Origin of the sequence: Streptosporangium sp. LJ11, from assembly GCF_051918945.1 — a bacterium.
GTDB lineage: Bacteria > Actinomycetota > Actinomycetes > Streptosporangiales > Streptosporangiaceae > Streptosporangium.
This window is the reverse complement of record NZ_JBPXMB010000030.1, coordinates 1-54796: the sequence shown is the minus strand read 5'-3', so window position 1 is coordinate 54796 and position 54796 is coordinate 1. Positions and strand designations below refer to the sequence as shown.

General features: G+C 70.5%; 56 protein-coding genes, 2 tRNA genes, 1 other RNA gene and 1 pseudogene. 27 read left to right on the top strand and 33 right to left on the bottom strand.

Features of this window, described 5'->3' with window-relative positions; all coding sequences use genetic code 11:
- Nucleotides 1–212: 212 nt before the first annotated feature.
- Nucleotides 213–1682, bottom strand: coding sequence for a DUF7059 domain-containing protein (locus ACTOQ3_RS35540; protein ID WP_440087852.1), 1470 nt, complete (start codon nt 1680–1682; stop codon nt 213–215).
- A gap of 140 nt (nt 1683–1822) precedes the next feature.
- On the opposite strand from ACTOQ3_RS35540, the gene ACTOQ3_RS35535 reads away from it, so the two are divergent.
- A complete protein-coding gene (locus ACTOQ3_RS35535; RefSeq protein ID WP_440087851.1) occupies nt 1823–2134 on the top strand; it encodes a hypothetical protein in 312 nt (103 codons plus the stop codon).
- 105 nt (nt 2135–2239) lie between these two features.
- Here ACTOQ3_RS35535 and ACTOQ3_RS35530 read toward each other — a convergent pair whose 3' ends face one another.
- The gene (locus tag ACTOQ3_RS35530; protein ID WP_440087850.1) at nt 2240–2848 is read right to left on the bottom strand and encodes a TetR/AcrR family transcriptional regulator; all 609 of its coding nucleotides are present in this window, start codon (nt 2846–2848) and stop codon (nt 2240–2242) included.
- Nucleotides 2849–3085: 237 nt separating this feature from the next.
- The gene (locus ACTOQ3_RS35525) at nt 3086–3700 is read right to left on the bottom strand and encodes an N-acetyltransferase family protein (RefSeq protein ID WP_440087849.1); all 615 of its coding nucleotides are present in this window, start codon (nt 3698–3700) and stop codon (nt 3086–3088) included.
- Nucleotides 3701–3767: 67 nt separating this feature from the next.
- Between ACTOQ3_RS35525 and ACTOQ3_RS35520 the strand changes: the two genes are divergently transcribed.
- Nucleotides 3768–4331, top strand: coding sequence for a winged helix-turn-helix transcriptional regulator (locus ACTOQ3_RS35520; protein WP_440087848.1), 564 nt, complete (start codon nt 3768–3770; stop codon nt 4329–4331).
- Here ACTOQ3_RS35520 and ACTOQ3_RS35515 read toward each other — a convergent pair.
- Entirely contained in the window at nt 4267–4938 is a 672-nt protein-coding gene (locus ACTOQ3_RS35515) for a VC0807 family protein (RefSeq protein ID WP_440087847.1), read from the bottom strand. The genes ACTOQ3_RS35520 and ACTOQ3_RS35515 overlap by 65 nt on opposite strands.
- A 188-nt stretch (nt 4939–5126) precedes the next feature.
- Here ACTOQ3_RS35515 and ACTOQ3_RS35510 point away from each other — a divergent pair, with 188 nt between their 5' ends.
- A complete protein-coding gene (locus ACTOQ3_RS35510; RefSeq protein ID WP_440087846.1) occupies nt 5127–6038 on the top strand; it encodes an SURF1 family cytochrome oxidase biogenesis protein in 912 nt (303 codons plus the stop codon).
- On the opposite strand, the gene ACTOQ3_RS35505 is transcribed toward ACTOQ3_RS35510, so the two are convergent.
- Nucleotides 6035–6775, bottom strand: coding sequence for a hypothetical protein (locus tag ACTOQ3_RS35505; RefSeq protein WP_440087845.1), 741 nt, complete (start codon nt 6773–6775; stop codon nt 6035–6037). The genes ACTOQ3_RS35510 and ACTOQ3_RS35505 overlap by 4 nt on opposite strands.
- A gap of 21 nt (nt 6776–6796) precedes the next feature.
- Nucleotides 6797–7474 (bottom strand): hypothetical protein, encoded by a 678-nt coding sequence (locus ACTOQ3_RS35500; RefSeq protein ID WP_440087844.1) that lies wholly within the window; start codon nt 7472–7474, stop codon nt 6797–6799.
- Between the two features lie 55 nt (nt 7475–7529).
- Here ACTOQ3_RS35500 and ACTOQ3_RS35495 point away from each other — a divergent pair, with 55 nt between their 5' ends.
- Both ACTOQ3_RS35495 and ACTOQ3_RS35490 read left to right on the top strand, forming a co-directional pair.
- Nucleotides 7530–8267, top strand: coding sequence for a tyrosine-protein phosphatase (locus ACTOQ3_RS35495; protein WP_440087843.1), 738 nt, complete (start codon nt 7530–7532; stop codon nt 8265–8267).
- A gap of 234 nt (nt 8268–8501) precedes the next feature.
- Entirely contained in the window at nt 8502–9698 is a 1197-nt protein-coding gene (locus ACTOQ3_RS35490; protein ID WP_440087842.1) for an amidohydrolase family protein, read from the top strand.
- 94 nt (nt 9699–9792) lie between these two features.
- On the opposite strand, the gene ACTOQ3_RS35485 is transcribed toward ACTOQ3_RS35490, so the two are convergent.
- The 3 genes from ACTOQ3_RS35485 to ACTOQ3_RS35475 all read right to left on the bottom strand — a co-directional run bounded on the left by ACTOQ3_RS35485 (nt 9793) and on the right by ACTOQ3_RS35475 (nt 12633).
- The gene (locus ACTOQ3_RS35485) at nt 9793–10131 is read right to left on the bottom strand and encodes a YkvA family protein (RefSeq protein ID WP_440070620.1); all 339 of its coding nucleotides are present in this window, start codon (nt 10129–10131) and stop codon (nt 9793–9795) included.
- 114 nt (nt 10132–10245) lie between these two features.
- Nucleotides 10246–11661, bottom strand: coding sequence for an amidase (locus ACTOQ3_RS35480; protein ID WP_440087841.1), 1416 nt, complete (start codon nt 11659–11661; stop codon nt 10246–10248).
- A gap of 3 nt (nt 11662–11664) precedes the next feature.
- Nucleotides 11665–12633 carry an LLM class F420-dependent oxidoreductase gene (locus ACTOQ3_RS35475; RefSeq protein ID WP_440087840.1) on the bottom strand — a complete coding sequence of 323 codons (969 nt, stop codon included), beginning with the start codon at nt 12631–12633 and terminating at the stop codon, nt 11665–11667.
- An 884-nt stretch (nt 12634–13517) separates the two neighbouring features.
- On the opposite strand from ACTOQ3_RS35475, the gene ACTOQ3_RS35470 reads away from it, so the two are divergent.
- The gene (locus tag ACTOQ3_RS35470) at nt 13518–13640 is read left to right on the top strand and encodes a hypothetical protein (protein ID WP_440087839.1); all 123 of its coding nucleotides are present in this window, start codon (nt 13518–13520) and stop codon (nt 13638–13640) included.
- A gap of 114 nt (nt 13641–13754) precedes the next feature.
- Here the strand turns inward: ACTOQ3_RS35470 and ACTOQ3_RS35465 are convergent, their stop codons facing one another.
- Together ACTOQ3_RS35465 and ACTOQ3_RS35460 are read right to left on the bottom strand one after the other, a co-directional pair.
- Nucleotides 13755–14522: a hypothetical protein gene (locus ACTOQ3_RS35465; RefSeq protein ID WP_440087838.1), complete on the bottom strand. Its 768-nt coding sequence runs from the start codon at nt 14520–14522 to the stop codon at nt 13755–13757.
- Nucleotides 14523–14603: 81 nt separating this feature from the next.
- The gene (locus ACTOQ3_RS35460; RefSeq protein WP_440087837.1) at nt 14604–15338 is read right to left on the bottom strand and encodes a TetR/AcrR family transcriptional regulator; all 735 of its coding nucleotides are present in this window, start codon (nt 15336–15338) and stop codon (nt 14604–14606) included.
- A 535-nt stretch (nt 15339–15873) separates the two neighbouring features.
- Between ACTOQ3_RS35460 and ACTOQ3_RS35455 the strand changes: the two genes are divergently transcribed.
- On the top strand, nt 15874–16728 hold the full coding sequence (locus tag ACTOQ3_RS35455) for a hypothetical protein (protein ID WP_440087836.1): 855 nt from the start codon (nt 15874–15876) through the stop codon (nt 16726–16728).
- 268 nt (nt 16729–16996) lie between these two features.
- On the opposite strand, the gene ACTOQ3_RS35450 is transcribed toward ACTOQ3_RS35455, so the two are convergent.
- From ACTOQ3_RS35450 to ACTOQ3_RS35430, 5 genes are all read right to left on the bottom strand, one after another.
- Nucleotides 16997–18064, bottom strand: coding sequence for an aspartate-semialdehyde dehydrogenase (locus tag ACTOQ3_RS35450; RefSeq protein WP_440087835.1), 1068 nt, complete (start codon nt 18062–18064; stop codon nt 16997–16999).
- Nucleotides 18061–19335, bottom strand: coding sequence for an aspartate kinase (locus ACTOQ3_RS35445; protein ID WP_362688044.1), 1275 nt, complete (start codon nt 19333–19335; stop codon nt 18061–18063). The genes ACTOQ3_RS35450 and ACTOQ3_RS35445 overlap by 4 nt, the downstream gene beginning before the upstream one ends.
- Nucleotides 19336–19425: 90 nt before the next feature.
- The gene (locus tag ACTOQ3_RS35440) at nt 19426–19959 is read right to left on the bottom strand and encodes a DUF5063 domain-containing protein (protein WP_440070628.1); all 534 of its coding nucleotides are present in this window, start codon (nt 19957–19959) and stop codon (nt 19426–19428) included.
- The gene (recR, locus tag ACTOQ3_RS35435; RefSeq protein WP_362688050.1) at nt 19952–20551 is read right to left on the bottom strand and encodes a recombination mediator RecR; all 600 of its coding nucleotides are present in this window, start codon (nt 20549–20551) and stop codon (nt 19952–19954) included. Before recR ends, ACTOQ3_RS35440 begins: the two co-directional genes overlap by 8 nt.
- A 3-nt stretch (nt 20552–20554) precedes the next feature.
- Complete coding sequence (locus ACTOQ3_RS35430) at nt 20555–20908, bottom strand: YbaB/EbfC family nucleoid-associated protein (protein ID WP_329087916.1); 354 nt, start codon at nt 20906–20908, stop codon at nt 20555–20557.
- Nucleotides 20909–21237: 329 nt separating this feature from the next.
- Between ACTOQ3_RS35430 and ACTOQ3_RS35425 the strand changes: the two genes are divergently transcribed.
- The gene (locus ACTOQ3_RS35425) at nt 21238–22719 is read left to right on the top strand and encodes a GAF domain-containing protein (protein ID WP_440087834.1); all 1482 of its coding nucleotides are present in this window, start codon (nt 21238–21240) and stop codon (nt 22717–22719) included.
- 105 nt (nt 22720–22824) lie between these two features.
- On the opposite strand, the gene ACTOQ3_RS35420 is transcribed toward ACTOQ3_RS35425, so the two are convergent.
- Together ACTOQ3_RS35420 and ffs are read right to left on the bottom strand one after the other, a co-directional pair.
- Nucleotides 22825–25098, bottom strand: a complete 2274-nt coding sequence (locus tag ACTOQ3_RS35420) for a DNA polymerase III subunit gamma and tau (protein WP_440087833.1) — start codon at nt 25096–25098, stop codon at nt 22825–22827.
- 30 nt (nt 25099–25128) lie between these two features.
- An RNA gene (gene ffs, locus ACTOQ3_RS35415) (signal recognition particle sRNA small type) lies at nt 25129–25224 on the bottom strand.
- Between the two features lie 108 nt (nt 25225–25332).
- Here ffs and ACTOQ3_RS35410 point away from each other — a divergent pair.
- A tRNA-Ser gene (locus ACTOQ3_RS35410) sits at nt 25333–25421 on the top strand.
- A 527-nt stretch (nt 25422–25948) separates the two neighbouring features.
- Here ACTOQ3_RS35410 and ACTOQ3_RS35405 read toward each other — a convergent pair.
- Nucleotides 25949–27067, bottom strand: a complete 1119-nt coding sequence (locus ACTOQ3_RS35405; RefSeq protein ID WP_440087832.1) for an L-dopachrome tautomerase-related protein — start codon at nt 27065–27067, stop codon at nt 25949–25951.
- Between the two features lie 680 nt (nt 27068–27747).
- Between ACTOQ3_RS35405 and ypfJ the strand changes: the two genes are divergently transcribed.
- Together ypfJ and ACTOQ3_RS35395 are read left to right on the top strand one after the other, a co-directional pair.
- Nucleotides 27748–28614, top strand: coding sequence for a KPN_02809 family neutral zinc metallopeptidase (gene ypfJ / locus ACTOQ3_RS35400; protein ID WP_440087831.1), 867 nt, complete (start codon nt 27748–27750; stop codon nt 28612–28614).
- Between the two features lie 71 nt (nt 28615–28685).
- Nucleotides 28686–28988 (top strand): type II toxin-antitoxin system VapB family antitoxin, encoded by a 303-nt coding sequence (locus tag ACTOQ3_RS35395; RefSeq protein ID WP_440087830.1) that lies wholly within the window; start codon nt 28686–28688, stop codon nt 28986–28988.
- 203 nt (nt 28989–29191) lie between these two features.
- Here ACTOQ3_RS35395 and ACTOQ3_RS35390 read toward each other — a convergent pair.
- The 4 genes from ACTOQ3_RS35390 to ACTOQ3_RS35375 all read right to left on the bottom strand — a co-directional run bounded on the left by ACTOQ3_RS35390 (nt 29192) and on the right by ACTOQ3_RS35375 (nt 30874).
- Nucleotides 29192–29281, bottom strand: a tRNA-Ser gene (locus ACTOQ3_RS35390).
- A 24-nt stretch (nt 29282–29305) separates the two neighbouring features.
- Nucleotides 29306–29749, bottom strand: coding sequence for a tRNA adenosine(34) deaminase TadA (gene tadA, locus ACTOQ3_RS35385; protein ID WP_440087829.1), 444 nt, complete (start codon nt 29747–29749; stop codon nt 29306–29308).
- 104 nt (nt 29750–29853) lie between these two features.
- A complete protein-coding gene (locus tag ACTOQ3_RS35380) occupies nt 29854–30342 on the bottom strand; it encodes a tRNA adenosine deaminase-associated protein (RefSeq protein WP_440087828.1) in 489 nt (162 codons plus the stop codon).
- A 16-nt stretch (nt 30343–30358) separates the two neighbouring features.
- Nucleotides 30359–30874, bottom strand: a complete 516-nt coding sequence (locus ACTOQ3_RS35375) for a tRNA adenosine deaminase-associated protein (RefSeq protein ID WP_440087891.1) — start codon at nt 30872–30874, stop codon at nt 30359–30361.
- Nucleotides 30875–31047: 173 nt separating this feature from the next.
- Between ACTOQ3_RS35375 and upp the strand changes: the two genes are divergently transcribed.
- The 6 genes from upp to ACTOQ3_RS35345 all read left to right on the top strand — a co-directional run bounded on the left by upp (nt 31048) and on the right by ACTOQ3_RS35345 (nt 35293).
- Nucleotides 31048–31686 (top strand): uracil phosphoribosyltransferase, encoded by a 639-nt coding sequence (gene upp / locus ACTOQ3_RS35370; protein WP_440087827.1) that lies wholly within the window; start codon nt 31048–31050, stop codon nt 31684–31686.
- A gap of 194 nt (nt 31687–31880) precedes the next feature.
- Nucleotides 31881–32111, top strand: a complete 231-nt coding sequence (locus ACTOQ3_RS35365; RefSeq protein ID WP_329087977.1) for a hypothetical protein — start codon at nt 31881–31883, stop codon at nt 32109–32111.
- Between the two features lie 171 nt (nt 32112–32282).
- On the top strand, nt 32283–32441 hold the full coding sequence (locus ACTOQ3_RS35360; RefSeq protein ID WP_362688081.1) for a hypothetical protein: 159 nt from the start codon (nt 32283–32285) through the stop codon (nt 32439–32441).
- Nucleotides 32438–32968, top strand: a complete 531-nt coding sequence (locus tag ACTOQ3_RS35355; RefSeq protein WP_329087979.1) for a PH domain-containing protein — start codon at nt 32438–32440, stop codon at nt 32966–32968. Before ACTOQ3_RS35360 ends, ACTOQ3_RS35355 begins: the two co-directional genes overlap by 4 nt.
- A gap of 156 nt (nt 32969–33124) precedes the next feature.
- The gene (locus ACTOQ3_RS35350) at nt 33125–34483 is read left to right on the top strand and encodes a helix-turn-helix domain-containing protein (RefSeq protein WP_440087826.1); all 1359 of its coding nucleotides are present in this window, start codon (nt 33125–33127) and stop codon (nt 34481–34483) included.
- A gap of 108 nt (nt 34484–34591) precedes the next feature.
- Nucleotides 34592–35293, top strand: coding sequence for a FadR/GntR family transcriptional regulator (locus ACTOQ3_RS35345; RefSeq protein WP_344742921.1), 702 nt, complete (start codon nt 34592–34594; stop codon nt 35291–35293).
- 124 nt (nt 35294–35417) lie between these two features.
- On the opposite strand, the gene dnaN is transcribed toward ACTOQ3_RS35345, so the two are convergent.
- The 3 genes from dnaN to ACTOQ3_RS35330 all read right to left on the bottom strand — a co-directional run bounded on the left by dnaN (nt 35418) and on the right by ACTOQ3_RS35330 (nt 38828).
- Complete coding sequence (gene dnaN / locus ACTOQ3_RS35340; RefSeq protein WP_440087825.1) at nt 35418–36518, bottom strand: DNA polymerase III subunit beta; 1101 nt, start codon at nt 36516–36518, stop codon at nt 35418–35420.
- Between the two features lie 118 nt (nt 36519–36636).
- Nucleotides 36637–37290 (bottom strand): response regulator transcription factor, encoded by a 654-nt coding sequence (locus tag ACTOQ3_RS35335; RefSeq protein ID WP_329093772.1) that lies wholly within the window; start codon nt 37288–37290, stop codon nt 36637–36639.
- Nucleotides 37291–37292: 2 nt separating this feature from the next.
- A complete protein-coding gene (locus tag ACTOQ3_RS35330) occupies nt 37293–38828 on the bottom strand; it encodes a sensor histidine kinase (protein WP_440087824.1) in 1536 nt (511 codons plus the stop codon).
- Between the two features lie 155 nt (nt 38829–38983).
- On the opposite strand from ACTOQ3_RS35330, the gene ACTOQ3_RS35325 reads away from it, so the two are divergent.
- From ACTOQ3_RS35325 to ACTOQ3_RS35295, 7 genes are all read left to right on the top strand, one after another.
- On the top strand, nt 38984–39883 hold the full coding sequence (locus ACTOQ3_RS35325; RefSeq protein WP_440087823.1) for an ABC transporter ATP-binding protein: 900 nt from the start codon (nt 38984–38986) through the stop codon (nt 39881–39883).
- The gene (locus tag ACTOQ3_RS35320; RefSeq protein WP_440087822.1) at nt 39880–40614 is read left to right on the top strand and encodes an ABC transporter permease; all 735 of its coding nucleotides are present in this window, start codon (nt 39880–39882) and stop codon (nt 40612–40614) included. The genes ACTOQ3_RS35325 and ACTOQ3_RS35320 overlap by 4 nt, the downstream gene beginning before the upstream one ends.
- Before the next feature lie 105 nt (nt 40615–40719).
- Entirely contained in the window at nt 40720–41301 is a 582-nt protein-coding gene (locus ACTOQ3_RS35315; RefSeq protein WP_440087821.1) for a TetR/AcrR family transcriptional regulator, read from the top strand.
- Between the two features lie 264 nt (nt 41302–41565).
- Complete coding sequence (locus tag ACTOQ3_RS35310; protein ID WP_440087820.1) at nt 41566–42309, top strand: phosphodiesterase; 744 nt, start codon at nt 41566–41568, stop codon at nt 42307–42309.
- Between the two features lie 553 nt (nt 42310–42862).
- The gene (locus ACTOQ3_RS35305) at nt 42863–43495 is read left to right on the top strand and encodes a sigma-70 family RNA polymerase sigma factor (RefSeq protein ID WP_440087819.1); all 633 of its coding nucleotides are present in this window, start codon (nt 42863–42865) and stop codon (nt 43493–43495) included.
- Nucleotides 43492–44214 carry an anti-sigma factor family protein gene (locus ACTOQ3_RS35300; RefSeq protein WP_440087818.1) on the top strand — a complete coding sequence of 241 codons (723 nt, stop codon included), beginning with the start codon at nt 43492–43494 and terminating at the stop codon, nt 44212–44214. Before ACTOQ3_RS35305 ends, ACTOQ3_RS35300 begins: the two co-directional genes overlap by 4 nt.
- Before the next feature lie 157 nt (nt 44215–44371).
- A complete protein-coding gene (locus ACTOQ3_RS35295; RefSeq protein ID WP_440087817.1) occupies nt 44372–44902 on the top strand; it encodes a CHRD domain-containing protein in 531 nt (176 codons plus the stop codon).
- A gap of 169 nt (nt 44903–45071) precedes the next feature.
- On the opposite strand, the gene ACTOQ3_RS35290 is transcribed toward ACTOQ3_RS35295, so the two are convergent.
- Complete coding sequence (locus ACTOQ3_RS35290) at nt 45072–45488, bottom strand: winged helix-turn-helix transcriptional regulator (RefSeq protein WP_440087816.1); 417 nt, start codon at nt 45486–45488, stop codon at nt 45072–45074.
- A gap of 95 nt (nt 45489–45583) precedes the next feature.
- Here ACTOQ3_RS35290 and ACTOQ3_RS35285 point away from each other — a divergent pair, with 95 nt between their 5' ends.
- From ACTOQ3_RS35285 to ACTOQ3_RS35275, 3 genes and pseudogenes are all read left to right on the top strand, one after another.
- The gene (locus ACTOQ3_RS35285; protein ID WP_440087815.1) at nt 45584–46516 is read left to right on the top strand and encodes an NADP-dependent oxidoreductase; all 933 of its coding nucleotides are present in this window, start codon (nt 45584–45586) and stop codon (nt 46514–46516) included.
- A 278-nt stretch (nt 46517–46794) separates the two neighbouring features.
- Nucleotides 46795–49092 (top strand): catalase, encoded by a 2298-nt coding sequence (locus ACTOQ3_RS35280; RefSeq protein WP_440087814.1) that lies wholly within the window; start codon nt 46795–46797, stop codon nt 49090–49092.
- A 121-nt stretch (nt 49093–49213) separates the two neighbouring features.
- Nucleotides 49214–49336, top strand: a pseudogene (locus ACTOQ3_RS35275) (hypothetical protein); the annotation flags it as partial.
- Here ACTOQ3_RS35275 and ACTOQ3_RS35270 read toward each other — a convergent pair.
- The 6 genes from ACTOQ3_RS35270 to ACTOQ3_RS35245 form a co-directional block, all read right to left on the bottom strand.
- A complete protein-coding gene (locus tag ACTOQ3_RS35270; protein WP_440087813.1) occupies nt 49300–50424 on the bottom strand; it encodes a glycosyltransferase in 1125 nt (374 codons plus the stop codon). The pseudogene ACTOQ3_RS35275 and the gene ACTOQ3_RS35270 sit on opposite strands and share 37 nt — an antisense overlap.
- On the bottom strand, nt 50421–51425 hold the full coding sequence (locus ACTOQ3_RS35265) for an iron-containing redox enzyme family protein (RefSeq protein ID WP_440087812.1): 1005 nt from the start codon (nt 51423–51425) through the stop codon (nt 50421–50423). Before ACTOQ3_RS35265 ends, ACTOQ3_RS35270 begins: the two co-directional genes overlap by 4 nt.
- A 308-nt stretch (nt 51426–51733) precedes the next feature.
- Nucleotides 51734–52273 carry a cysteine hydrolase family protein gene (locus ACTOQ3_RS35260; RefSeq protein WP_440087811.1) on the bottom strand — a complete coding sequence of 180 codons (540 nt, stop codon included), beginning with the start codon at nt 52271–52273 and terminating at the stop codon, nt 51734–51736.
- 81 nt (nt 52274–52354) lie between these two features.
- On the bottom strand, nt 52355–52630 hold the full coding sequence (locus tag ACTOQ3_RS35255) for a DUF2795 domain-containing protein (RefSeq protein ID WP_440087810.1): 276 nt from the start codon (nt 52628–52630) through the stop codon (nt 52355–52357).
- Nucleotides 52631–53320: 690 nt separating this feature from the next.
- On the bottom strand, nt 53321–54094 hold the full coding sequence (locus ACTOQ3_RS35250) for an ABC transporter permease (RefSeq protein WP_440087809.1): 774 nt from the start codon (nt 54092–54094) through the stop codon (nt 53321–53323).
- Nucleotides 54087–54500 (bottom strand): hypothetical protein, encoded by a 414-nt coding sequence (locus ACTOQ3_RS35245; RefSeq protein WP_440087808.1) that lies wholly within the window; start codon nt 54498–54500, stop codon nt 54087–54089. The genes ACTOQ3_RS35250 and ACTOQ3_RS35245 overlap by 8 nt, the downstream gene beginning before the upstream one ends.
- Between the last annotated feature and the right edge of the window lie 296 nt (nt 54501–54796).

Here is a 54796-nt window from a genome sequence, read left to right as displayed (position 1 = left end):
GAGGTCCGGCCGGCCGTCTGACCCGGGCGACGCGTAGGGGGCCCGGTCATCCGGTGCGTCGCCCGCGGGTCGGCCGCCTCACTGTGACGGCCGGCCGGACGTGGCACGGACCCTTCACCCCCCGGGTCCGTGCCCCACGACCAGAGCTTCTCCCGCGGCGTTTGCCATCCGATTGACAAGCGATAGCGGCGATATCCACAGCCTGTGGACGATCACCCTGTGGATATGTGGAAAAACCCTTCCGCGATCAGCGGGCGGAGGGCGGCGGGAGCCTTCGTCCGCAGGTCATCGTGGTCCTCACCGGTCAGCTCCGCAATCGCGGCGAGCAGCGGGTCCAGTGGATAATCGCCGTCGCAGACCCCCGCGAGGGCGGCTTCCACGGTCCCGACCGCCGCGCTGCGGCGCAGCCCCCCGGTCTGCCGCAGCACGATGCGCGCCGGGTCCTCGGCGCCCGGCGGGCCGACCCGCTCCTCCAGCACCCCCTCGGCCACCACGAGCCTGGAGCCGAGCAGCTCGGCGTCGGTCAGCCGGTGCGCCGTGGTGATCGAGCCGAGCACCTCGTCCACGTATCCGCCGACCGGCAGCTCCACCGGCCGCCCGTACTCCTCCACCCGCACGACGGGGTCGAGGCTCCCGGAGTCGTTCAGCGTGATCCAGCCGAAGCCGATCCCGGTGACGTTCGCCGCCTCGAACCAGCCGAGCCAGTCGTCGTAGAGCTCGCGGTGGCGCGGGGTGCCCTGCTCGGCGGCGTCCCGCAGCCACAGCTCGACGTACTCGGCGGGATCCTGGACGTCGCGCTGCACCACCCAGCCGTCGCAGCCGGTCCCGGCGAGCCAGCCGCCCACCCGGTCGCGCCAGTCCTCGCCGCCGACGTGCAGCCAGTTGGCCAGCAGGTGGCAGGTGCCGCCGGGCGCGAGGTGACGGGGCGCCCGGCGTACGAGGTCACGGCAGAAGTCGTCGGCGTGGAAGCCCGACTCGCGGTAGGTGAACCGGCCGGCCGGGGAGATCACGAACGGCGGGTTGGCGACGATCAGGTCGAAGCGGTCGTCCTCGACGGGATCGAACAGCGAGCCCAGCCGGGCGTCGACGCCGGTGATCCCGGACAGCGCCCAGCTGAGACGGGACAGCTCCAGGGCGCGCGGGTTGACGTCGGTGGCCGTGATCTCCTCGGCCCTGCCGGCCAGGTGGAGGACCTGCACCCCGCACCCGGTACCGATGTCCAGGGCACGCCCGACGGGGCGACGGGAGGCCAGCTGGGCCAGGTTCGCCGAGGCGCCGCCCGCGCCGACGACGTGGTCCGGGCGCAGGGCCGGGTCACCCGGCCTGACCTTGCGGTCGGAGACGACATAGCCAACGGATCCACCGGCGCCGTCGGTCTCCCAGGGCTGCAGGTGGACCGTGGAGGTGATCCGGCCGCCCTCGACGGTCACCAGGCCCGCGGCGGCCAGTTCCTCCACGGGAAGGCCCGCCGGCACCCCGCGCGCCTCCACGGGAGCGCCGAGCCACCACAGCCGGATCAGGGCCGCGAGCGGGTCGCCCTCCGCGGTGGCGCGCAGCGCGGGGACCGTCTCCTCACGGGAGAGCGCGGCGGCGGCGACGTCGCCGAGGCGCTCGCGGACGCCGTCGATGGTGTAGCCGGTGTCGAGCAGGAGTCCCCTGAGCCGGCCGAGCAGATCGTTCACCGGGCAATCCTCGCACCGGGCACGTCCGGATGCTCCCGGTGATGAGACTGTTACCCATCGGGGTAAGCGTTCTGCAAGCGGACTTCAAGTGGAAAGCGGTACTTCTTGGTAGCCGCACCACCCGCTCCAAAGGATCCATGATGCTGATCCCCTGTTTCGCCTGCGAGTCCCGTTTTCATCCTGACGAATATTTCCGCGCTTGCCACGACTACCACCGTGGCAAGGATCTGGTCGCATGGACCTGCCCGCGGTGCGGCAACCAGGATGAGTTACGGGTCTTCCCGGGGGAGCTGGGATTCGGCTACGCCCTGCGCGGCAGGTTCGACGTCTCCGACCGGGTGCGGGTGCCCGGCCTGCGGCGCCGGCGTCAGGACCTGCGGTTGGACATCTCGCTGGACGAGGACGTCTGGCGGGTGGCGACGCGGACCCGCCAGCTGGTGGGAGCACACTGAGACCGCTCCGGCCCGGAAAAGCCCCCGTGATCCGGGCCGGAGTATCGGTGACACCCGCCGGACAGGCGGCGGTCGGACGGGGACGACGGCGGGCGAGCGGCGGTCTCAGGAGGTCTGCTGGGGGGCCTGCTGCCGCAGGCTCTGCCAGGCCGCCTCGCGGAGGCCGCCGATCTCCTCGGGGGTGGGCTGGTGCGCGCCGGCGAACCACAGGCGGCACATCTCGGTGGCCGGTCCCAGCCAGAGCACGTAGCACATCGTCGGGTGGACGGGCTGGAGCAGGCCGTCCTTCATGTGCGGGCGCCACCAGTCGGAGACCTTCCTGAAGAACGCCCTGCGCGACTCCGAAACCTCTGTGCCGCCCGGCTCGTCGCGCCTGGGCGGCCGCTCGCTGATCAGCAGGTGGGCACGTTCGCGGTGCTCACCGCACCAGGACATGTGCAGCGCGACGATGGCCTCGATGCCGCCCCGCGCGCTCTCGTGGCGCTGGAGCTCGGCGAGGAACGCGTCCTGGTACATGCGCAGGGTCTCGGCGTACAGGACGCCGAAGACGTGTTCCTTGCTGGCGAAGTGGTGGTAGAAACTGCCGACGCTGACGCCGCTCTCCTCACGGAGGCTGGCCAGCGTGGTGGCCGAGACCCCGTCCTGGCTGAATCGGCGCAGGGCACCCTCGACGATCCTGGTGCGGCCGTCGCGTCCGCTCTTGGCAGTCTTCACGGATCCCATGGTGGAGCAACAGAACCTTGTTCCGCAAACTGCTCGGGAAACAGCTTGGACCACGTCGATCGTACCGCCTTGATCCGGGAGCCCGTATCGCCACCCCGGATGACCGGTCCGCCCGGTACGGCGGCGCCGCCCTCCGGGCTCCCGGCCCGGAGCCTCCCCCCGGTACGCCCCCGGTGAGACCGCTCGGCGAGCTCGGGCGGGGCCGCGCGGGAACCGGCCCGGACGGCGCTAGCGGAGAATCCTCGCGGTCACCTCGACCGTGCCGGAGGAGACGCGCATGGTCGCCTCCGGCCACGTCCTGCGGACCATGGCCAGGACCGTGCGGTTGTCCCCGAGCACGTCCATCCCCACGGTCCTGGCCCCCCTGGCCTCCGCGCGGCGCATCAGCGTGCGGACGAGCCGGGAGCCCAGCCCCATTCCCTGCCACTCGTCGCCCACCACCACGGCGATCTCGACGTCGGCCTCCTCACCTCGGTAGCTCATCGCGTGCCCGACGAGAAGGTTCCCGTGCACGGCGAGCAGGGCGTCGCGCCGCTCGTCCACCGTGAGCAGCGTTCTGACGAAGCTCGCGCTCGGACGGCCCATCCCGGTGAAGAACCTCCGCGCCTGGGTGCGGGGTGACAGTCCCCCGAGGAAGCGGCGGATCCCCTCCTCGTCGTCCGGTCGCGCGGGCCGGATGTCGACGGCCCCTCCGGGCACGGTCGCGACGTCCCCCGGCCTGGCCGCGACGTCCCCGGACGTCCGCGTGAGGTCCCCGTACACGGCAGAGGTGTCCGCGCACGCGGCCGGGGCGCCTCCGGGCGCCTGGACACCACCCGGCGACACCACCTGAGTTCGCATCATGGACTCAGAGTCTCGTGAGACAGCTGAGTATGTCAACTAGACTTAGGTGAACGTTGGAGGTGCTGCGATGGCGACTTACGATTCGCACATGAACGAGGCGGCTCCCGGCAACCTGCCCCTGCGATTGGACAACTGCTCCATCGAACGCGCCCTGGGCGTCGTCGGCGAGAAGTGGACGTTCCTGGTGCTGCGCGAGGCGTTCGGCGGCGTGCGGCGCTTCGCCGACATGCAGACCGCCACGGGTGCGCCCCGGCAGGTGCTCAGCGCCCGGCTGACCCGGCTGGTGGAGGAGGGACTGCTGCGCAAGGTCCCCTACCGCGAGCCCGGCCAGCGGCAGCGCGACGAATACCGGCTGACCCAGATGGGCCTCGACCTCTATCCGACCCTGGTGGCCCTGATGCAGTGGGGCGACCGGTATCTCAGCGACCACGAGGGACCGCCGGTGCTCATCACCCACCGCGGCTGCGGCGCCACGGTCGAGCAGCACTTCCGCTGCGCGGAAGGGCACGAGGTCGCCGGCCCGAGAGAGGTCACCCCGCTGCCCGGCCCCGGAGCGCGCCTTCGCCCTACGGCCTCCGCGTCTCCGGGCTCTCCGTCCCTCGCGTCTCCAGCCTCAGCAGGCAGTGCCTGAGGCTGAGCACCGAGACCAGCGCCACGCCGCCGAGCAGCACCGCGACGGCGGAGGTGCGTACGAGAAGGTAGGTCTCCAGGGTCTGGCTGAGCAGCAGCCAGAGGCTCAGCGCCCCGTTCAGCAGTTGCGCGCAGCCCCACAGCACCGACTGCGACACGAAGAAGCGACGCATCCGCGGGTGCTCCATCACCTGGTCGGGCAGCGGCACGAGATCGGCCACCACCCGCCGGATCAGCGGCCTCTGCAGCGGCGCGGTGAGCAGGAAGCCCATGCTCACGCAGAACACCCCGAGGCAGGGCTGCAGGAAGAACACGATGGGGTTGCCCGTCGCCACCGTCAGCACCACCCTGACGGTGATCGTGCCCGCCGCCAGCAGCAGCGTGCCGGGCGCCTCGCCGCCCCTGACCAGCCGCCAGGCGACGCCGCCGTAGACCCAGGCCGCCGCCACCGCCAGCGCGACGTTCGCGTCGGTGAAGACCAGCGCGACGTAGAAGACGAGAACGGGAAGGATCATGCTCTCGAACACCCTGGGGGCGGCGTGCCGCAGCAGGGTCCCGATACGGGGGAGTACGAGCGGAGCCGGGGGGGCGGGCATGAGCACAGTCATCAGGGGCGGGCTCCGGAGGTGGTGGAACATCCCGGGGGAAATCTCACCCGACCGTACGCGATGTCCGGAGTGTCCGGCGAGCTTTTCCATGACATCCGAGGATCGGGCGGTCCCGGGCACCTTACTACGCTCAAAGACGCACCCGGCCCCTCCCAAAGGCGCACTCGAAGGACGGGGCGGTGCCCCCGGTGCCTACCCTTGATGACGTGTACCGGTTCCTGCTGACTCCCCGATGGCTGGCCCTCCACGTGGTGGTGCTGCTGGTCATCCCCGCTTTCGTGCTGCTCGGCCAGTGGCAGTTCGGACGCTTCGAGGAGAGGTCCACCAGTAGCGACCAGATCACCGGCAACCTCCACGCCGCCCCCGTCGCGGTGGAGAAGCTCACCTCACCCGGCGGCACCGTCTCCACGCAGGACAAATACCGCACCGTTCTCGCCAAGGGAACATACGACGCGAACGCCCAGCTCCTGGTCCGGCGCCGCGTCCAGGACAGGGCGGTCGGCTTCTACGTGCTGACCCCGCTGGTCACGGCGGACGGCACCGGCGTGCTGGTGAACCGGGGCTGGGTCAAGGCGGGCAGTACCGCCGACGCCCTCCCCGAGGTCCCGGCGCCCTCCTCGGGTGAGGTGACTGTCACCGGTAGGTTACGTCCCACCGAGACCGAGGAGAGCTCGGGCATCCGTGACCGGGCGGGCCTGCCCGCGGGACAGGTCCTGCTGATCAACACCGAGGCGATCGGGCGCCGCCTGCCGTACAAGCTCCTCGGCGGGTACGTCGAGCTGATCGAGCAGTCGCCGGCGGCGGCCGCCGCGCCCGCGCCCGTCCCCACGCCGGACGTCGGCGAGGGAGGCGGCCTCAATCTGGCCTACGGCGTGCAGTGGTGGCTGTTCATCGGCGTCGCGATCGGCGGCTGGGCGCTGCTGATCCGCAGGGAGGCCGCCGACCTCAGGGCTGCGGCCTCGGCACCGGCCGGGCCCGGCGACCCCGCACCCGGTGACCCGGGGCCCGAACCCGGGCCCGGCGAACCCGCCACGCCGGGGAAGCCCTCCGCGTCCGACGAGTCGTCCACGCCCGGCGACCCCGCCGACCTCCGCGCCTAGTTCCTGAGGAGGTTCAGGAGATAGCCGGCGGCCACCAGCAGGCCGTAGGAGAGCAGGCCCAGCCCGATCGCCGCCAGGAAACCCCATCCTCCGCTCAGCCGCCCGCGCGGCGCGGGACGCCGCCCGGCCGCGAACCAGAGCGGGCGGGGTTCGAGCAGCAGGAACAGGAGCGCGCCGACCTGCCCGACGGTGAAGAGCCAGAGCCAGGCCCACCGGTTGCCCAGCCGGGGCGTCGAGCCGAGCATGATCAGGAAGGCGAGTATCCAGCCACCCATCAGCCACGGGCCGCCGACGGGCCCCGGCATGTCGGCGACCCAGACGGGTATCCACCCCGTCCTGTCGAAGCGGTCGCGCTCGATCACCCTGACCTGGCTCCGCCCCAGGTCCTTCCTCAACTCCGCCCACACGTAGGCGGGCGAGCCCTCCGCGGGCGGCGACAGCCTGAACTCGCGCCAGAGCAACGGGCCCTGGGCCCATCGGACGTAGTAGATGACGCCGTTCTGCCCGTTCTGCCCGTCCGGTCCGCCGTATCCCCATCCCCTGTACTCGTCGTACTCGACGAAGGAGACGCGGTCGGCCGCGGCCGCGGCGCGGAGCTCGGCCCGCGTCCCCTGCAGGGGCGTGACGCTCAGCGTGAAGACCAGGACCCCGAAGGTCAGGCAGAGCAGGAGAACCGACCGGATGGTGATCCCGACGATCCGCCAGCCACGACGCACCTCGACCGCTTCGGGAGCCATGCCCCCTTTACTACCCGACGATCACGCGTTGACCATCGCCATGCCGAAAAGAAGCGCCACCGCGATCGCGAAACCGCGCGTCCCGTCGAGTTTGGCCGGTGCGGGCAGCGCCTCGTACGGGTCCCGCCACAGGGGTCTCGGCTCCAGCAGGACGTAGAGCAGCGAGCCGCCGGTGAGGAACATCCAGAACCACGCCCAGCGGCTGGCGTAGCGGGGGTTCGGCCGGGCCAGCATGAGCAGCCAGGCCAGGATCTCCGCCGCCACCGCCACCGGGCCGAACGGCCCCCACCACCGCGCGTAGGCGGGCGAGCCCGCCAGGGCCCCGAAGCCCTCGGTGCGCACGATCTCCACGGAGGGGTCGGCGGCGGCGCGCACCTGGGCCAGGAAGGCCTCCTGACGGCGCTCCAGGGCCTCGGGGACCAGCCGGGTGGTCCGGGGATCCCAGACGTCGTCGGGCTGGTCGAAACGGGCCTGGCTCCAGGAGAGCGGCCCGTGGGACCACGTCAGCGTGCCGTAGGCGGGCCAGTTGCGGTCGTAGACGACCTTGGTCACCTCGCCCGCCCGCAGGTCCGCCACGAGCTCCGCGGCGGGCCGCAGGGGAGGCGCCTGGTTGATGTGGACGATGACCGTGGACAGCGCGAGCACGAACAGCAGTGCCACCCGCACGGCGTACGGGATGTCATCCCGTGCCGGAATCACCACTCGCATCCCTGCCCCCATTACGCGAGACCCACCGCTGGATAGGTTAGAGGGCGTGATCCGGCATATCGAGTTCGCGCGGCTGTACAACTTCCGCGACGTGGGCGGCTACCGGACGGACGGCGGGATGGAGGTGCGCTGGCGGCGGCTCTACCGCTCCGCCTCGCTGCACATGCTCGCCGACGACGACCTCGACCGTTTCCACGCGCTCGGCGTACGCACCGTGATCGACCTGCGCCATCCCGACGAGGTGGCGTACCGCGGCCGTGCCCCGGAGGGGCCGAGCTACCACAACCTCCCGGTCGAGCACCGCAGGTGGGACACCGCAGGCGACTACCACCCCGGCGCCGGGGTCGCCAGGTTCTTCGCCGACCGCTACCTGGAGGTGGCCCAGGACGGTCACGCCGAGCTCAGGAGCGCGCTGGAGGTGATCGCCAAGACGGACAACGCGCCCGTGGTGGTTCACTGCGCGGCGGGCAAGGACCGCACGGGGCTGCTGGTCGCCCTGGTCCTGCGGCTGCTGGGGGTGTCCGAGGAGGACGTGATCGCCGACTACGCGCTGACCGGGCTGGCCAGGCCCCAGATGGTCGCGTACTGGGAGAGGGAACATCCGGGCGAGCCCCGGTGGGCGGGGTTCGGACAGGCGCCCGCCGAGGCGATGCGCCTCTTCCTGGGCGAGCTGGGCCCGGTACGGGACTACTGCCTGCGGACCCTGGGCGTGGACGAGAACGTTATGTCCGCTCTTAAGAATCATCTTTTGAAAAATCCTGATATTGAGGCGATCTCTGGGTAGGCGCTCTCGCAGGGCCCGCCATGGGCAGCACCCTCCGGCGGGCCCGCCCCCCGGGGCCGCCTCACCCCCCTCCGGTGGCCCCGGGGCCCGCCCGGCCGCCTGCCGAAGACGTCACGGCGAGCATCCCGGGAGACGTCGCGAAAGATGTCGTGGGAGACGTCGTGGGAGACAGAGATACCAAGCGGAGACCTTGCGGCTTGATGAGTGTTATTCCAGCGGAATACGGTTGACCGTGTGACTACGCCGCTGCTCCCCGACCCCGAGCCCAGGCGGCGGGACTATGTGATCATCTCAGCCGACGACCACCTGATCGAGCCGCCCGACATGTTCGACGACCGGCTCCCGGAGAAATACGCCGACAAGGCGCCCAAGGTGGTCGAGACCGACTCCGGTCACCAGGTCTGGCGTTACGGCGGGGCCACCTACCCCTGTGCCGGGCTCGACGTGGGCGCCGGCCTGCCCCGCGAGCAGTGGACGCTCGACCCGGTGCGGTTCGAGCACATGCGTCCCGGATGCCACGACGTCGAGGCCCGGATCGAGGACATGGACCGCGCCGGCGTCTGGGCCGCGCTCTGCTTCCCCGGCATGCTGGCCGGGCAGTCGGGCATGGTCTTCGCCAAGACCCGCGACCAGGAGCTGGGCCTGGCGGTGCTGCGCGCGTGGAACGACTGGCACGTGGAGGTCTGGGCGGGCACCTACCCGGAGCGGATCATCGCCCTGCAGCTGCCCTGGCTGACCGACCCCGAGGTGGCCGCCAAGGAGATCCGTGACAACGCGGCGCGCGGCTTCAAGGCGGTGCTCTTCCCCGAGTTCCCCACCCGGCTGCGCCTGCCGTCCATCCACAGCGACCACTGGGACCCGTTCTTCCAGGCGTGCGAGGAGACCGGCACCGTCGTCTGCCTGCACGCCGGTGCCGGTTCCTGGGCCCCGGTCCCGTCTCCGGACACCCCGATCGAGGCGATCACCACCTTGATGCCGGCGAGCGCCATGTTCGCCTGTGCCGACTGGCTCTGGTCGGGCATCCCACTGCGCTTCCCCGCGCTGCGGATCCTGATCGTGGAGGGCGGCGTGGGCTGGCTGCCGATGCTGGCCGAGCGGGCCGACTACGCGCTCGACCACCCGGTGGCGGGGGAGGCCTCGTGGGAGGGCGGCCTGAAGCCCAGCGAGGTGCTGCGGAGAAACTTCTTCTTCGGCACGCTCAACGACCACGCCCTCTCCGGGGTGCGGCTCGCCGTCGGGCTGGAGCACGTGCTTCTGGAGAGCGGCTACCCGCACTCCGACTCCACCTGGCCCGACACCCAGCAGGCCGTCGCGACGAACCTGGGCAGCCTGCCGCCCGCCGACATCGCCCGGGTGGCCTACGGCAACGCCGCCCGCCTGTTCGGCCACCCGCTGCCCTCGCGCGCCTGGCTCAGGATGGAACAGATCTGACCGTTCGCGCGTCCGGCTCAGGAGGGGGCCGAGGCGGACTCGCTCGAACTCCCCGCCGGGGACGGAGTAACCTCGACCCGCTCGCGCCCTCGGCTCAGGGCTGAACGGACCTGACCCGCTCGCGCTCCCAGTCGACGTAACGCCCGCCCTCGCCGAGCAGGGAGCCCATCAGCCAGAGGAACACGCCGAAGTCGTCGGCCACCCCGAGAAGAAGCAGGAAGTCGGGGACGACGTCGATCGGCGAGATGATGTAGAGCACGCCGAGCCCCATCATCGCCAGCTTGCCCTTGCCCATGCCGGAATACTCCCCGCGCATGACCGCGCCGACCATCCTGGGGAGGGCGCGCAGACGAGCGCCGAGACCGGGCGAGCCCGGCTTCGTCACGTCCTTGTACGTCCGCCACGCCTGCGCCGCGCGCGCCGCCTTCGCCATGGAATCCTCCTCGGAACCACGTTCGCCTGGCGGCGTACTACCCCACCGCCTCACGATATAACGCGTGACTTCCGGACAGGGTTCCCGAAAGCCACACCGGAGCGGCGTGCGGCGCTAGCGCATCGCCGCGTGCCGGAAGGGGCGTTCCTCCTCGATCTGGGCGGCCACCCGGATGAGCAGGTCCTCCCGCCCCGCGGCGGCGACCAGCTGCACTCCCACCGGCAGCCCGTCCGCGGTGTGGTGCAGCGGCAGGGAGATCGCGGGTTGCCCGGTGGCGTTGACGGGCGAGGTGAACGCCACCGCCCGGTTGGTGCGGCCCCGCGAGGTGCTGACGTCGTCGGGAGGCAGCCAGCCGAGCGGGAAGGGCGCCACCCCCAGGGACGGCATGAGCAGCAGGTCGTGCGACTCCCACCAGTCGGCCATCCGCCGCCTGAACCCGTCGATCCAGTCGCGCGAGGTCACGTAGCCGACCGCGCCGAGCTCACGGCCCGCCTTCGCCAGGATGCGGTTGCGCGTCTCCAGCTCGCCCGGCTCGACGGGCCTGCCACGCCAGCGCCCGATGTCCTCCACGTCGGCGGCCACGTGGGCGGCGACGATCGTGCCGAAGTGCGAGGCGAAGCCGTCCTCGGCGAGCGCGGAAGGCCCTCCGGGCTCGACGTCGTGACCCAGCGCCTCCAGCAGCCCGGCGGCCCCGGTGACCGCGGCCACCAGGTCCGGGTCGGACGGGACGCCCCCGCCAGGGTGCTCGGTGAGGAAACCGATCCGCAGCCGCCCGGGGTCCGCCCCGACCTCCTCGGCGAGCGGGCGCCTCCAGGCGGGCGCGCCGTACGGGTCGCCCGGCATCGTCCCGGCGACCACGTCGAGGGTCGCCGCGCTGTCCCTGACCGTACGGCAGAGCAGGCCCGCGGCCGAGAAGCCCGCCCAGGGCTCGCCTCCGGAGGGGCCGGAGCTGACCCTGCCCCTGCCGGGCTTCAGCCCGACCAGCCCGCACATGCTCGCCGGGATCCGGATCGACCCGCCGCCGTCGCTGGCCGAGGCCACCGCGACCATGCCCGCCGCCACCGCCGCCGCCGACCCGCCGCTCGATCCTCCACTGCTGTAGCGGAGGTCGTACGGGTTGCGGGTGGGACCGCACGTCACCGGTTCTGTGGTGATCGCGGTGCCGAACTCCGGGGTGTTGGTCCGGCCCAGGATCGTGAACCCCGCCCGGCGCAGCTTGGTCACCGCGTAGCCGTCGCGCTCGGCGAAGATCCCCTCGAGGGTGCGCGACCCCGCGCGGTACGGCTCCCCCGCCATGCTCCAGCCCAGGTCCTTCAACAGCGTCGGCACGCCCGCGAAGGGCGCCTCGGGGTCGGCCTCGCCCGCCTCCGCCAGTGCCCGCTCGAACCGGCGGTGGACGACCGCGTTGATCGCGCCGTCGCACGCCTCGATCCGCGCGATCGCCGCCTCGGCGAGCTCCCTCGAGGAGATCTCTCCCTTTTTCACGGCCTGCGCCTGTCCGAGCGCGTCGAGCTTCAACAGGTCGTGCAAGGGTCACTCCTCGACGGGGGCCAGTTCTCGTACGGCCTGGGCGATCGGGATCCCGCCCCCGGGGATGGGGGCGAGGACCGGCGTGTTCAGGCCGTTGCGCACATACTCCCGGATCCTGGCCCGGCACGTGGCGGCGTCGCCGTGCACGATGAGCTCGTCCACGACCTCGTCGGGGATGGCCTTGAGCGCCGCCTGCCGGTCTCCGGCCGCCCAGGCCTCGTGCATCGGCCGCAGCACCTCGCCACGTCCCAGCCAGTCGTGGAAGGCGGCGTAGACCGGGACGGTCAGGTAGCCCGCGAGCATCCGGCGGCCGAGTTCGCGAACCTTCTCCGCGTCCTCGCTGACGCACACGAACAGCCGGGCGATCAGCTCGGTCTCCTCGCCGACCTCGGCCCTGACCTTCCGCACGTCCAACGGCGAGAGCCAGTTGGTGATCGCGCCGTCGGCCTCCTCGGCGGCCAGGCGCAGCATGCGGGGACGCAGCGCGGCGAGCACGATCTTCGGCGGGATCTTGGGGGCTCGCTCCAGCTTGAAGCCCTTGACCTCGAACGTCTCGTAGCGCTCGCTGACCTTCTCGCCCGCCAGGGCCTTGCGCAGGAAGCGCAGGGTGTCTCTGGTCCTGGCGAACGGCTTGACGAACTCCCCTGCGTTCCAGCGTTCCACGATGGCCGGGGAGGAGGCCCCGATGCCCAGGACGAAGCGCTCGGGGGCGAGGTCGGCGAGCGTGGCGGCGGACATGGCGAGCAGGCCGGGACCCCGGGTGGAGACCGGGACGATCGCGCTGCCGAGCCGCAGCTCCGGGGCCCATTCCGAGGCCATCGCCAGGGGTACGAAGCCGTCGACGCCGTTGACCTCGGCGGACCAGGCGTCGGTGTAGCCGAGTCCGGGGAGCTCGGCGATCAGATCCCTGGAAGCGGCCAGCGAACGGTCGTAGAGGGGGATCGTCATACCCCAGCGTGGGCCCGTGGTCATGTGCCGCCTCCGTGTCGGTGCTCGCCGCCGGGGACCTTTCCCCAGAACGATGTTCTGATGTAGCTTGCCGCACCCGCTCGGGGCGCCGTCAATAGCTTGACCGTACCAACCGGACGGTATGTAAGAAAAGAATGATCTCCACCGACCGGCCGCTTACCGCCTCATCACTTTCCGTATGATGTTAGAAACTTTACGTGACGAAGCATCGGCGGAGGAACCAACGACGGGGCCCGCTCGGCGTGGCGGTCCTCGCGACCTGCATGGCGGCCCCCGTTCTGGCCGGAACACATCCCCTCGCGGCGGAAGGCGGCTCTGGGCCGCCCCCACCCCGCGGAGGCTCACACGCGGCCCTGAGCCTGGTCTCCGGCCGATCGGCGCTCCCTGAGCCCGAGCCGTCATCCCCGGCTCCCCTGCCCCCGGCGCCGGAACACCGGCCGAAGCCGGACACCGGCCACTCGGCCGCGCTGAAACCCGAACCGGACCATCCGACCGTGCCCCCGCCGGGGGTGGACGACCGGAAGATCCCGTGGTGGCACTGGTGGAACTGGTGGAAGCCCACATCGGACCATCCGGCGGACCTCCCGGCCAGACCGAAAACGGAGCCGAAGCCGGAACCGAAGCCCGAGCCGAAGCCCGAGCCGGAACCGAAGCCTGCGCCCGAGCCTGAGCGGCCGACGCCCACCGTGTCAGCTCATCCCGTCCCTCCCGTCCCTCCCGCCCCGGAGCCTTCCGTACCCCCCAGGCCCCGCGCCCCCGCGCCCCCACCCCTTCCCGTTCCCGTCCCCGAAGTCGTCGCCACGCCGACGCCGACACCGACACCGAGCCGCACTCCCCGGCCCAAGGCGACGCCCTCCAGCGCGCCCCCTCTCCTGCGGCAGCGACTGGTGCTCGATCGCTACGCCGAGCGGCGCAAGGGCACCGACAGAAAGCTGGTCCTCCTGGTGATGTTCACCGGCGTGATCTCGGTCGCCGCGGTCACCGCCCTCAACCGCAGAGGCCGCGGATGATCCGGGCGGCGATGATCCGGTCGGCACGGACGGCGAAGCCCGCCGGTGGGACATCCACCGGCGGGCTTCCGGGCCGCCGTGCGCGCCGGGCCAAGGCCCGATCGCCGATGAGGGCTACGGCTGGGCGGGGAAGTGGCCGTCGATCTGGTCGTACTGCCGCTGCGCGGCCCGGAACGCTTCGGGCTCGACGGCGCCGAGCCCGCTGAACGGGTGGCTGATCAGGATGATGAAGCACACGCCGATGACGACCACGCCCACCCGGACCAGGTCGGCGATGATCGACGAGGTCGTGGGCCGTGCCCCGGTCGTCCAGGGCAGCGCGATCACCAGCAGCCCGGAGATGATCAACAAGATCACGAAGGTGCTCTCCAGGCCGGTGCTCGCGTCGTCGTTCCGCACGATGCGGGCATGGAAGACCTCGGAGATCCGGTCGAGCGTGGCCTGCTGGAGGTTCTTGCTGTCGTCGCCGACCGGACGGAGCCTGAGCACCGTGGCCCGCATGTCCGCGAGGGTCTGGCCGGGCAGCGGGGACATCTCGCGCCCGGCCATGAGCGGCCAGTCGAGGTCGATGGTCTGCGCGGTGTACTGCCGGATCTGGGACCGGACGGGTGCCGCCTCGGGGATGGGCGCCACCGACCAGTACATCTCGGTGAGACTCTCGGCCTCGGCCTGGACGTCGGCCCCCGACACCGACAACCCGTCCCGGCACAGCACCGCGGCATAGGCCAGCACCAGCAGGTAGACGGCGAGGGCGAGATTGGCGGAGAAGTCGACGGCCGACGAGCCGTGGTCACCGTCCTCCCGCCCCTTCCTCCTGAGGACGCGGAACGCGATCAGCACGATCGCGACGGACACCACCACCAGCACGGCTACCCAGCCCATGGGACTCCCTTGAATCCGTCATCGAATCAGCTACTCAGGGTAATCAGATCGATACGGTTGTTCATGGGGTTCCGCCGGGATTCACTCGCGAAGTTCGTGAACCCCCGCGATGAAGTCACGGGCGACCCCGCGCAGGCCGGGCAGGTGTGAGAGCCCCACCAGGCGGTCCACCAGCGGCACGGTGAGGTCGATGAACCGGTGTGTCCTCCGGCATCCCTCCGATTCGTCGTGCACCCAGAACAGGACGACGCCCATCGACATCAGCCAGAGCAGCTCGGGCAGCTCGGCCCGCAGCTCGCTGTCCATGCGGTCGGAGGACCCCTCCACGACCCGCCGGTAGATCGCGATCGACGCCTCCCTGGAGGGCGAGGACTCGGCGCTGAACGGGTTGAGCGGGTTGTTCGGCTCGGCCGCGTGCTTGAAGAACTTCACCGCGAACTCGTGGTACGGCTCGGAGACCCGCACCCATTCCCGCAACACCCCCGCCAGCCGCGCGGCGAACCGGTGCTCGGTGGCCAGCAGTTTCTCGCACGCCGCCTCGTGCTCGGTCTGGGCCCGGTCGTAGTACGCCTGGACCAGGATCTCCTTCGAGGCGAAGTAGTAGTAGGCGTTGCCCACCGACACCCCGGCCTCGGCGGCGATGGCCCGCATGGTGGTCGCCTCGTACCCCCGCTCGCGAAAAAGCCGCAGGGCCGTCTCCACGATGGCCTCACGGGTCTTGTCCGATCCACGGGTTCTCGGGGGCGGCTCGGTCATGGGGTGCTCGTCACCTGTCAATCGGAGCTGGGAGAACGGGCTCATCTGGTCTTTCTCCACTGGACGAACCCTAGATCATCCGTCCCGCACCACCGGGGATGAGCCTCAGTGAACGACCCTAAGCGCGCCACATTGCCCTCGCCACTCATATCCGTGATTGCTCCGCCGCTCTCGATGCCGCCCCGCCCCGCGTCACCCGTCGAGGACGTGACGATGGTGCCGTAAGCGGCAAATACCGACATGTCGCCTATCTCTGGAACTGCCGTCTCAGCAGGTCATCAGGCCGCCCGATCATTCCCACTACCGGGCAAAAATCACTCTTCGTGAGGGATCATCCGGGTTCGGGGGTGGGATTGATCCTTTTGGCGGAAGGGCTCCCACGACAAGGGATACATAAATGGGGACATGTCCCTGTAGACAGCGGGCTGCCCGGTTTACCGCCGGAGCACTGCTCGCTCTGCAGCTATCTTTCATCGCGTCGGCTCCGCACCACAGCGCGACCGCGGAAAGCGGTAACGCGTCGGCCGGTGCCGCGATCGTGAGCCGGCCCGTCGCGGCCGGCCCGGCGGAAGGACGCCGGTCCACGATCATCGGAGTGTACGACATCGGCACCCTGGAAACCGCCGGGCGCTACATGCGGGAACTGTGTCACCCGGCGGCCGCCCAGCGGGGCCGGGAAACCGCGTTTCCCCTCTGGCCGGAGGACGCCGCTCCCGCGGACACGCCGCCGCGGCCCGCCGAGATCACCGCGACCACCGCGCGAACACGGACCGCCACCCTGCCGAGCGAACACCGTGAACAGGCCGCCACCCAACCGCCCGAGAACACCGCGCGAACACGGACCGCCGCCCTGGCGGGCGCACCCCGCAAGCCCGCGGCCCCCCGGATCCCGCAAACCACCTCTCGGACCCCCGAGAAGACACGGGCGTTCCAGGCCCAGGGAAGCGTGCAGGCCCCTCCGGCCGCCGTCGCCTCAGGGGAGCAGGCTCCCGCCGCCCTCGAAAAGCCGGCCGAGGCCAACCCTCCTCAGGCACAGCAGGCCCGGCACCCCACGCGGCTCCAGCAGACGGACGCCAAGCGGCTCCTGCGGGCGGCGGGCCTGCGCTGGACCTCCTCGGGTAAGTGCGCGAACCGCCAGGGGCGGAACTGCACCTCGCTGGAGGCCGTACGGTCCGCGACCGTCTCCAGCGCCATCGAGCTGAAGCGGCGCAGCGGCTGTCCCCTCGTCGTCACCGGCGGCACCGAGGTGGGCCACGCCCCCGGGCCCTACAGCCACTACGCGGGCTACAAGCTGGACATAAAGCCCAACGCCTGCATCAACCGCTACATCATGAAGAACTATCCGTCGCAGGGGGTACGGGGGGACGGAGCCCGCCTGTACGGCCAGTCGGCGACGTCGGGCCCCCTCTTCGCCCGCGAGGCGGACCACTGGGACATCCTCTTCCGCTGACCCCGTGGATCGCCCGGCCGCGCGAGGGCACGGGCCCTCGATCCACGACCAGGCGAGATCGCCGGCCCGCGGTCCGGGAGCGCACGGGGCCGGCGATCCTCGATCCCACTACCACGCGGGATCGCCGATCCTCGAAGTGCCCGTCCTGGCCTTCTCCCCGCCCGGCGTTCACGCCCCCCGCGACCGCGAGGGCCGTACGGCGGCGTGGCGTCATCGGACACCACGCCGCCGTACGGCCCTGGAGAAACCCCGGAGAACCCCGGAGAAACTACGCGAACTCGGCCGCGACCAGTTCGGCGATCTCCGCCGCGTTCAGGGCCGCGCCCTTGCGGAGGTTGTCACCGCAGACGAACAGGTCGAGGGTGTTGGGGAAGTCGAGCGCCTGGCGGACCCGGCCCACGTAGGTGGGGTCGGTTCCGACGACGTCCGCCGGGGTCGGGAAGACGCCGTTGGCCGGGTCGTCCATGACGACCACGGTCGGAGCGGCCTCAAGGATCCGGTGGGCGTCGGCGACGGTGATCTCGCGCTCGAAGGTCGCGTGCACGGCCAGCGAGTGGGTGGTGATCACCGGGACGCGGACGCAGGTCGCGGAGACCTTCAGGTCGTGGATCCCGAGGATCTTCCGCGACTCGTTGCGGAGCTTGATCTCCTCGGAGGCCCAGCCGCCGTCCTTGAGCGAACCCGCCCACGGCACGACGTTGAACGCCACCGGCGCCGGGAACGGCGACTCCTCGTCCCCGAGCTTGTTCTGCAGGACCTTGCGCACGTCACCGGCGGTCTGCCCGACCGTACGGTCACCCGCCAGGGCCTCGATCTCGTCGTAGAGGCGGGCCGAGCCCGCCACGCCCGCGCCGGAGACCGCCTGGTACGAGGCGACCACCAGCTCGCGCAGGCCGTACTCCTCGTGCAGGGCGCCCATCGCGGCCATCATCGACAGGGTCGTGCAGTTGGGGGTGGAGATGATCCCCAGCGGCCTGGTGCGCGCGTCCTGCGGGTTGACCTCCGGCACGACCAGCGGAACCTCGGGGTTCATCCGGAAGGTGCCCGACTTGTCGATGACGACGGCACCGCGCTCGGCGGCGATCGGCACCCAGGTCGCGGAGACCTCGTCCGGCACGTCGAAGATCGCGATGTCGACGCCGTCGAAGACCTCGGGGGTCAGCTCCTGGACGACGAGGTCCTCGCCGCGGACCCGCAGGACCTTGCCGGCCGAGCGGGCGGACGCGACGAGCTTGATGTCGCCGTAGACGTCCTCACGGTTGGAGATGATGTCGCGCATCACGGTGCCGACGGCACCGGTCGCGCCGATCAGGGCAAGGGTGGGCTTGCGGCTCATCGCCCGCTACCTCCGTAGATCACGGCTTCAACCTGGTCCGCGTCGAGATCGAACGCGCGGTGCGCGGCGCTGACCGCCGTGTCCACCTCGTCCTGCCCGACGATCACCGAGATGCGGATCTCCGAGGTGGAGATCATCTCGATGTTCACCCCCGCGTCGGCGAGGGCGGCGAAGAACGTCGCGGTGACGCCGGGGTGCGAGCGCATGCCCGCCCCGATCAGCGAGATCTTGCCGATCTGGTCGTCGAAGAGCAGCGACTCGAAGCCGATGCGCTCCTGGATCTTCTTCAGCGCGGTGAGCGCGGCCGAGGCGTCACTCGTGGGCAGCGTGAAGGAGATGTCCGTCCGCCCGGTCGTCGCCGCCGACACGTTCTGCACGATCATGTCGATGTTGATCTCGGCGTCGGCGAGTGTTTTGAAGATCGTCGCAGCCTCGCCGACCTTGTCGGGCACCCCGACAACGGTGATCTTGGCCTCGCTCCGGTCGTGCGCGACGCCGGAGATGATCGGCTGCTCCATCTCTGTTCCTTCGCTGTCGGGGTCGGAGACGACCCACGTGCCTTCCTTGGTGCTGAACGAGCTTCTGACGTGGATCGGCAGGCTGAAACGGCGAGCGTACTCGACACAGCGCAGGTGCAGGATCTTCGCACCGCACGCCGCCATCTCCATCATCTCGTCGTACGAGATCTTGGGGATCTTGCGGGCGGCCGGGACGATGCGGGGGTCGGCGGTGAAGACGCCGTCCACGTCGGTGTAGATCTCGCACACGTCGGCGTTCAGGGCGGCGGCGAGCGCGACCGCCGTGGTGTCGGAGCCGCCCCTGCCGAGCGTGGTGATGTCCTTGGTGTCCTGCGAGACGCCCTGGAAACCGGCCACGATCGCGATCTGGCCGCCGTCGAGCGCCCCGCGGATCCGGCCGGGCGTCACGTCGATGATGCGCGCGCGGCCGTGCGAGGAGTCGGTGATCACGCCGGCCTGGGATCCGGTGAACGAGCGCGCCTCCTGACCCAGGTTGGCGATCGCCATCGCCAGCAGCGCCATCGAGATGCGCTCACCCGAGGTGAGCAGCATGTCGAGCTCGCGGCCCGGTGGAAGCGGCGAGACCTGCTGGGCGAGGTCGAGCAGCTCGTCCGTCGTGTCGCCCATGGCCGAAACGATCACCACGACGTCGTTGCCGGCTTTTTTCGTCGCGACGATCCGCTGCGCGACCCGCTTGATGCAGGACGCGTCGGCGACGGACGAACCACCATACTTCTGAACAACGAGCGCCACGAGATGTCTCCGAAGCAATCTAGGGCTGTGGAGCTCACAGTCTACTGGCGCCCTCGCTGAGGCCTTCTGATCAAACCAGTATGTGGACGATCACACCGTTGTGCGCTCCTCGGCGACATCGAGTCGCGTGTGGGCGACGAGCGCCTGAAGTGCCCGCATCGCCGCGCCGGCGTGGTTGCCCCAGGTGTTGAAGTAGGAGTACTGCCACCACCAGAGCGCCTCCAGGGGGCGCCCCGCCCTGTGGTGCCGCAGGCCGTGCAGAAGGTCGGCGGCCACCGCCGTCAAGTCGTCCGACAGGCGGTACGGGGTGACCGCGGTGTCCTTGTAGGGGTCGAAGACCTCGGCGTAGTCGTCGACCGGCCCCAGCCGCTCGGCGAGGGCCGTACGGACGACGTCGACGTCCGGGTCCTCGCCCAGGTGCGGCTCCCAGTTGCCCGACAGGATCACGTCCTGGCTCGCGCCGAGCTGCGCGCCGGCCGAGCTGACCTGCGCGACCTCCACCAGCAGCAGCGGCAGGATGGCGTCGCCGCCCTCACCGCCCGCCAGGCGGGTCAGGCCGTCGATGTAGTTCTTGGCGTGCTCCGCGATCCGTTCCGCGAGAGCGCTCCACGCATCGTCAGACATCAAGGAGCCTTCTTCCTTCGAACGCGCGGCCCAAGGTGACCTCGTCCGCGTACTCGAGGTCACCGCCTACCGGCAGACCGCTGGCCAGTCGTGTCACTTTCAGTCCCATCGGCTTGACCAGACGGGCGAGATAGGTCGCCGTCGCCTCCCCCTCGAGGTTGGGGTCGGTGGCGAGGATCAGCTCGGTGACCTGGCCGTCCGCCAGGCGGGTCATGAGCTCTCGGATGTTCAGGTCGTCGGGGCCGACGCCGTCGATCGGGCTGATCGCCCCGCCGAGCACGTGGTATCGGCCCCGGAACTCGCGGGTCTTCTCGATGGCCACGACGTCCTTCGACTCCTCGACGACGCAGATCACGTGGAGATCGCGCCTGGTGTCGCGGCAGATCCGGCACTCCTCCTCCGCGGCGACGTTGCCGCAGACCCGGCAGAAGCGGACCTTCTCCTTGACCTCCAGCAGAGCGTGCGCGAGCCGCTTCACATCGGCCGGCTCCGCGGCCAGCAGGTGGAACGCGATGCGCTGCGCGCTCTTGGGACCGACTCCGGGAAGCATCCCCAGCTCGTCGATCAGGTTCTGGACGACCCCTTCGTACATGACCTAGAACCCGGGAAGCTGGCCGAGCCCGCCCCCGCCGCCCAGCCCCTGCGCGAGGGGACCGAGCTTCTCCTGCTGCAGGTCGGCGGCGGCGCGCACGGCGTCGCGAATGGCGGCGATGACCAGGTCGGCGATGGTGTCGGCCGTCTCCTGGGGGTCGCCGGGGTCCACGGCCTCGGGACTGATCTTGAGTTCGAGCAGCTCGCCCCCGCCGTTGACCGTGGCCACGACAAGTCCGCCGCCCGCGGAGCCCTCGACTTCCGCGTCGTTCAGCTCCTGCTGGGCGCTCACAAGCTGCTGCTGCATGAGCTGTGCCTGCTCCAGCAGCTGCTGCAGGTTGACATCCCCTGGGTTCACCGTCGTTGTGCTCCTCGTCCGTGACATCGGTCGTCACGAGCCTACGGGGTTCGGGCCGGGTGTTGTACTGCAGCGAGCACGCGTTCCCCCAGTATGGGGATTAAACCCCCGTCGGGCCCCGGGCCCCCCTCCAGACGTCCGAGACCCGACGTGACACGCACCGGAGCGGCCGCACACGGCAGCGTGTGATCGGAAGGTAGCCCTCCGAAGGTTGCACACACGTTGCGATCGTTCACTCACCCTTCGCACACCCTCTTTGGCCGAACGGGTTGCGGGCGGGGGTCTCGACCGTTGATGCTTCGGCCATCGGCTCTATTCCGGGGGGATATGTGCGCGACAGCCACCGGGGAGCTGTCCAGGCGGCCGATCTCGACCCCTACTCGTCACGACTGCGACGCCTGCACGAGGCGCTGATCAGGGGTGAGCGGCCGGCGGGCGAGGGCCCCAGGAGCGTGATCTCCGCGTCGTGGCGGCGGTCCCTGGACGCCGGGGTCGACCCCGACGCCAGGTCGGCCCCCCTCGCCTTCGAGGGCGAGGACATCCGCGAGGTCCGCTCGGCGCACCCGATGAGCAGGCTTCTGCCGATCATCACCGGGACCCTCCTGGAGGCCGTCGACGCGGACGACCAGATCCTGCTCGTCACCGACGCCCGCGGCAGGGTGCTCTGGCGCGACGGCAACCACCGGACGATGGAGAGCGCCGACGAGGTGGGGCTGGCCGACGGCTTCGACTGGAGCGAGGACGCGTTCGGGACCAACGGGCCGGGCACCGCGCTCGCCACCCGGCGGCCCCTGCACGTCTTCTCCGCCGAACACCTGGTCAGGGCGCTCCACCTCTGGTCGTGCTCCGCCGCGCCGATCGTCGACCCCGACAGCGGCGACCTGCTGGGCTGTGTCGACATCAGCGGCAGGACGCGCTCCATGCACCCGGCGAGCGTCGCCCTCGTCGAGGCCGCGGCACGGCTGGCGGAGAGCCACCTCACGCTGCGCATGCTCGAACGCGACGAGCGGCTCAGACGCCGTCACGAGCGGCACCTGAGCGCGCTGCGCGGCGAGCCGGGCGCCCTGGTCACCACGACCGGGCGGATCATCGCCGGCGACGACGCGCGCCAGTGGGCTCCGCGCATCCGGCTGCCGGAGGCGGGCGACCGGGTGATCCTGCCCGACGGGCGGAGCGCCTTCCTGGAGGTCCTCGGCGACGACGGCTTCCTGCTCCGCCTCGCGGGCCCGGCCAGGGGCCCGGTGCTCGCCCTGTCCTTCCTCGGCGCCGAGCACCCCTCGGCGCACCTCGACGGGGCCCGCCTGGCGCTCTCCCTGCGCCACGCCGAGATCCTCGCGATGCTCGCCCTCAACCCCCGCGGGATGACCGCCGCCCAGCTCTCCTTCCACCTGTACGGCGACGCGGGGAACCCGGTGACCATCCGCGCCGAGATCCACCGCCTCCGCACCCAGCTCGGCCGTACGATCGCCGCCAAGCCGTACCGCCTGGCCTGCGTGGTGGAGGCCGACTTCCTGGAGCTCAAGCGGCTGCTCGCGGGCGACGAGGCCGCCCCGGTCGCCCGCGCCTACCGCGGTCCCCTGCTGCCCCGCTCCGAGGCGCCCGCCCTGCGCCTCGAACGCGAGGAGCTGGAGGGACAGGTGCGGGCCCGGCTGCTGTTGCGGGGAGGTCCCGAGGACCTGTGGGCCTACGCGGAGACCGAGCACGGCAGGAACGACATCCAGATCCTCGAACGCCTCGTCACGGCGCTGCCCCGCCACGACCACCGCGCGGTGGCCGCCCGGATCCGCCTCAGCGGCGTCGACCTGCCCTGAGCCGACCGTACCGGCGGGCCTGGAACCTCGCCGGGCGCGGCCTCGTCGGGTGACGCCTTGTCAGGCGAGACCTGTCAGGTGAGGTCTTCCAGGTGGTGCCGGCCGTCAGGTGTGGTCGATCTCGCCGATGACCTGGCCGCCCAGCTCCCGCTGGAGGAGGGCCATGCCGGTGAGCGCGTCGACGTCGGCGTCCGCGTCGTTGAGCGGGTCGACCTCGTCGGTGTCGGGGGTGGTGCCGCGGGCGGGGATCGCGTCAGGCCAGGCCGCCGCCTTGGCGCCGGTCTTGACCGCGGCCTTGGGCCCGGCCTGGGCCGCCGCCCTGGCCGCCGAGCGGGCCGCGGCCAGACCGGGGCTCGGCATGGAGCTCGGCGGGGGAGGCGAGCCGGGGTCCTCGGGCAGGGGGGCGTCCGGCCAGGATTCGTCCGTCGCGGGCGGCGCCTGCTTGGGCGCGGCCTCCCGCGAGTCCGCGGGCGCGGGCGACGGCCCGGGAGCGGGTGCCTGGCGGGCGGGCGCCTGGGACGGAGACTGCGGGGCCTGCGCCTGCGGGGCCTGGTTCTGGGACGCCTGGTTCTGGGACGCCTGGTTCTGGGACGCCTGGTTCTGGGACGCCTGGTTCTGGGACGCGGGGTGCTGGGACGCGGGGTGCTGCGGCGCCGGGGGCTGCCTCGGAGCCGGGGGGCGGCTCCCGCCCGAGGGAGCGGGCCCGCCGCCGACGACGGCCTCGACCTTCCAGGTGCCGCCCAGGACCTCCTGCAGCACCGCCGCGACGACCGCGTCCTTGCCTCCACCGGTGAAGTTCTTCATCGCGCCGACCTGGGCGAACCCGAGAGTGACGATCTTGCCTTCGACCCCGACGACCTGGGCGTTGGTGTTGACGTTGGCCCACACGACGATGCTGCGCCGCTTGAGCGCCGCGAGCACCTGGGGCCACGCCTGCTGCACGGCCCCGGCACCCGAACCGGACGCCGGCGCCGTGTCGACCGGCGTGGACGTGCCGGGAGCCTGCTGGACCGGGGCCGGTGCCCGCTCTCCCCGTGCCTGCTGTTCCTGAGCCGGTGCGCCGGGCCTGACCGCCACGGGCCAGTCGTCGCCCTGGCCGCCGGACCGCTCGGCGGGCGCGACGGGCTCGACGGCGGGTGCCTCCGCCTGCGGCGGAGGGGCCGCGTGGACCACGGGCGCGGGGGCGGGAGCCTGGTGCGGGAGGGACGCGGGAGCCGCGACGACTCCCCCCTTCTCCAGCCGCTCCAGGCGGGTGAGCAGCGCCGCCTCACCCTGGGCGGCGCCGGGAAGGAGGATCCTGGCGCACATCAGTTCGAGCAACAGCCGGGGCGAGGCCGCCCCGCGCATCTCGGTCAGACCGGCGTTGAGGATCTCCGCCGCGCGGGTCAGCTCGGCCGGGCCCATCGAGGCCGCCTGGACCTGGAGCCGTTCCAGCTCGTCGGCGGGCCTGTCGAGCAGCCCGCTGGTGGCCGCCTCCGGCACGTTGGCCAGGATCACCAGGTCGCGGAAGCGCTCCAGCAGGTCCATCGCGAACCGCCGGGGGTCGTGGCCGCCCTCGATCACCCGGTTCACGACCTGGAACACCTTCGCCCCGTCACGACCGGCGAAGGCCGCGACCACGTCGTCGAGCAGGTCCCCGTCGGTGTAGCCGAGAAGGGAGACCGCGCGGGCGTACGTGATGCCCGCCTCGTCGGAACCGGCGAACAGCTGGTCGAGGATCGACAGCGAGTCGCGGGCCGAACCCGCGCCCGCCCTGACCACCAGCGGCAGCGCGGCGGGCTCGAACGGGACCTTCTCCGAGGTGAGGATCTCCTCCATGAGCGCGCGCAGCGCGGCCGGGGGGATCAGCCGGAACGGGTAGTGGTGGGTCCGGGACTTGATCGTCCCGATGACCTTCTCCGGCTCGGTGGTCGCGAAGACGAACTTCAGGTGCGGGGGAGGCTCCTCGACGAGCTTGAGCAGCGCGTTGAAACCCTCGCGGGTCACCATGTGCGCCTCGTCGATGATGTAGATCTTGAAGCGCGACGACACCGGCGCGAAGAAGGCCCGCTCGCGCAGGTCGCGGGCGTCGTCCACGCCACCGTGCGAGGCGGCGTCGATCTCGATGACGTCGAGGTGGCCCGGGCCGGTGGGCGCCAGTGCCACGCAGGACTCGCACTCCCCGCACGGGTCGGGGGTCGGGCCCTTCTCGCAGTTCAGGGAGCGGGCCAGGATGCGCGCGCTGGACGTCTTGCCGCATCCCCTGGGCCCGCTGAACAGGTAGGCGTGGTTGATGCGCCCGCTGCGCAGCGCCTGGCGCAGCGGATCGGTGACGTGCTCCTGACCCTTGACCTCGGCGAAGGTCCCGGGCCGGTACTTGCGGTACAGCGCAAGACTCATGCGGCGATCCCACCTGCGAGGGGTCTCAAACGAAGAGACCCCTCGCACACCCGCCAGAGCCCGCTTATCCTTGCTGCCTTCCGGCCCTGGGGAGGTTCACAGGATGACGCCGCGCGAGGGGTCGGCCCCCAGTCTAGCCTCAGATCCGAGTGGTCGGTATCGGAAAAGATCCGAGTGGTCGGTGTCGGAAATTGATGGTCCGTGCCGCTCCGAAAGTTAGGTAAGCTTCTCCACGGAGGATTCGCCTAGTTGGCCTAGGGCGCACGCTTGGAAAGCGTGTTGGGGGCAACCCCTCAGGAGTTCGAATCTCCTATCCTCCGCCAGCTTCACCGGTCGTAACACGAAAGCCCGCTCCGCCTCGGAGCGGGCTTTCGTGCGTCAGGGTCTCAGCTGGCCTGTTCGGAGGGGTTCTCTCCCCCGTCCGGCGCGTCCTCGTCGGGTTGGCCTGGGCGGTGATCCACTGATCCAGGTGCGGGATCCCGAACCAGGACTGGTCGCGCTCCTCGGGCCTCGGCATGTTCGGGACATGTAATCCCCAGCCATGGCAGGAGCAAGATATGACGATCGACGGCTCGTGGCTCTCCTGCACGAACATGCTGCTCAAGGGCTAGGGCAGCCACCTATGACGTCTCTTTTCCCCGCAGCGGCCTCAGTTGAGGGCTTGGTACCTTTCGGCCGCGCCCATATCAGCCATCTCTCATGCGGTTCGGCTTCCTCTTGCGAGTGAGCCGCCTCGACCGAACGCCCCAGCCGCGACAGGGAGATGCCGAGCAATCGAGCCCCGTTCGACCCCGGTCCGGAGGGATCGGCTGCACCTGTCGGTCCAGGAGGCGGTACGCATGGTCATCGTTCAGAGCAGCCGAACGGGGCCGGCGTCGATCGGTGTGCGAAACAGCGCGTAGGGGTAGCGGCGCAGGTCTTGCCCGTTCTGGTAAGCCGCCTGCCGGTGGAGCTGGTTGGAGGTGACGTAAAGATGACTCTGGGTGACCGACATGGTGTCGGGCCACAGCAGCCTCGGGTCGTGCACGAGAGTCTCGAAGGTTCCGTCCGGGAGGCGGCGCATGATGGCGTTGTGCTCCCAGTTCGTGATGTAGACGCGTCCGGCGTCGTCGGTTTCCAGGCCATCGGCCGAGCCGCCCTTGTCTCCTTCGTCCGTGACTGTGACCGCCACCTCCTCCTCGCTGATCGCTCGGTCGGCCAGGGCGTCAGCCGACACGCTGTACAGGTGTCGTGACATGAGCGGGCAGTAGAACAGCCGTTTGCCGTCGGCCGAGATGGCGATGCCGTCGGCGCCCATCAGGACCGGCTTGGGCGGGCCGTCCTTCGGGCGTTCTACGAAGACGCGGCCCTCAACGATCGGCAGGTAGCCGGGCGGCCTTTCCGCCTTGGTGCTGGGATGATCGTCCAGTCGCCGCCATGCCTGTCCGGTCGCCAGGTCCACCACGACGATGGCGTTGGGACCGTTGCCGGAGGAGTCGGTGATGTAGGCGACGCCCTCGGTCGCCTTGCGCAGGTCGAAGCGGACGTCGTTGAGATAGGAGGTGCTCAGCGCCACGTCGGGTTCGAAGGCGATGACCCGAACCACGGTGTCGCTCCGCAGGTCCACGCAGACCAGCTTGGGGCCGCCCGGTTCGGTCGGCTCGAACAGCGGACTGCCGGTGTCCAGGATCCACAGACGGTCGGCTGGATCGACCACCACGCTCTGCACCGACACCAGCCGCTCGAACAGGTCGCCGGACCTGGCGTTCCATGCCCGGTCCGGGAACGGCACGGCCTTGCCGTCACGCAGCTCGGCCACGGTGGCGGCGACGTCGTCGCCCCACAGCGGGTAGTTGATGAAGATCCGGCCAGTGTGGGACACGGTGACGCCGGTCGGCATGGGGCCTTCCTTGAAGGCGTGTACCAGTTCCAGCATGCCGAGCGGCCGGTCGGTCTGCTCCCTGATGTTTTCATGGTCGTTTGCCGTCATGTCTTCTGCCGTCATGACACCGTTCCCCTTACTCAGGATTAGTTGTTCTCCCCACGGAGCGTCACGGAGTCCTGGGAGCGACACCGCGGCGCGGAAGGTGACCCATGCCCCTCGGGTGAGATGTGGATGACGGTCTTGCCCCTGACGTAAAGCAAGATCCAGAGATACACGGGGGCCTCCCCTCCCCATCAGAGATCACACAGGTTCGCAGCGGGTCATTGCACTCACCAGGCGAGGAAATGGCGATCCACTCCCAACCCGGCGGCCGCAGGTTCGAACCTCCTGTCCTCCGGCCCCTCCGGCGTTGCCCTCCCCTGGCGTGGCGGCCCCGCCTCCGGTCCTGGTCGAGAGAGTCTCCGGCCCAGGCCCGGAGAGGTGGCCTCACCTCCGGTCCCGGCTGAGAGCCGTCGAGGTCGCGCGGTCTGGTGCGGACCCGCTCGGCGTCGGAGTGGCCGAGGTCATCGAGCGGGGAACGTCCAAGACAGCGAAGGGAGAAGCCCGCTCCGCCCGGTCGCCCGATCGCGGCCCGGCGGACGAGACGGGACCCGCGGGCGCCTCGCCCCGGTCGCCTGATCACCCGAGCCACGGCGCCTTCCCCGAGGGGTGTCCGGCCCCGTCGGCATGGCCGGCCCTCCCTGGGGCAGTCGGAGGGTCCCAAGCGGATCGAAGGGACGTCGGCGATGGACTTCAAGGATGACGCCCAGCTGGACAGCTCGCAGGTCGAGAGTCGCGGCGGTGGGGGGAGGATCCCCGGTGGTGGGCTCGCGGTCGGCGGCGGCGCGGCGGGAATCATCGCGCTCATCGTGGCCCTGGTATTCGGGATCAACCCCGGGGACATCACCGGAGGCTCCTCTCAACCGGCCCCGGTGGGTCCGAGTTCCGATCTCACCGCCCAGTGCAAGACAGGGCAGGACGCCGACCAGAACGAGGAGTGCCGGGTGGTCGGCGTCGTCAACAGCATCCAGGACTACTGGCCGAAGGCGGTCCAGGGGTACGAGCCGGCCAAGACCGTCATGTTCTCCGGCCAGGTCGACACCGCGTGCGGTGCCGCCGACGCGTCCGTCGGGCCGTTCTACTGCCCGGCCGACCGCCAGGTCTACCTGGATCTCAGCTTCTTCAAGGAGCTGGAGAGCAAGTTCGGCGCCAAGGGCGGTCCCTTCGCCCAGGCTTACGTGATCGGCCACGAGTACGGTCACCACGTCCAGAACCTTCTCGGTACCAACGCCAAGGCCCAGGAGGGTCCGGAGCAGGGCCCGGAGAGCGGCTCGGTCCGGCTGGAGCTGCAGGCCGACTGCTACTCGGGCGCCTGGGCCAAGAACGCGTACGAGACCGGCCTGTTCGAGAAGCCGTTCACGAAGACGGACATCGAGGAGGCGCTCAGCGCGGCCTCGGCCGTGGGCGACGACAGCATCCAGGAGCGGACCCAGGGCCGGGTCAATCCCGAGGGCTTCACCCACGGGACGTCGGCGCAGCGTGTCAAGTGGTTCACCACCGGTTACCAGAGCGGCGACCCCGCCAAGTGCGACACTTTCGCCGGGAGCATCTGAAAACGGCCGGTGAGCTGCGACGAGAGAAACCCGCCGGGCAGGAGGCGGGTTTCTCTCCTAAACTACATACCGTGATCTTTAAGTTGGTCGGCGACGAACGGCCCTATCCCGAACACGGCCTCTCGCATCGCGAGTGGGCGCAGATACCGCCGCGACAGGTCCGGCTCGACACCCTGATCACCACGAAAGCGGTGCTCGACCTGCACTCCCTGCTCGCCAAGGACTCCACCTTCTACGGCGACCTGTTCCCGCACGTGGTCCAGTGGCGCGGCGACCTCTATCTGGAGGACGGCCTGCACCGGGCGCTGCGCTCGGCCCTTCACCAGCGCTCGGTCCTGCACGCGCGGATCCTGGAACTGCCCGCGGAAAGCTGAACCCTCCCGCGGGCGGATCCTGGACCCGCCCGCAGAGAACCGGCTCTTCCACGAGGCGGCCGGCGACAACCCGTCCCGCACATACTCGCCCGAAATCAAGATCGGGATCAGGGCCGGGACCAGGGCCGGGATCGGTGCCGCCCGAGCATGGTGGTGATACGCGAAGAGCCCCTGACCGCGTACGCGGTCAGGGGCTCTTTCGGTGGCGGTGGAGGTGGGATTTGAACCCACGGATAGGTTGCCCCATCACACGCTTTCGAGGCGTGCGCCCTCGGCCACTAGGCGACTCCACCGCGGAGCAGCTTACCGGATAACCGCTATTGCTCGCGCATCCGGCGAGCGGTGAAGAACTCGGTGAGAACCGCCGCGCATTCGCCGGCCAGGACTCCTCCGAGGACCTCGGGACGATGGTTGAGGCGGCGGTCCCTCAGCACGTCCCAGAGTGACCCCGCGGCGCCGCCCTTGGGGTCCGCCGCACCGTAGACGACGCGATCGACCCGGGCGAGCACGGCGGCCCCCGCGCACATGGTGCAGGGCTCCAGGGTGACCACCAGCGTGCAGCCGCTCAACCGCCACTGGCCGCGCGCTCTCGCGGCCTGCCGCAGGGCGAGCATCTCGGCGTGCGCGGTGGGGTCGGCCGAGACCTCCCTGTCGTTTCCCGCGTGCGCCAGCACGGAGCCGTCGGGACCGAGGACGACCGCGCCGACGGGCACCTCTCCACGGGCTCCGGCCTCGACGGCCTGCGCCAGGGCAAGCCTCATCTCCCGGACGTAACCCACGGGCACCGAGCCGGTCACCGTACGCCCACCGGCGCCGGGCCGTTCAGCGTGCATCCGCCGACATCGAGCTGGTCACGGCGCGTCCGTCAGCGCAGCCGGTCGAGCTCGTCGGCGAAGGCCAGCCGCTCGGCGATCACCGAGAGCGTGTCCGCGGGGAGGGCGCCCTCCTCCATGCTGAGCTCGATGAGCTCCTCGGAGCTCACCCCGAGGTCGTTCAGCAGCTCGAAGTCGCCCGCCGGCCGCACGCCCAGGTCCGGGGTGTCCTTGTCGACCGCCACCCCGGCGAGCTCGGTGAAGAGCTCACCCAGGTCGTCGGAGAGACCCGCGTGGGCGTCGGACAGGAACGTGCGCGGTTCCAGGTCGCCCTGATAGCGAACGATCGCGAACCACTCGTCCTCCACCTCCACGCACAACAGGGCCAGCTCGTCACCGGTGAGTCCCAGATGCTCCTGGACGGCGTCGCCGAGATCGTCGGCGATCTCCGCCTCGCTGAGGTCGACCTCCGCACCGTTCCAACCGTCCGTCGTACGGACGAAGGCGGCGGAGAACACACTGCTGGATGGTCTGGAGGGCATGGCCGATCTCCCGAGGTCAGCCGAACACAGAGTCGATGGCGCGTTCGAACGGCTCGGAGAACCCCAGCCGCGCGGCGATGCTTGAGAGGACGTCCTCGGGGAGGAGGTCGATATCCCCTGACAGGATGCCGAGCTCCATCTCGTCGAGGCCCAGGTCGGCGAAGATGGACAGGTCGCCCGCGGGGAGCGCCGTCTCCTCGTCCTGGAGGATCGCGTCGAGTTCGTCCTCGTCGGGAACCGGCACGTCCAGGTATTCCAGCGCCTGCTGCGCGAGCGGAAAATCCCAGGACGCGGCGATGTCGGAGAGGAACACCTCGACCCTCTCCCCGAACACCCGTAGCGCCACGAAGAACTCATCCCCAACGGCGACCAGGCCAATCGTGCCGTTCATGCTCGGCTGCTGGCGCAGGGCGTGGATGAGACCCTCGAGGTCGGAGGTGAGCGACACCGGGAGCATCTCCGCCTCCCAGCGGTCGTCCTCGCGGTAGATCACGATGGCAAAGTCCAGCGAGTCTTCGTCTGACATGGCCATCCCCACCGAATGCTTTCTCTACGGAGGTCAATGCTTTCAGAAGCGAAGCACCGACGTGGGCCTCTCCGACCAAATTGTGATCAAATCCGAGTGAGCGGGCGATGTCGAACAGGTGTGGCCCGTCTTCCCCCCGGCTCATCGCCGCCCACCGGCCCAGGATACCTTTGACCACCATGGAAACCCTGGTCGTCGACCATCCCCTGGTGGCCCACAAGCTGACCGCGCTGCGGGACGTGAACACCGACTCCCCCACTTTCCGGCGTCTCGCCGACGAGCTGGTGACCCTGCTGGCCTACGAGGCGACCAGGCAGGTCCGTGTCACCGAGTGGTCGGTGGAGACCCCGGTGGCTCCCGCCAGGGGCGTGCGGCTGGCGCACCCGTATCCGCTGGTGGTCCCGATCCTGCGCGCGGGGCTGGGGATGCTGGAGGGCATGACCCGGCTGCTGCCGACGGCCGAGGTGGGTTTCCTCGGGATGATCCGCAACGAGTCCACGCTGGAGGCGGAGACCTACGCCACCCGCCTGCCCGAGGACCTCTCGGGCCGCCAGGTCTACGTGGTCGACCCGATGCTGGCCACCGGCGGCACCCTCGCGGCCGCGATCCAGTTCCTCTTCGACCGGGGCGCCGACGACGTGACCGCGCTGTGCCTGCTGGCCGCGCCCGAGGGGATCGCCCACCTCGACGAGGCCTTCGCCGGCACCGGCAGGCCGATCCGCCTGGTGACCGCGGCCCTGGACGAGCGGCTGAACGAGAACGGCTACATCGTCCCCGGGCTGGGCGACGCGGGAGACCGCCTCTACGGCGTCGTCTGAAGCGCTCCCGGCATCCCCGTCCAGACGCCGAGGTTCCCGCCTCCGAGATTCCAGCACCATCCTTTTCCCTTAAAGGATGGTTCTTCTACCCACCGACCGTTACATAATGTGGTTCCCCGGGTACTAAGCGTGGCGAAGACATCTCTTCTGTGTCCCCGGTCCGCCGAGGCCGCGGGCGCACACCAGGGAGAACCATGAGCGAGCGAATCATCCCGGACACCGAGCCGGACCCGTACGCGGACTTCAGCGCCGCGCTCAGGGACGAGTTCTCGGAGATCCATCCGGCGACCACGGTGACCCGTTGCATAGAGGCGGCCCACTACGGAGCGCTGGAGGTCGTCGGCCACGCCCATCCGGCACTGGTCGAGCGGATCGCCCGCAAGCACCTCGAGGTCCTCGCGCTGGTCGCGAGCGAGCGCGGGTGACGCAGGCGGCGGACTGAGGGCGGGCGCGCCGGCGGAAAGTGCCCCGCGAGGACCTCGGACAGGATTCTCGCGACGCGCACGAGACCGAATCGGCCGATGCGCTTTACCTCGGCATGGCCCTGGGTAATGTATATGGCGGGTGCAGTGGGTGAGCGGTAGTAGGAGGCCAAGGTGCAGGTCAAAAAGGTGCTGACGTACGGCGCTGTCGGATTCGTGGCGTTTTTCCTGTTCACACGACCAGGTGACGCGGCCAACGCTGTGAAGGGTGCCATGGACACGGTTTACACGGCGGCCGATTCTCTGGCCCAATTCGTCTCACATCTGTCATGAGGCTCGTGACCCACGGGGACTCCGCTCCCTCGTCGGTCAACCGCTACCTGCTCCCCCACGAACACCAGGTCATCATGGTGCGGCGCCACCCGGCCGTGCTGCTTCGCGCGGTCGCCGAGGTCTTCGGCGGCCTGATCCTCGCCGGACTGCTGAGCAAGTGGTTCGGCGACCAGGGCGGCGGCGGCGCGCTCGTCGTCGTCTGGTGGGCCTGGCTGCTGTTGCTGATCCGCTTCGTCTGGAAGGTCGCCGAGTGGTCCGTCGACTACTTCGTCGTCACCTCCAAGCGAATGCTGCTCACCACGGGGCTCATCACCCGCAAGGTCGACATGATGCCGCTCGGCAAGGTCACCGACATGAGTTTCCAGCGCTCGATTCTCGGCCGCATGCTGGGCTACGGCGAGTTCGTCCTGGAGTCGGCCGGCCAGGACCAGGCCCTGTCGAGGGTCAATTACATTCCGTACCCGGAGACCCTCTATCTGGAGGTCTGCCAGATGCTCTTCCCCGGGGGTAACGATTCAGATGATTAGCGTCCTGTGTCCGCAATGGCACAGGAATCACGGATCCGCAGGGCATGAGGGCTGTTGACACTTTCCGGTGAAGATTTTTCACTCGGGGTTACCTGATTCGACCGCTTCATGCAATCATGGCGAGAACATTGACCATCCCCCGCCCTGAGAGATCAGATGCCGAGTCAGGGAACCATCGGTGACCGCGTCCGCGGACTGCGCCTGAGCAGGCGCATGTCCCAGGCCCAGCTCGCAGGGCCGGACCTTTCCGACAGCTACGTCTCCCTCATCGAGTCCGGCAAGCGGACCCCGACCCCCGTGGTCGCCCGCCTGCTGGCCGAGCGCCTGGGATGCACCACCGAGTTCCTGCTGCACGGGATCGAGCCGCGCCAGCGCATCGACACCGAACTCGGCCTGCGCCACGCGGAGCTGGAGCTCCTTCACGGGAATCCGTCCGTCGCGGCGGATCGCTTCGGCGAGATCGTCAAGGTCGCCGGCGAGGAGAACGCCATGCTGGCCGCGCACGCGCGGTTCGGCCGTGCCCGCGCCCTGGAGGTCCAGGGCAAGGTCGGCTCGGCGGTGAAGGCGTTCGAGCGCCTCCGCCGCGAGGCGGCCACCCATCCCGAGCGTCTGGCCGACCTGCCGCTGGCGGTGGCGCTGAGCCGCTGCTACCAGCGCGCCGGAGACATCCTTCGCGCCCGCGACCTGGCCGTCCACGCGCTCGGGGAGGTCAACCGGCTGCCCCTGGCGCAGGGAGAGATCGCCATCGAGCTGGCCGCCGCCCTGGTGGGGATCGGCGGCACCCGCGGGTCCGGTTCGCCGAGCATGTCCTACGTCCGCAACATCCTGTCGGTCAACGGCGTTCCCGCCGTGGTCAACCGCACCGCGGAGATCCACGCCCTCTGGCAGGCGAGCATCACCGCCGCCGACGGCGAGGACTCGGCGCTGGCCGTCCGCCTCGCCGACGACGCGATCGCGACCGGCCGCCCGGCGCGGATGGCCTCGCAGCTCGCCCTCATCGCGACGGACTGGGCCCGTCTCGCCGCCGGCGGTGACGAGCCGCTCGACGAGGCCCGCGAGCTCGCGACCGCCGCGAGCGAGGTCTTCGCCGTGTTCCCCGAGCACGTCCACGAGTACGTCAGGAGTCTCGTCGTACGCGCCCACGTCCAGCTGGGGGCCGGAGACGCGCTGGGCGCCATCGCCCTGGCCGGTACCGCCCTCGACACGCTGGGCGACCAGGCGGGCGCCGTCGGGGCCGGCGTGCAGCTGGTTCTCGCCCGTGCCGCGCTCACCCGCGGCCAGGACGACGCCGCCACGACGGCCCTGAACGCCGCCAGGCAGATGCTGAGCGGCGTCCGGCACGAGCTTTCCGGTCCCGACCGGGAGGCCGCGCGGACCTGGCGTGACCTGGGAGACCTGTATGGCCAGGTCGGTGTGGTCGACGAGCAGACCAGTGCGTATCGTAGGGCTCTTGAGACTGCCGGAGTGCGCGATGCGATGGTGGGCATGACAGTCGATTCGGCTCTGGTCCGTTAAGACGGTCCCACTTCTGGAGTTCCAGATTTGTTTTTGCACCTCCGGAATAACTAGGGTCTACCAGTCATTGATTCGTAGGATGATTGGTTTCTCCGGAGGAGGCGGACGGTGAGTCTGCGTACGGCGCAGCGAGCATCCCTCGTCGACCAAGTGATCGATCAACTCAAGGAGCAGATCACTTCTAACTCCTGGCAGATGCACGCGAAGATTCCTACTGAGACCGTGCTCGCCGAGCAGCTCGGGGTGGGGCGCAACACCGTGCGCGAGGCGGTGCGTGCCCTCACACACGCCGGGTTGCTGGAATGTCGCCAGGGCGACGGGACGTACGTCCGTGCCACGAGCGAGCTCTCCGGGGCCATGCTGCGGCGGCTGCGCACCGCCGAGCAGCTCGAGATCCTGGAGGTGCGGCGCGCGCTGGAGGTGGAGGCCGCCAGACTGGCCGCCACCCGGCGCACCGACGCCGACATCACCGGGATCGAGGCGGCGCTGGCCGAGCGGGAGCGGGCCTGGGAGAGGGGAGAGCCCGACGCGTTCGTCGAGGCCGACCTCGCCTTCCACATGGCGGTCGTCCGCGCCACCCACAACCTCGTGCTGATCGATCTCTACGAGGACTTCTCGGCGGCGCTGCGCGCCAGCATCACCGCCGCGGGCACCTCACTGAACAGCACCCTGAACAGCACGTACATCCCGCACGAGGCGATCGCCCGCGCGATCGCCGTCGGTGACGCCGCCGCCGCCGAGCGCGCGGGTCACGCGTGCATGGAGCACATCCTGATCGCCCTGACGGAGGAGCAGGAGCTCTCTCTCTGACCCTGTCCTCCTTCGCCTTCTCATGATGTGGGCCCCCTCACCGCCGGTGAGGGGGCCCACATCGTGAGAAGCGCCGTCCTGGGCACGGCGGCGGGCGTGGCCTCGCGCCCCGGGCATCGGGCGATCAGGTCAGGCGCAGGGACATCACGAGGTAGCGGAAGGAGGGGGCGGCGTCGCCGGGAACCTCCGTGATGAGGGCCGGGCGGCTCGGCGACTCCATGTTGAGCCGGACGAGCTCGGTCTCGACCCCGCTCAGGCCGTCGAGCAGGAACTGGGACTGGAAGGCGATCTGGATGTCGGCGCCGGACAGCTCGGCGTCGACGACCTCGGTGCCCCGGCCGATGTCACCGCCGCCCGCCTGGATGAGGACCTGCCCCTGGACGAAGGAGAGCCGGATCGCGGTGTGGCGCTCGGCGACCAGCGCCACCCGCTTGATCGCGTCGATGAACGGCGCCACCGGCAGGTCGGCCCGGATCGACCAGTCGCCGGTCAGCCGCGAGCGGTAGTCGATGAACTGCTCGTCGAGCAGGCGGACCGTGGTGGCCCGGCCGACGCTCTCGAAACCGGCCACGCCGTCGCCCAGCGCCACCGACACCTCGCCGCCGCGCAGCGACCTGGCCACGTCGACGAGCACCCGCGCGGGCACCATCGCGGCGGCCGTGGCACCGGCCGCCTCGGGACGCCAGCCGAACTCCCTGGCCGCGATGCGGTAGCGGTCGGTGGCGGCCATGGTCACGTCTTCGCCGGAGATGTCGATCCGGACGCCGGTCAGCATGGGAAGGCTCTCGTCGCGGCTGGCGGCCGGAGCCACCTGGCCGACCGCGCTCGCGAAGACCACGCCGCCGACCGCGCCGATCTTCGGCGGCATCTCGGGGAGGGAGGGGAAGTCCTCGACCGGCATGGTCAGCAGGCCGAACTCCGCGCTGCCGCAGGTGAGAATCGCTTCGGAGCCGCTGGTGAGGACCTCCACCACCTCGCCGGTCAGGCTGCGGGTGATCTCCGCGAGGATCCGGCCCGGGATCAGCACCCGGCCGGGCTCCGCCACGACCGCGTCGATCGAGACACGGGCGGAGACGTCGTAGTCGAAGGCCGACAGCACGAGGTCTCCGTCGTCGGCCTCCAGGAGCAGACCGGAGAGCACGGGAATGGCCGGCCGGTTCGGCAGCACCCGGGCCACCCAGGCCACCGCGTCGGCCAGGACATCACGGTTAACCCGGAACTTCACCTGATCATCCCTTCGTCCCGAACGGCACTCCCACACGCGGAAGCCGTACTTCAACAGCACGTTATCCGCTGAGACCGACAGAACCGCTACCCGGTCGGGGAAAAGGGAACGGGGAGCCTCAGCCGCGGGCGGCGTTGAGGTAGGTCAGGACGGCGAGCACGCGGCGGTTGTCGTCGTCGGAGGGGGCGAGGTCGAGCTTGGCGAAGATGCTGGCCGTGTGCTTGCCGACCGCGCTCTCGCTGAGGAACAGGCGCTGGGAGATGGCCGCGTTGGATCGGCCCTCGGCCATCAGCTCCAGCACCTCGCGCTCGCGCGGGGTCAGCGCGCCGAGCGGCTGGTGCCGGGCGGTGCTGGCCAGCAACTTGGCGATCACCTCGGGGTCCATCGCGGTGCCCCCCGCGGCGACCCGCCGGACCGCGTCGACGAACTGCTCGGCGTTGAAGACCCGGTCCTTGAGGAGGTAGCCGATCGCCCCCGAGCCGTCGGCCAGGAGCTCTCGCGCGTACAGCTGCTCGACGTGCTGGGACAGCACGAGCACCGGCAGGCCGGGGACGGCCCGGCGCGCCGCCAGCGCGGCCTGGAGCCCCTCGTCGGTGAACGTGGGCGGCAGGCGCACGTCGACCACCGCCACGTCGGGCCGCAACCCGGTCAGCGCCCCCAGCAGCTCGGGTCCCGACTCCACGGCGGCCACCACCTCGAAGTCGTGTGCCTGGAGCAGGTGGACCAGGCCGTCCCGCAGGAGGTACAGGTCTTCGGCGATGACGACTCTCAGGCTCACCGGCCCAACCATAGGCGGACCGGCAGGACCTCCGCCAGCCGCTGCTGGCGGGCGTGCATGACGGGGATGAGCATGCCCGCGGCGTACATGGACAGGCCCAGGAGGATGTTGAAGACGATCAGCGGCCACTGCAGGGCCTCGGGCAGGTAGAGCGCGAGGAACCAGCTGCGGTTGTCGGTGTCGATGAGCTTCATGATCATCGTCACCAGTCCCTGCGGGAAGAGCGGGAGCCAGCCGATCCCCCAGCAGACCCCGACGATGGCGGCCTTGCCGCGGGGCAGGGACGGCTTGCAGTCCGGCCCCTTCTCGCTCAGAAGGGCGTAGGGCAGGTCGAACGTGGCCGTGGTCGGGCCGCCCCGCGGGCTGCTGACCGCGAGCACCCCGTCGAAGGCCGCCAGCCTGCGCTCGATACCGCGCAGACCGCTGCCCAGGGACGGGTCGGCGCCCCCCGAGCCGTCGTCGGTGACGACCACGCGCAGCGCGTGGTCGTTGCTGCTGATGTCGATCCACACCCGCTCGGCGCCGCCGTGGCGGGCCGCGTTGGTGAGGAGCTCGCTGATCGAGAAGTAGGCGGCCGACTCCACGGGCGAGTCGGGGCGGATGTCCAGGTCCACGGTGACCGTGACCTTCAGCGGGCTGTCCAGCGCCAGGGCGCGCACGGCGTCGCCGAGGCCGCGCTCGGCCAGGACCGGCGGGTGGATGCCCTTGACGAGGTCGCGCAGCTCGACGAGCGCCGTGGAGGAGGCCTCCCTGACCTTGGCGAGCAGTGCCTTGGCCGCGGCGGGGTCCTTGTCCATCAGCTCCTCGACCGCGCCGAGCGTCATGCCCATCGCGACGAGCCTCGCCTGCGCCCCGTCGTGCAGGTCGCGCTCGATCCGCCGCAGCTCGGAGGCCTGGGAGTCGACCGTCGCCAGCCGTGCCTGGTCGAGTCGCTGGATCCGCGCCGCGAGCACGGACCTGTCCGTGGGAGACAGCAGTTGCTGGTTCCACCACGCGTACCCCCGCAGCAGGAGCGGCGTCGCGGCCAGCGCGACGGCCGAGGCGCATCCCAGAACCAGGGGCAGCGCCGCGGGGGCCGCGGACCACGCCGCCAGGACGGCGCATCCGGCCAGGGTGAGGGGCAGCAGCGGGAGGGCGCAGACGACCACCGGGTTGAGGTAGAGCCAGAGCCCGTCCCGCCAGGTGGCCGGGTCGCCGACGATCCACTTCCAGCGGTTGTTCCAGTCGGGCCACCGCGGCGTCTTGTAGAGCTGGCGCTCGTGGCGGTACCAGCCGTCGGGCTGGGGCCGTGTCGGCAGCGGCGGAGGCAGGTAGGGCACCGGCACGGCGGTCCCGAGCCACGTGCCGTTCAGCCTCCTGGCGAGCGCGGTGCGGTGCCTGATCAGCTGGGCCGCCGGAGGGAACATGAAGACCATCCCCAGGCCGAACGCCAGCACGAAAGCGGCCAGGGTCACGACGACCAGGACCGTGTCCAGCAGCGCCATCGCTCCCAGGGCCAGTGCCCTGCCGACCGTCACCGCGTACGTCTTCATGGGTCAAGTGTCGGTGATCCGGCCGGGCGTGCCCAGTGGTGGCGAGTGCCGTGAGGGGGTGGAGGTAGCCACACCTCCCTCGGGTGCCTGGCCCGTCCCCGCCGGGGGTGTAGACGGATTCTCCGGGCGCGGCGCGGCTCGTAGCGTCGGTGAGCATGAAGGTCATCGAGGTCAGCAACCTCCGCAAGCAGTACCGCGACCAGCTGGCGGTGGACGACGTCTCGTTCACCGTGGAAGAGGGCGAGATCTTCGGCGTTCTCGGCCCCAACGGCGCCGGCAAGACGACCACCGTGGAGTGCGTCGCCGGCCTGCGCGTCCCCGACTCCGGCACCGTCAGCGTGCTCGGAGGTCTGCACCGCGCCGAGCTCAAGGAACAGCTGGGGGTCCAGCTGCAGAGCTCCACGCTGCCGGAGAAGCTCAAGGTGCGGGAGGCGCTCGACCTGTACGCCTCCTTCTACCGGTCCCCGGCGAACTGGGGGGAGCTGCTGGAGCGCGTCGGGCTCGCCGACAAGCGCGACACCCCCTACGGCAAGCTCTCCGGTGGCCAGCAGCAGCGGCTCTCGATCGCGCTGGCGCTGATCGGCAACCCCCGCGTGGCGATCCTGGACGAGCTCACCACCGGCCTGGACCCCCAGGCCCGCCGCGACACCTGGGAGCTCATCGAGCGGGTCCGCGAGGACGGTGTGACGATCCTGCTCGTCACCCACTTCATGGAGGAGGCCGAGCGGCTCTGCGACCGGCTCGCGCTGATCGACTCCGGCCGGGTGGTCGCGATGGACAGCCCGTCCGGCCTGATCGCCCGGGTCGGCGGGCGGCAGACCATCAGGTTCCGGCCGTCCGGACCGCTCGACGACTCCCGGCTCGAAGCCCTGCCCGAGGTCACCGGGGTGAGCCGCAGCGGCGGGCAGGTCGCGGTCACCGGCACCGGCAACCTGCTCCTCGCGGTCACGACCGTCCTCTCCGCCATGGGTGTCGTGCCCACCGACCTGCGCATGGAGCAGGCGACCCTCGACGACGCCTTCCTCAACCTCACCGGAAAGAAGATCTCCTCATGAACAAGATGCTCCTGACCGAGGCCAAGCTCTTCCTGCGGGATCCGGGCGGCCCGATCTTCTCGATAATGCTGCCTCTCGTCCTCCTGCTCGCGCTCGGGCAGATCCCCACCCACCAGAAGGCGATCCCCGAAATGGGTGGGGAGCGGATCATCGACACCCAGCTGCCCGCCATGATGGTGATCCTGGCGGTGGTGACGATGGCGCTGACCGTCCTGCCGGCGACGCTGGTGACCTACCGGGAGAGCGGCGTGCTGCGCCGGATGTCCACCACCCCGGTCAACCCGGTCCGGCTGCTGGTCGCCCAGCTCGCCAACAACCTCGCGACGGCGATCGTCGCCACCCTCCTCCTGATCGGCCTGGGCTATCTCGTCCTCGGCTCGGTCCCGCCCAAGAGCCCGCTCGCCTTCGCGGGGGTGTTCGTGCTCGGCACGGCGTCGATGCTGGGCCTGGGGTTGCTGATCGCCGCGTTGGCGCCCAACGCGAAGGTGGCGCCGGGCATCGGCTCGCTGCTGATGTTCCCGCTGATGTTCATGGCGGGGATGTGGATCCCCCGGGACCTCATGCCCGACCTGGTGCAGCGGATCGGGGACTTCCTGCCGATGGCGCCGTTCGCCGACGCGCTCCGTGACACGTGGGCCGGGCAGGCTCCGCAGCCGCTGCACCTGGTGGTGATGGCGGTGACCGTGCTGGTCACGGTCGGACTGGCCACGCGGCTCTTCCGTTGGGAGTAGCCGGTGGGTACGGCCTCCGATCCGCTGTGGCCCGTCTCTTACCAGGGGCAGAGACGGGCCACAGCTTGTTTGACCGATCATTCTGGATTGTTCTACGTTTCCTTCATGGTGCGGACGAAGGAGTTCGATCCGGACGCCGCCCTCCGGGCGGCGCTCGACCTGTTCTGGGAGCGCGGCTACGAGGCGACGTCGATGAGCGACCTGGTGGAGCGCCTGGGAATCGGCCGGGCCAGCCTGTACGCCACGTTCGGTGGCAAGCACGAGCTCTACCTCCGGGCGCTGCGGCGCTACCGGGAGATCCGCCGCCCGTTGTACATGGAGACGCTCTCGCGTCCGGGACCCGCGCTTCCCGCCGTACGGGAGTTGGTGGAGGGCTACGTCCGCGACTCCGTCGGGGACGCGGGGCGGCGGGGCTGCATGATCGGGAACGCGGCGGCGGAGATGCTCCCCGGCGACGAGCAGGTGGCCCGGTGCGTGGACGGCGAGTGGACCGCGCTGGAGACCGCGCTGGCGTCGGCGCTGATCCGGGCGCGGGCGCAGGGGGAGCTGCCCGCCGACCGCGACCCGCGGGCGCTGGCGGGCTTCCTGCTGGTCTTCCTCCAGGGGTTGCGGCTCACGGCCAAGGGGACGTCGGACCCGGTACGGCTGCGTGACGCTGCCGCTCAGGCACTCACCATTCTGGACTGATCGATCTACTATGAAGACGTCATGAAATTTCAGGACAAGGTGGTTCTGGTGACCCGGGGGCGGCACGGGCATCGGCAGGGCCGTTCCACCGCCTGACCCGGCGCCCCCCGATACGGCGTGCACCCGGCCGCCCGGCGTCGCCGTCCGACTCGCGTCGTCCCCCGTTCCGCCGGCTCTCTCACACCGGCTTTCCTCGCCCGGTGCGTTCCCGGCCTCCGTTCCGGATGCCCGGCGACAGGAAGCCGGATATGTCACTCTTGATTGATGCTGATCCTGGCGCACGTAAGTGACGTCCACATCGACGGTTCCCCCCGCAGCATCGACAGGACCCGATCCGTCATGCGGCACCTGGAGAACCTGCCCGGCCCCCTGGACGCGGTCATGGTGACCGGCGACATCGCCGACAACGGCCTGATCGAGGAGTACGAGATCGCGCGCGAGCTGCTGACCACGCGCCATCCGACGATCATCTGCCCGGGTAACCACGACGTCCGTTCGGCGTTCCGCAAGGCGCTGCTCGACCTCGACGAGGACGGCGACGGGCCGATCAACCAGGTCCTCAGGCTCGACGGGCTCACCGTCGTGCTGTGCGACTCCAGCGTCCCCGGGCGGCCGGAGGGCTTCCTGGAGGACGAGACGGTCACCTGGTTGAACGGCGTGCTCGCCGAGACCCCGGACACCCCGGTCATCGTCGGCATGCACCACCCGCCGGTGTCGCTGGGCACCCCGTACGTGGACTCGATCCGGCTGCGGAACCCGGAGCGGCTGGAGGCGGTCGTGCGGCGGCACCCGCAGGTGGTGGCCGTCATCACCGGTCACGCCCACACCGCGGCGAGCACCACCTTCGCGGGTCTGCCGCTGTCGGTCGCCCCGGGGGTCATCTCCACGCTGCGGCTCAACCAGGAGCTCGACGCCCCGGTCCCCGTCGACTACGACCTGCCGCCGCAGATCGCCATGCACGTCTTCGACGGCGGCCGCCTCATCACCCACGTCCGCCCGGTCCTGTGACATCGCCGCGGCCCGCCCTCACGGCGTGCCGCGGCCCGAGCGGCACGCCGCACGAGACCGGCCACCCGATGTCCGCACGACCGGCCCCGCCCCCGTCCCGCACGCCGCATGACGACCGGCGGGCGCCGCACCCCGTACCGGAAGGCCGCACGACGATCTGTCGCGCCCCGTACGAAGGCCGGTCCCGCACTCCGTACCCGCCGTGTCCGGCCGGGAGGCCCCATGGTGGCTCACCGGTTCGAAGAGATGCCTTTGCCGGGAATTAACCGATTTTTCCTCTTATGAGAGGCTAGTTCGGCTAATAATCGAAAATCCACGCGATCCGTTGAACCTCCTGGGATCCGGCGCCGTACTGCCTGCCGACACCGGAAATCGTCCGGCGGCCGACCCCCGGAGGGCACAGCGTGATCGTGAACGCCCTGCGGCGGCCCGCTCCAGCGGGCACCGCCGTGATCGCGGAACCGCCGTCCGGCATCCGCGCCCACGATGAGGCAGGCGATACCGCCCCGTGCACCCGTCACGATCCCCCGGCGCGAACCGCGGGGCGCGCGTGATGACGCGGCAGGACGCCTGCCCCTCCCCGCCGGCCGATTTCTCCGGAGAGAACCTCGACGTGAAAGCCTCTTCCTGGCCCGGTGACCGGCGGAACCGGTCCCGCCATCTGCGACCGGTCGACGCCCCCGACGACGAGCTGATCGTCGCGGAGCTGTACCGGGTGTACCACCGGCCGCTGCTCTCCTTCGTCGTACGGCTCACCCGCGGCGACGTGCAGTGGGCCGAGGACGTGGTGCAGGAGACCATGGTCCGGGCGTGGCGCAGCGCGGACCGGTTCGACGCCGACGCGTCGTCCCTGATGCCTTGGCTTGCGACGGTCGCCAGACATATCGTGATCGACGACCAACGCCGTAAGGACGCGCGCCCCCACGAGGCGGGTGAGGGACCACTGGAGAGTGTGCTCATGCCCGATCAGATGGAAGATCTTTTGCGACAGGTCGTCGTGTCGGACGCGCTCGACTCGCTGTCTCCCGCCCACCGCGAGATCCTCAAAGAGACGGTCCTGCGTGACCGGTCGGTGAACGAGGCCGCCGAGACGCTCGGCATCCCGGTGGGCACGGTGAAGTCGAGGGCGTACTACGCCCTCCGCGCGCTGCGCGTCGCCCTTGAGGAGAGAGGGGTGACGGCATGACCTCGCAGGTGGAGCACACCGACGTGGGCGCGTACGCCCTGGGCATCCTCGAAGAGCCCGACCGGACGGCTTTCTCGGACCACCTGGCCGCGTGCCCGTCCTGCACCGCCGAGCTTCAGGAGCTGTCCGGGGTGGCGGGCGCCCTCTCCGGCATCGGACCCCTAGGAGACGAGCACGACGACGCCGATGCCGGCGACCGGGGTCCCGCCGAGGTGGTCAACCTGCTGCGCCGCCGCAAGGCGGCCGACCGGCGCGCCCGCAGGGGCACGTTCGTGATCGGCGCCGCCGCGGCCGTCACCCTGGTCGCCGGCGGGATCGCGGTGGGCACCTCGATCTCCGGCGAGAGCGGGAGCGTCCCCGTCGGCCACTCCGCGCACGGCCCCGCCGAGGACGCCTACCGGTCCGGCACGCCGCTCACGGGCACGGGCGCCTCCGGTGTCACCGGCGGCCTGGTGCTGGAGACGAAGGGCTGGGGCACCCACGCCGCCCTGGAGCTCAGGGGCGTCAAGGGGCCGCTGGAGTGCGAGCTGGTCGCGGTCTCCCGGAGCGGCGAGCGGCGCGTGGTCACCGGATGGGCGGTGCCCGAGCGGGGCTACGGGGTGGCCGGCTCTCCCGAACCGCTCTACGTGCACGGCGGGGTCGCCTGGGGGCCGGCCGGGATCGACCGCTTCGAGGTACGCACGACCGGCGGCGACACGCTGCTCACCGTCATGGTCTGAGCGGGGCATCCTAGCCCTTCCCCGGAACGGGAGCGCCTTTCTGGAGCCGTTTCCTCATGTGCTTTTTTACGTATTTGAAGATTGAACCGTATGTGGCCGTGGCGCCGTACAACCGGCAGAAGAACGCAGCAGCCCCTACAGCTACAAGAGGTTCACGATGTCCAAGCGCACCCTCACCGTCTCCGGCGTGGCCATCGCCGCGGCCCTGCTCGCCTCGGCTCTCGCCCCGGCCGCGCAGGCCGCGCAGGCCGGCACAGCCTCGGCCACGCAGTCCGATACCGCGAGCACAGCGGACGCCTACTTCGCGGGCACCCTGCTCGGTAAGAACGAGGTGCCGGTCAGCGGCGGTCCCGCCGTCGGCGACAAGGACGGCAAGGCCATCGCCATCGTCCGCATCCGCGGCAACGAGGTCTCCTACGCCGTACGGTGGGAGGGGACGGCCACCCCCACCGCGTTCCACATCCACCAGGGCAAGGCCGGTAAGAACGGCGACGTGAAGGTCGGCTTCTTCATGGAGGCCCTGCCGGGCGGCAGCAAGGCCATCCTCGGCAGCGTCAAGATCAACGACGGCGGCCTGCTGTCCGGGATCAAGAAGAACCCGAAGAACTGGTACACCAACCTGCACACCACCGAGTTCGGCGGCGGCGCGGTGCGCGGCCAGCTCTACCGGTCCGGCAGCGGCTGGTAGAACGACGTCCGGGGATCACGCGGCGGTCGTGAGCGTCCGGACGCGGAGGGGATCCACGGCGGCCACGAGCCACCCGTGACCCCGGAGACGACGGCGCCCGCCGCCCGGAACACGATTCCGGGCGGCGGGCGCCGTCGCGCGTGGCGGCCGATGACGCGCTCGGGTCCGCTCAGCCCACCTGGACGGGCCTGGGTTCCTCGGCCGCGCGGAGGTCGTAGAGCTCGCGAGCGGCCATGATCTCGGCCACGTGCTTCTCCGACCAGCTCTTGACGCCCTCCATCAGCGTGACCACGCTCCGTCCCAGTGCGCTGAGCTCGTACTCCACCCGGGGCGGGATCGTCGGGTAGACGGTGCGGGTCACCATCCCGTCGCGTTCCATGTTCCGCAGCGTCTGGGTGAGGCTCTTCTGGGTGATCCCGTCGATCCTGCGGCGGAGCACGCCGAACCGGATCGGGCCGTCCCGCAGGGCGTCCACCAGCAGGCACGTCCACTTGTTGGCGATCGCCTCCAGGACTTTCCGCGAGCCGCACTCCCGAAGGTACGCGTTCGCGGCGCCGTGCTCTCGCAGGCCAGAAGTAGTTTCCATAAGGTACCTATATCTCCAAAAGGTGCCTTCTTTCAATGAGATACCGGCGTCGCCGACGATTGATCCCGAAGAACTTCCCTTCAGAGGAGATCACGATGCGCGTCATCACCCAGTCCGCCGTCGGCGACCCTTCCGTGCTCGGTGTCGCCGAGGTCGACCGGCCGGAGCCGGATCACGGGCAGGTCCTGATCAAGGTCAGGGCCGCCGGGGTCAACCCGGTCGACGGAGCGGTCCGCTCCGGCCTCTTCCCGCTGCTCGGCCCGCCGCCCTTCACCCTCGGCTGGGACGTCGCGGGCACGGTCGAGTCCACCGGGCCCGGCGTGTCCGCGTTCGCCCCCGGTGACGAGGTGCTGGGCCTGCTCGCCTTTCCCTGCGCCGGCAACGCCTACGCCGACTACGTGCTCGCCTCGCCCAACGAGATCGTCCACCGGCCCGCCGCGCTGTCCGTGGAGCAGGCGGGAGGGCTCCCGCTGGCCGGGCTGACCGCCTGGCAGGCGCTGGTCGGCATCGCCCGTGTCGCCGAGGGACAGCGGGTTCTCGTGCACGCCGCCGGAGGAGGGGTCGGTCACCTCGCCGTCCAGGTCGCCGCGTCTTTCGGGGCGCACGTCACCGGTACCGCTCGAACCGCCAAGCACGACCTCCTGCGCGAGCTCGGCGCGGACACCCTGGTCGATCACACCACTGCGGACTTCGTCGCGGAGACCGCACCGGTGGACGTGGTGCTCGATCTGGTGGGCGGCGAGTACGGGGAACGTTCCGCCGCCGCGCTCAAGCCCGGCGGCCTGCTCGTCGGAGCGCTGGGGGGCAACCTCGGCATCACGCGTGAACGCGCGGCCGAGTTGGGCGTACGGCTGGCGGTGGTGAGCGTGCGCCCCTCGGCGGCCGACCTGTCACGGCTGACGGCCCTGGCGGAGTCGGGCCGGCTCAGGGTCCACCTGGATCAGGTGCTGCCGCTGGCCGAGGTGGCCAAGGCACACGAGCTCCTGTCGACCCGCCGCACCACCGGGAAGATCGTCCTGATCCCCTGAGCCGCGGCGACCAGGTGGCCCCGCGGAGTCTTCCCACAGACGTGACCGCGGTCGAGCCGGGCGGTGTGGGCCTCGCCTTTCTCGCGGTGATCCACCGATGGGCGGACGGGGCGGGTGCCGGCCGATCCGTCGATTCAGACGCGAACACCGGGGTAGAGCGTAGCGCTGCTGGTTGCGGGGGCTCTGACCTGCGTCATCAGCGCGCGTTGCGCACAGGCGGATTCGGTTCTCGGTGGCGGCGGGTGCTTCGCCACCGTCACGATCTAGGGGGATAAACGATGGAAGAGTCCCACCCGGTGAAGGAAACGGTCGGCAAGATCGTTGACGCGGTGGCCGACGCGGTGGCCGGCGGCGAGCCGTCCGGCGTGATCCCCGGCCGGCCGGGCGGCGAGACACCGTCGCTGCGGGAGCCGACCGAGCCTCGGGCGCCCCTGCCCCCCAAGCCCGACCAGAGCGGGCCGGAGGCGTTCTCCCCGACCGGGCAGCCCACCGACGTGCCGGCGGCGGCGCGGGCACAGGGCGGGGCGTACCTGACGACCGCTCAGGGCGCACGGCTGCCCGACACCGACCACTCGCTCAAGGCCGGTCCTCGGGGTCCGGTGTTGCTGCAGGATCACCATCTGCGCGAGAAGATCATGCATTTCGATCACGAGCGCATCCCCGAGCGCGTCGTGCACGCCCGTGGGGCCGCCGCGCACGGCGTCTTTCGCGCGTACGGCACCGCCTCGACGGTGACCAAGGCGGCCTTCCTCGCCAAGGACGTCGAGACCCCGGTCTTCGTGCGGTTCTCGACCGTGCTCGGATCACGGGGGTCGGCCGACACGGTGCGTGACACCCGGGGGTTCGCGACGAAGTTCTACACCGGTGAGGGCGTCTTCGACCTGGTGGGCAACAACATCCCGGTGTTCTTCATCCAGGACGCCATCAAGTTCCCCGACATCATCCACGCGGCCAAGCCGCACCCGGATCGGGAGATTCCCCAGGCCCAGAGCGCGCACGACACGTTCTGGGACTTCGTCTCCCTCCACACCGAGGCCACCCACCACACGCTGTGGAACATGTCCGACCGCGGCATTCCCCGCTCCTACCGGACGATGGAGGGCTTCGGCGTCCACACCTTCCGGCTCGTCGACGCCGAAGGGGCGACGTCGCTGGTGAAGTTCCACTGGAAGCCCACGGCCGGGGTGCACTCGCTGGTGTGGGAGGAGGCGCAGCTGATCAACGGCGCGGATCCGGACTTCCACCGCCGTGATCTGGCCGACGCGATCGAGGCGGGCGCCTATCCGCAGTGGGAGCTGGGCATCCAGGTCTTCCCCGACACCCCCGAGCAGACCTTCGAGGGCATCGACCTGCTGGACGCCACGAAGATCGTGCCCGAGGAACTGGCGCCGGTCCAGCCGATCGGCCTGCTCACCCTCAACGCCAACCCGACCAACTACTTCGCCGAGACCGAGCAGGTCGCCTTCCACCCCGGTCACCTGGTGCCCGGCATCGACGTCACCGACGACCCGCTGCTCGCGGGGCGGCTGTTCTCGTACCTGGACACTCAGATCAGCCGGTTGGGGGGCCCCAACTTCGGGCAGATCCCGATCAATCGCACGCACGCCCCGGTCAACGACATGCTGCGTGACGGCTTCCACCAGACGGCGGTGCACGCCGGTGCCGCCCCGTACAAGCCCAACTCCCTGGACGGCGGCTGTCCCTTCTTCGCGGGGCAGCAGGAGGGCGGCTACCGGGAGACGCCCGTGCAGGTGCCGGCGGCGAGCAAGGTGCGTGAGGCTCCGGCGTCGTTCGCCGACCACTTCAGCCAGCCCCGCCGGTTCTGGCTGAGCCTGACCCCGCTGGAGCGCGAGCACGTCATCGCCGCGTACACCTTCGAGCTCGGCAAGGTCTACGAGCAGCCGATCAAGGAACGTACCCTGCGGGTGCTGGCCGAGATCGACCCCTACCTGTGCGCGCAGGTGGCCGAGGGGCTGGGCCTGCCGGTTCCGGCGCCGGCGGGCCCGCTGCCGTCGGTCGAGCCCAGCCCCGCGCTCTCCCAGCTCGGGCGGACCTGGCCCGTCACCGGCCGGGTCATCGGCATCGTCGCCGGCGAGAACAGCGATCTGGAAGCGGTCCGCGCCGTCCGCCGGGCCGTCCTGGACGGCGGCATGGTGCCGCTGGTCATCGCACCGGCGGGCGGCCTGCTCGGAGCGGGCGGCGACGATCCCGTCCCCGTGCAGCGCACGTTCGCCACCGCCCGGTCCGTCGAGTTCGACGCCGTGGTGCTGGCCGGTGCGCCCGCGCCGGGCAAGGACGCCTACGGCGCCCGGGACGCCAAGGCCGGCAACGGCGTGCCCGCCACCGCGGGCGTCGACCCGCGGGTGCTGCTGATGCTCGGCGAGGCGTTCCGCCACGCCAAGCCGCTCGGCGGGTGGGGGGACGCCGGCCAGGCACTCGCCGCCGCGGGAATCGACACCGCCGCACCCGGCGTACTCGTCGCCGACGGCGGCGAGGCGGTGCTGGAGGAGATCGTCCGGCTGCTGGGGCGGCACCGGGTCTGGGACCGCTTCCCCGCCGCGGCCGACATCGTCTGACCCCTGCTGATCCACTGTCCGGCTCGGGTCCCGGCCTCGGAAAGAAGGGCCGGGGCCCGAGCCGGACTGCGAGGGAGGCGATCGGTGTTTTTTCGCGGACGTGTCGGGCACAAGCCCTCATATGGCGCCAAAAATGGATGATTCGGTCAGCATCACCCCGTGTGAGGATGGGCCGCTACTGATCCGGGGGCCGTTCACCCTGCTCACTCAGGACGGGACCGTCATCGATCCCGGCCGGGCGACGGTGGCGCTGTGCCGCTGCGGCCGATCCTCGGCCAAGCCGTTTTGTGACGGCTCGCACAAGCGGTCCGGTTTCCGGGCCGCGAGCGAGCCCGACGCGGTGGCCTGAGCTCGCGTTCTGAGCCGGCGGGACGAGTGCGCGGCGAGCGATATCCGGCGCCCGGCATAGAAGATCCCGCCGCGCAGGAACCGGGCCGCCAGGGCCGGCCAGCTGCAGACGGCCCGCTCCAGCAGCCACACCGGGGCGAACAGGGTGGTGGTGAAGGGAAAGACCCGCCGCCCGCCCGCGCGGCGGCGGCCGAGCTCGGCCAGGCCCATCGCCATCCCCGCACCGGCCAGGACCGGCCCCGGGCGCCGCCGCAGCAGCGCGGCGGCCAGCGCGGGCACGATGGCGAGAAAGAACGCCATGCGGGCCGGTTGCGCGAGGTCGTCGTAGGCCTGCCGCACCCGCTGGGACCAGAAGTGGCGCGGATCGGGCGGCAGGCGGCGGACGTAGAGATCGAGGGGGCGCTCCTCGCGGCCGCCGTGAGCACGGACGGTGCGGATGAGTTCGAGGTTCTCGAACATCACGTTCCCGTCGTAGCCGCCCATCGCCAGGAAGGTCGAGCGGCGCACCCCGAACGTACCGGGGTAGTCGGCGCCGAACCCGCGGTTGAGCAGGGTGCGGGCGCTGTCCCAGCGAGCATGCCACGGCATCGGGTCGAAGTGGTTTTGCGGGCGGACCAGGTCCGCTCTTCCCAGCAGGGCGTCGAGGCGGGCCAGTTCGCTCTCGCCGTAGCGGACGTCGTCGTCGGCGATGATCACGTGCTCGGCACGGGCCAGGCGCATCCCGGTGATCACTCCGTTGACCTTGCCGTTGGCGAAGTCGAGGTCGCCGTCGGGTCGTACGTGCAGCGCGAGGCCGTCCCAGCGGGCGGCGTGCCGGGCGAACAGCCCGGCCGGGGAGTTGTCGACGACGATGACACGGACACTGGAGCGCAGCCGGCGCAGGTAGGCGGTCAGCTCCGCCAGCCCGGCGTCGTCACTCCAGCGCAGCGGCAGCACGTAGTCCATGTCGAGATCCGTCTCCCGGCCCGTGTCCAGGCCTGTCACCGGGTCCCTGCCATCAGGTCCGCCTCGCGCAGTGAGGAGACGCCGCACCGCCAGCTGTCCATGACGTGCTCGGCGAAGAGCCGGTCCAGGGCCAGGGCGCAGGCCGCGCCGTACAGGACGTCGCCGGCCCGCGAGGGGTGCTGCGCCACGAAGCCGCCGCACATGTCGTGCGCCGCCACCTGCTCGTGAACGGCGTCGGCCTGCACGTGCTCGTCGTAGAAACGCCGCGCCGTCTCGTCCCCGCCCAGCCTGCGCAGGCCCAGGGAGTAGCGGTGGTTGGGCGCCGAGGAGGTCATCTCGAACGCCGCCAGGTGGCCCAGCAGCGCTCCGAGGTGACGCCGGTGCAGCCCGAACAGCGACATGGTGTTGGAGATCGCCAGCGTGATCGCCGGGACCCGATCCAGGTAGGCGCCGTAGGAGTCGTCCAGGTCCAGCCCGCGCATGGTGGCTCGGAACAGCTCCGAATGCATCCGCTCGACGCGCCCGCCGCCGTACTCGTCGGCCTGGATCTCCACCAGCGCCGCCTTGGGACGGCCGCTCAGCCGGGGAATCGCCCAGGTGTGCGGGTCGGCCTCCTTGAGGTGGTAGATCGACCGGTGCGTGACGAACTCGCGGAACTGCTCCAGGTCGGCCTGCCTGGCCAGGAACGCCGACAGGCGGGGCCCCTCGTCGGCGGCCACCAGCTCGGCCAGGGCGCGCCGCATGGGCACACCCGGCATGAGCGGCGGACGCGGCACGGCCCGCGCCAGGCCCTCCTCCCATCGCCGCTCCAGCGCCTTCCTGGCCGCCAGCAGCGACGGCTCCCACTCCCACTCCTGCCGCACCTCCTCGAAGCCCTGGTAGTGCAGTTCGTAGCAGGCGAAGAGCGCCAGCTGGAGATCCTCACCCTCGACGGCCGGCCCTCCGGCCGGTACCGGTGGCGGATCGAAGGTGTGCGGCGGGCGCCTCAGCCGTTCGAAGAGCGCGGCGGTGAGAGGGCCTCGGGGCGTGGGAAGCTGCATCACGATCTCCCATGGCGACGAAAGGCTCAGGTGAAGGACTCGGGGAGAAACTCGGCGGTCTCATCTTCCGGAAGGGCGTCTCGCCATGAGGTCGCGTCGCCGGTTCGCTCCCAACCCGATGGAGGTGCATGCCACGGTGACGGCGCGACCGTCGGTGCCGATGTAGCCATATACGGTCATATATGGACTTATCGAACACGCGTACCATACGCCCCTGATGCCCTCGTCTTTCCCGCACTAACCTCCCGGCCGTACGCATGGTGAGAAAAATCGTGATCGACAACGAGAGACGGCTTGAACGCGGCCTGTCATCCCAGGCACCGGTCTGCGGGCAGGAGGTCGGCGCGCATGTTGCGCTCCATCATCCGCAGTGACGCCTCGGCGAGGTCGGGATGGATGTGGGCCACGCAGTCGGAGGCCACCCGGACGGAGAACTCGCGCACGTAGGCGTCCAGCGCGCTGTAGAGCACGCACTGCTCGGTGACCTGGCCGGCCAGCACGACGGTGTCGATCTCCTCGCGGCGCAGCAGGTACTCCAGCGGCGTGCCGAAGAACGCGCTGTGGCGCACCTTGGGCAGGAAGGCGCAGTCGTCCGGGGGAAGCACCGGCTCGACCAGGTCGGGGCGCCGGCCCTCCAGGGCGCGCCGCCGCAGGTCCTCGGTCGTGGCGGTGAAGTCGCCGTGGTTGTCGTTGACGACTATCAGCCGGGCGTCTCGATGCCGGTGGGCGCGCCGCATCAGCCCCGCCAGGGGCTCCACGATCTGCTCGACGCTCTTTTCCAGGGTGTCGGCGTCCTCGTGGTCGTAGGGATTCAGCATGTCCACCACGATCACCGCAACAGCACCCATACCCCTCACCCCTCGCCCCTCATGATCGGGCCGCGGGTGATCACGGCCACCTGTACGGGAAACCGTGATCACCCGCGGGTCTCAGCCCTGTCCCGTCTCTTCCTTGCCGTAACCGAGCGTCTGCGCCACCTCCGCCAGGGTGGCGAAGGTCTGCTCCGGCAGTGACCGCACCGCCTCGAGCACCGCGTCGGGCGCGCCCTGCTCCTCGGCTCGGGCCAGCAAGGCGGCACGGTCGGCGGGAAAGACGCCGGCGCCGCTGATCCACCGGGCCAGCTCGCTGCGGGCCTCCACACCCTGCGGGCCGATGCCCTGCGGCGTGCCGGGCTCATGGCCGGGCGGCCGCGATGTCGATGTCATGTGTTCTCCCTCGATGTGACCACAGAGCTCGTTCTTTGCCTCAGATCTCGCAGATAGGGAGCCGAGCCCCGGGTGAGCCTCTCGTGCCGGTGTCGCTCCCCCAGGTGCGCCACGACCTCTCGGGCCACGACGCCTCGCTTCCACCCGCGAGTTTTCTGCCTGCGAGCGGGCCCTTACCCGCTCCCCGGTGGACAAACATCCACGTGAGTGGCACAGACCCGCCGATCCGGCGGGCGCGGCGAAGACGTGGAGGGCGGAGGGAAGGGAGAACAAGGAGAACAAGGAGAACAGGGCCGGGCGGCGGCCGGGTGAGCTCCAACCGGGACTCGTGGATCACCGAACCGCGGGCGGTGGCCCAGCCGCGGGAAACGAGAACCCGCGTCACGCCTGCAGGGTCCGGGATTCGGTGAGCATCGGCTCCTGCGGAAACACCAAAAATCCGGAGAACGTGAGCACCCGGATGTTCCAGGCCGATGAGCAATCGGCCTGGTTTGAGCCTCGGCTCTGGTTACTTAGCGTGTGCTTCCAGGAGCCTCAGAAGGAGGGGTCCAGTAGGAACAGAACGGTAGGCCTGGCTTGGTGTCACATTCGTTGACGTGATCATCGTGAGTCGGTGTATTGCCAGGCACAGCGAGCGGAGTTCGAAAGCCGGCGGCCGTGTTCTGTCGCGCGTGTCGGTGGTGTCGGCTGTCAGCGGTGGTGGTCGGCTCTGCGCCACCATGCCGTGGTGGCGAGCACGCCCGTGGCTCCGACCGCGAGGACCAGCAGGAAGCCGATCGGGCCGGGCCGGTCCTGGTCGGGGCCGGCGATTCCGGCGTACAGGCCGGGAACCGACCAGGGGAAGTGGTGGCCGAAGCCGAGGGCGGCGATGACCTGGGCGCAAAACAGTGCGGCGAACATGGCGCCCACGGCGGCCAGGTAGCCGCGTCCCAGGCTGGCGGCCAGGGACAGCGGGGTGGTGAGCAGGGCGGTCAGCGCGGCGGTGACCAGGAGGCGACCGATCCCTTCCAGGGCGATCTGGGCCGACCAGTCGGGCAGGGTGAGCAGTGCGCCGATCAGCACGCCGAACGCGGCCACCTGCACGGCCAGGAGCATCGCCCATCCGGCGGCGAGGATGAATTTGGCGCCCACGATGGCGGTGCGGGAGGTGGGCAGGGCGAGCAGGTCTTTGGCGGTGTGGTCGCTGAACTCGCGACCGAACAGCCAGATGGCGATCATCCCGTAGATCAGGAATCCGCCCACGCCGACTGCCTGGGCCAGCAGGGCCAGGTAGCCGGGCCAGTCGGCGACGGCGCCGGACAGCTGGGCCTTGCCGCCCAGGAGCCCGAGGGCGCGGGCGGGGTCGGCCAGGATGAACATGAACAACCCGCAGACCAGTGCGGCGAGGGTGAAGGCCAGGGCGGTAAGCCAAGGCAGGCGACTGCGTCGCGCTTTGAGCAGCTCGGCCCACAGCGCCTCACGCATTGTCGGCTCCGACCATGCGCAGGAAGTAGGCCTCCAGATCCTCTTCCTGCACGAGGAGCTTGGTGGGGGGCACGCCGGCCTCGACCAGCACGGTGGCCACCTCTTCGGGCCGGGCCACAGCGCGTTCGCCGGTGAGGACGAGCCCCGCGCCGCGGTCGTGAGCGGCCTCGTAGCCGCGGGCGTGCAGGACCGCGTGGGCTGTGGTGTCGTCGCGGGTGGTCACGGTCAGGCGGCGGCGCAGGCGCTCGTCCAGGGCGGCGGTGTGGAGTTCCTGGATCAGGCGGCCCTGGTGAATGATGCCCACGCGGGTGGCCAGGCGCGCGACCTCGGCCAGCAGGTGGCTGGACAAGAACACCGTGACGCCGTGTTCGCGGGCCAGGCCGGCCAGCAGGGTACGGATCTCCACGACGCCGGCGGGGTCCAGGCCGTTGACGGGCTCGTCTCCGCCGGCTCGACCCGCAAGGAGATCTCGTCGACCGCGAGCACCCGGCCGTAGCGTTTGGTCAGGCCAGCCGCCTCGATGGTGGACACCGGCCCACCCTCTCTCGAATCGGCGATCATTGATAAGGTCCGTCGAAGGTGCGCCGGGAAGTCTGGTCGGTAGTTCTGTCGCCGATCCCGGAATGGCCCTCATGCGTGCTCGTGACCTGCTCGTCGATTTTCCCACCGTCACCCTCGGCACCTCCGTGCTGGACGCGGCCC

Bases quoted from the DNA above. Each gene is read 5' to 3' on its own strand.
- ACTOQ3_RS35260 (WP_440087811.1), bottom strand. From the start codon at position 52,273: ATGGGTGCTGTTGCGGTGATCGTGGTGGACATGCTGAATCCCTACGAC.
- tadA (WP_440087829.1), bottom strand. From the start codon at position 29,749: ATGAGGCTTGCCCTGGCGCAGGCCGTCGAGGCCGGAGCCCGTGGAGAG.
- ACTOQ3_RS35350 (WP_440087826.1), top strand. From the start codon at position 33,125: ATGCCGAGTCAGGGAACCATCGGTGACCGCGTCCGCGGACTGCGCCTG.
- ACTOQ3_RS35525 (WP_440087849.1), bottom strand. From the start codon at position 3,700: ATGATGCGAACTCAGGTGGTGTCGCCGGGTGGTGTCCAGGCGCCCGGA.
- ACTOQ3_RS35475 (WP_440087840.1), bottom strand. From the start codon at position 12,633: ATGACCACGGGCCCACGCTGGGGTATGACGATCCCCCTCTACGACCGT.
- ACTOQ3_RS35285 (WP_440087815.1), top strand. From the start codon at position 45,584: ATGCGCGTCATCACCCAGTCCGCCGTCGGCGACCCTTCCGTGCTCGGT.
- ACTOQ3_RS35440 (WP_440070628.1), bottom strand. From the start codon at position 19,959: ATGTCTGACGATGCGTGGAGCGCTCTCGCGGAACGGATCGCGGAGCAC.
- ACTOQ3_RS35420 (WP_440087833.1), bottom strand. From the start codon at position 25,098: ATGAGTCTTGCGCTGTACCGCAAGTACCGGCCCGGGACCTTCGCCGAG.
- ACTOQ3_RS35405 (WP_440087832.1), bottom strand. From the start codon at position 27,067: ATGACGGCAAACGACCATGAAAACATCAGGGAGCAGACCGACCGGCCG.
- recR (WP_362688050.1), bottom strand. From the start codon at position 20,551: ATGTACGAAGGGGTCGTCCAGAACCTGATCGACGAGCTGGGGATGCTT.
- ACTOQ3_RS35310 (WP_440087820.1), top strand. From the start codon at position 41,566: ATGCTGATCCTGGCGCACGTAAGTGACGTCCACATCGACGGTTCCCCC.
- ACTOQ3_RS35485 (WP_440070620.1), bottom strand. From the start codon at position 10,131: ATGGCGAAGGCGGCGCGCGCGGCGCAGGCGTGGCGGACGTACAAGGAC.
- ACTOQ3_RS35250 (WP_440087809.1), bottom strand. From the start codon at position 54,094: ATGCGTGAGGCGCTGTGGGCCGAGCTGCTCAAAGCGCGACGCAGTCGC.
- ACTOQ3_RS35255 (WP_440087810.1), bottom strand. From the start codon at position 52,630: ATGACATCGACATCGCGGCCGCCCGGCCATGAGCCCGGCACGCCGCAG.
- ypfJ (WP_440087831.1), top strand. From the start codon at position 27,748: ATGGACTTCAAGGATGACGCCCAGCTGGACAGCTCGCAGGTCGAGAGT.
- upp (WP_440087827.1), top strand. From the start codon at position 31,048: ATGGAAACCCTGGTCGTCGACCATCCCCTGGTGGCCCACAAGCTGACC.
- ACTOQ3_RS35375 (WP_440087891.1), bottom strand. From the start codon at position 30,874: ATGGCCATGTCAGACGAAGACTCGCTGGACTTTGCCATCGTGATCTAC.
- ACTOQ3_RS35265 (WP_440087812.1), bottom strand. From the start codon at position 51,425: ATGCAGCTTCCCACGCCCCGAGGCCCTCTCACCGCCGCGCTCTTCGAA.
- ACTOQ3_RS35280 (WP_440087814.1), top strand. From the start codon at position 46,795: ATGGAAGAGTCCCACCCGGTGAAGGAAACGGTCGGCAAGATCGTTGAC.
- ACTOQ3_RS35535 (WP_440087851.1), top strand. From the start codon at position 1,823: ATGCTGATCCCCTGTTTCGCCTGCGAGTCCCGTTTTCATCCTGACGAA.
- ACTOQ3_RS35355 (WP_329087979.1), top strand. From the start codon at position 32,438: ATGAGGCTCGTGACCCACGGGGACTCCGCTCCCTCGTCGGTCAACCGC.
- ACTOQ3_RS35365 (WP_329087977.1), top strand. From the start codon at position 31,881: ATGAGCGAGCGAATCATCCCGGACACCGAGCCGGACCCGTACGCGGAC.
- ACTOQ3_RS35380 (WP_440087828.1), bottom strand. From the start codon at position 30,342: ATGCCCTCCAGACCATCCAGCAGTGTGTTCTCCGCCGCCTTCGTCCGT.
- ACTOQ3_RS35450 (WP_440087835.1), bottom strand. From the start codon at position 18,064: ATGAGCCGCAAGCCCACCCTTGCCCTGATCGGCGCGACCGGTGCCGTC.
- ACTOQ3_RS35465 (WP_440087838.1), bottom strand. From the start codon at position 14,522: ATGGGCTGGGTAGCCGTGCTGGTGGTGGTGTCCGTCGCGATCGTGCTG.
- ACTOQ3_RS35305 (WP_440087819.1), top strand. From the start codon at position 42,863: ATGACGCGGCAGGACGCCTGCCCCTCCCCGCCGGCCGATTTCTCCGGA.
- ACTOQ3_RS35505 (WP_440087845.1), bottom strand. From the start codon at position 6,775: ATGGCTCCCGAAGCGGTCGAGGTGCGTCGTGGCTGGCGGATCGTCGGG.
- ACTOQ3_RS35330 (WP_440087824.1), bottom strand. From the start codon at position 38,828: ATGAAGACGTACGCGGTGACGGTCGGCAGGGCACTGGCCCTGGGAGCG.
- ACTOQ3_RS35325 (WP_440087823.1), top strand. From the start codon at position 38,984: ATGAAGGTCATCGAGGTCAGCAACCTCCGCAAGCAGTACCGCGACCAG.
- ACTOQ3_RS35315 (WP_440087821.1), top strand. From the start codon at position 40,720: ATGGTGCGGACGAAGGAGTTCGATCCGGACGCCGCCCTCCGGGCGGCG.
- ACTOQ3_RS35515 (WP_440087847.1), bottom strand. From the start codon at position 4,938: ATGACTGTGCTCATGCCCGCCCCCCCGGCTCCGCTCGTACTCCCCCGT.
- ACTOQ3_RS35300 (WP_440087818.1), top strand. From the start codon at position 43,492: ATGACCTCGCAGGTGGAGCACACCGACGTGGGCGCGTACGCCCTGGGC.
- ACTOQ3_RS35295 (WP_440087817.1), top strand. From the start codon at position 44,372: ATGTCCAAGCGCACCCTCACCGTCTCCGGCGTGGCCATCGCCGCGGCC.
- ACTOQ3_RS35290 (WP_440087816.1), bottom strand. From the start codon at position 45,488: ATGGAAACTACTTCTGGCCTGCGAGAGCACGGCGCCGCGAACGCGTAC.
- ACTOQ3_RS35520 (WP_440087848.1), top strand. From the start codon at position 3,768: ATGGCGACTTACGATTCGCACATGAACGAGGCGGCTCCCGGCAACCTG.
- ACTOQ3_RS35320 (WP_440087822.1), top strand. From the start codon at position 39,880: ATGAACAAGATGCTCCTGACCGAGGCCAAGCTCTTCCTGCGGGATCCG.